This window comes from Flagellimonas onchidii (assembly GCF_004804315.1).
In the GTDB taxonomy this organism is placed as follows: Bacteria; Bacteroidota; Bacteroidia; order Flavobacteriales; family Flavobacteriaceae; genus Flagellimonas; species Flagellimonas onchidii.
Map to the genome: position 1 here is coordinate 115,007 of NZ_SRXX01000007.1, position 57,671 is coordinate 172,677.

The following is a 57,671-nucleotide window of genomic DNA, read 5'->3' on the forward strand; positions in this document are numbered from 1 at the left end:
CGATACGAGGAAACTCGAAAGCAATTGGAAGAAGTCAGGGGTAGGGCAAGCACTATGGAACAAGCAGAGTCATTGTTACGTGAGACCAATAGGGAATTGGCAAAGGAACTTAGACGAAAAAGCTACCTGAAACTTCAGGAAGCAGAGGGAAGCGGATTTCGGTTAAGGGCAGGAAGACCTTTAAAAACCAATAAAGCATCTGTGGTTGAAAAACTAAGGGGCTGTGTGACCATTTTGGCGGACCCTGACGAAAGAGGTGATGTAAAAGTACTCTATCTTCAATTTTTAGACCCTAACATGACGGTCATCGAGGACAATGCCAACACCATTTCTGTCGGAGGCAACACCTACAGCAAAAAAATGGAAATCCGTTTTACAGGAAAGGAAATGGATATATGTGATGCCATAACGGTTCCCGAAGCCTCACTTTCCGAAGGAATTTATACCCTTAATGTGTTCGAGGACGAAAGATTGTTGGCTTCCAGCGAATTTCAGTTAAAATAAGCTACTTCATTTTTCGGTAATATTCTATTTTTGCCGCATGGCAAATCAAGAAGACATTTTTAAGAAGGTAATCTCACATGCAAAGGAGTACGGATATGTATTTCAATCCAGTGAGATTTATGACGGACTCAGTGCTGTTTACGATTATGCGCAAAACGGGGTTGAGCTAAAAAAGAACATACGTGAATATTGGTGGCAAGCTATGGTGCAGCTCAATGACAATATTGTTGGGATTGATGCCGCTATTTTTATGCACCCAACCACTTGGAAAGCCTCTGGTCACGTAGATGCCTTCAATGATCCATTGATTGATAATAGGGATTCCAAAAAAAGATACCGTGCCGATGTTTTGGTCGAGGACCATGTTGCCAAAATTGAGGCCAAAATAGAGAAGGAAGTCAAGAAAGCCGCCAAACGCTTTGGCGATAGTTTTGACAAAGAGCAGTTCTTGGCCACCAACCAACGTGTGTTGGATTATCAGGCCAAGGCCGATGGTATCCTAAAACGTTTAGGGAAATCTTTGGAGAATGAAGATTTGGCCGATGTAAAAGCTCTAATTGAAGAATTGGAAATCGCTTGTCCACTTTCTGGATCTAAAAACTGGACAGACGTGAAGCAGTTTAACCTAATGTTCGGAACAAAGTTAGGGGCTTCGGCAGATTCTGCCATGGACTTGTACTTGCGCCCCGAGACTGCACAGGGAATCTTTGTGAACTTTTTAAATGTTCAGAAAACAGGACGCATGAAAATTCCGTTTGGAATTGCCCAGACCGGAAAAGCGTTTCGAAACGAGATTGTGGCCCGTCAGTTCATCTTTCGTATGCGCGAGTTTGAGCAGATGGAAATGCAATATTTCATCAAGCCGGGTACGCAGCAGGAATGGTATGAGAAATGGAAGGAAAAACGATTGAAGTGGCACCTTTCCCTTGGAATGGGTGAGGATAATTATCGTTTCCACGACCATGAGAAATTGGCTCACTATGCCGATGCTGCAGCCGATATCGAATTCAAGTTTCCATTCGGATTTAAGGAATTGGAAGGAATCCATTCCCGTACCGATTTTGATTTGAGCCAGCACGAAGAATATTCTGGAAAAAAACTACAATATTTTGACCCGGAGGAAAACAAGAGCTACGTGCCCTACGTACTTGAAACTTCCATTGGTCTCGATCGTATGTTCTTGGCGGTCTTCTCCAATTCTTTGAAGGAAGAAGAACTAGAGAATGGTACTACAAGAACAGTACTTAAGATTCCAGCGGTATTGGCTCCGACCAAAGCGGCCATTTTACCCTTGTTGAAACGTGATGGATTGCCCGAAGTGGCCCAAAAACTTATTGATGAGCTCAAGTGGGACTTTAATGTGGCGTATGACGAAAAAGATGCTGTAGGTCGTCGTTATCGTCGTCAAGATGCGGCGGGAACTCCTTTCTGTGTAACAGTCGACCATCAAACTTTGGAAGACGAAACGGTTACCATCCGTCATCGAGATACCATGGAACAGCAACGTGTTAAACTAAATGAGGTAAAAGATATTATCTCTAAAGAGGTGGATATGCGCTACTGGTTACAGAAGATCTAGGCTTCCTTTATTCAATTCATGTAACAAAGGCTTTGTAAGCTTATTTTGTTTGCACTTAAGCCTTGCAGCAAGTACAGTTGTTCTTTTTATAAAGACCTCTATAGTGTAACGAACTTTTTATTCGTTCGAAAGGTCTTAAAAAAAGCATGTCCGTCATGGTATAGGCAAAAGTATTTGTACTTATTGAAGCTTCGAGCGACTTTACATAATGCCACCAATCTCTCGGATTGTACAAAACATCACCAGGTTCCAATTCTACTTTAAGAAATTCAATGTTTCTAAATTCTGGAAACTTTTCCTCATCATAATTATTGATGTCTACCTGACTAAGTACCGCTCCAAGATCAAACTTTTTACTTGGGTATACGTTTCGCTTGTATTTTGGTGAAGCTACAATCATCAATTTTTTTCCGACTATTTGGGCCAACATATTGTTATGATCGTCGGCGTGCAATCCTGTAATGGTTCCTTTTGGGCCTATCCAAACAGCAGGAACATCATTAACGGTTACCCTGTTGAGATAAGAAAAGTCAACATGGTTTAAAAGCTTGGGAAATTCCTCAAAAATTTGATAGGCGGTCAGGTAGGTCTTGTCATCAGCGTCCTCCATGCCTTTGTCCCTTACCTGTTCAAGGTATTTTTTAACATCTTTTTGCTCTAGTTGGGTATCCTTGTTCAGTACATTTCCAATTTCCATTTCAATTTGGTCTTGTATTTCAAGGTTGGCGAAGAAGTCAAAACTCCACTTTTCGTAGGCAGGCCATTTTTTGGCAAAACCTTTGATTAAGACCGGCTTTTTGTTGAAATATTCTTTTTTGAATGTTTTAAAGTCAATGTCCGAAACGGTGGTAATGGGCTTGCTTTTTTCTAGGATTTCCGGTAAGAGGTCCATAGTCAGATGTTTAAGTATCTAAAATTAAAAGAGCAAAAGGGTTTCAGAAAAAAAACTCCGGTTTTTACGATAAATGGTCAAAAAAAATGTTGTCTAGCGTATTTTTTAAAATGAGGCTCAGTTGAAACAGATTGGGTTATGGCTTTGAGTGTGAATTCCTCGGGAATTTTATTAAAAATGATGGTGAAAACTACGGTTTGATACATGGACATAGGCTGCTAGTTTGGGCATTCTGGTTTGTAGGCATAATGCCCAATGATCTTAAATTCGAAAAGGATGTCTTCCATCACCTGCCCGCGACCAATATTGTGTACGATTAGATGTCGTTTTCCGTCCCGTGATTTTTTATCGACCACAATACCGATATGGGTGATGGCTCCGCCCAAGTTCCAGCAGACCACATCTCCGGGAAGGTAATCTTTGGCCTTATCGGTAATGGGTTTTTCTGCACCTTGACGTTTAAAATAGGTCATCAGGTTGGGCACGCGACGATGATCAATATTGGTGTCGGTTCGTGTGAGGCCCCAGATGTTCGGATAGGCGCTAAAGTTAGCCTTCATATCTTCATGCACTTCTTTTTGCAGGTCGATGCCCAGTTTTCGATAAGCACGAATGACCACATCGGTACAGACACCCTTACCCTCTGGCACATCACCATTGGGGTAGGGAATGGAAAAATAGCTGCCATCATAGATTACTTGTTGCTGGGTGAGCTCCATGGCAGCATCGACCAGGTCTGAAGAAGACACGGCGGTTTGTGACCAAGTGAATTGACATGTCAACAGAACAAGAGCAACTAAATGATGGATTTGTTTCATAGTTTGATTTAAAAATAGGGCAATTGTCACTTCAATCGCAGTCGAGAAGGGTTAAAATTCTGATAATTCATTGAGACACCAACTCCTCCCCATGTAAGGGGGAGGTGTCCGCCAGAGGTGGGCGGAGGGGGTAAATATCCCTTCCGTATCGTGACCTTGGTCACAATCCACCTTCCCTTAAAAAGGGAAGGAGCTTTTAATTGTTTTATCAGTTCGAGTGTCCCGAACTTGTTTCGGGATTATTGTAAAACATCTCGATATAAATTTTCTCTCCTTAGGTCGAAAAAATCCACTCGATGTGACGGAGACTTTAGCTGTAGCATAGTCACACTGAGCCTGTCGAAGTGTGGTAGGACGTATTGAGATGTCAATCCTTCGACGGGCTCAGGATGACATGTTTCGGTGTGACAAATCTACAACCCCAAACTGGGCAAGTGCTTTACCTTATGGTATTGCAACGTGGTTCGGATGCAGTTTTTGAGTTCCTCCATCGGGAGTTCGTCCTCCAACTGAAATACGATGGCCCGGTTGCCCTCATAACTGAAGGTATTGCCGTAGACCATTTTAAAGGTGTTCACCAACATGCTGGAACATTGAAAATAGAGCGCATATTGGCGGGGTGCTTTGGCCTTCCAATCCATACGGAGGGTGCTGCCCTTTGGGGCCAAGTAACTGGGTTCGCTCCATTTTAGGGTTTCCTCCAATTTGGTGATTTCGGGGGTTTCTTGGGCCACCTGTAGCACCAACTGCCGAAGGGCCTCCATTTTTGACCGAACCGCATCGGGGTAGTTGTCAAAGACCGAGGCCACTGCGGGGTTGGATTGTATTTGTAATGTTCCCATGACTTAGCTTTGGTTGAAACGTAAACGGTACAGGCCACTTTCCGATTTTACAAACCCCAGTTTGGTATATAAACGGATGGCGCTTTGCCTATGGTTGCCCGAAAAGAGCAATACCTCTGTCAGCCCTTTTTGTTCGGCTATGCGGAGCAGTTGCTCCATAAGTTTACGGCCAAGGCCCTGCCCACGATAGGCAGAATCGACCACCACATCTTCTACCATGCCCTTACTGCCCGATAGTACATGATAGCTGCACATAGCGGCCATACCTATAATTTGGTCGCCCTCTTGGCAGTACACCAGGCTCAACTGGTCTGGTTTTGCCATGATCTTGGCCAAGGGGTTCAGCTGTAAATCAGGGTTAAGTTGCTTGAACAACTCTACCATTTGATTTTCTAGGTCAACGGTCAAGTCTTCTGGGATAAGGTGTTTGATGGTCACTTTTACTTTTTGTTTTAAAAATACCACTAATTAGTAGTAACACAGGAATAATTTTGATGATACCTTGCTCCAATGTTGACACCTGACCAAATCGAAAACCTAAACAAATGGATCAAAGATGCTTATGGTTCTCCTGAAGAATTGACCAAACAATTGGAGAACCTTGTTTTTATGCTTCACTTTTTGGAAGAAGAGGTTTTTACCAAAAGAGAAATACAGAGCGCAGCGGAATTGCTAAAGGGGTTTGGGGAGGTTTTGGGTAACGCTAAATCACAATGAATTTTAGCCATTGTTTTAGTAATTTTTTTCCTGACAAGAATAGCCTAAAAGTATAATCAAAAAGAAATAGATGATTTTTTTCATATCGCCAGCAATATTTTTTGATGTAAAATATATTCATAGACACCTCCAAATATAACGTATAGGCCCATAACCTATAAGGGACATCTCTAATAATATCTATAAGTAAATTTGTATGGGTAAGTGGTGGTTTTTGTCATTCCTGCGAAAGCAGGAATCCATAAAATTAGCTGTATTTGGATTCCGTATCAAGTGTGGAATGACAAGAATATTGCATTATTGCTAAAAAAGATACCCCAGCTTTACACCTCCATAAAAATTCTGGTCGTTGCCCGGATAAAAATAGCGAGGGAATGCACCACCAAAGCCTACGGCGTTGATCAATACACTTTGTGCATAATTGGTGTTGAATACATTATTTACACCAACGTTCAACCCCAAAGAAAAGTTGCTGGAGAGTTGGGTGTTGTAGCCCAATTTCGCATTGAACACATTAAATGATTCACTGTTTAAGGTGTTCGCATCGGTCAGTGGAATCTCATCCACAAATTGATGGGTGAGGTTCAGTTGCAGTCCATTCGTGTGCCTTACATCTACTCCTGAACTGATACGATGCTTAGGAACCCCGGTCAAGGGATTGCCTGAAAAATCATCATCTTCGTCCACAAAATCTACAAAACTATGGTCACTAAAGGTATAGTTGAAATAGGGATGCACATTTACACTCTTGCAAAGTGGAAGAACCGACCTTGCACTGAGTTCCAAACCTTGATGGCGGGTCTCTCCGGCATTACGACCAATAAATTGATCCTCACCCACACGCTGGGCCACCAACAAATTATTGATATCCATATGGTAAAGTGACCAATCCAAAACCAAATGTTGTTTGAATAGATTTAGGATTCCGCCAAGCTCATAATTGGTCCCAGTCTCTTGGGCAATATCTGGATTGATAACTCCATCGGGCGTTAGCGTTTCTTCCAAACTGGGGTTGGAAAATCCTCGGCTAACATTGGCAAACAATTTCCCATTGGTAAAGAGATATTGTAGTCCAAAACTTGGCAATAAAATGGCATCGAAATTTCTATCGGCAGAGGTATTGGCATTGCCTTGGTTGAACAAATCCTGAAAATTAAAGTTGATCTTGTTCAGATTGAGCCCCAATTGAGCAGAAAATCTTGAGGTAAACGTGTGTGTAAACGTGCCAAATAGATTGAATTGTCTACGGAACTCGCTGTTATCACTTAAACGTTCACCTCTTAGGCTACCATTGCCATTGTTTTCCCGAAATAGGTTTCGGAACGTGCCCCAATGGTATTCGTCTTTGTACAGCTCGCCACCAAAAGTATACTCAAAAGTGCCAGAATTGCCCTTGAACTGACTTCGAAGACCAAATCCGTTGGTAAACTCATCTAAAATATTGAATGGTCGGGGCTCGTAGTGGTCCAAATAGGTGTAGAAAATACTTGTCGTATTTTCCAAATTTTGGTTGAATTGGTATGTATGGTACAATCCAGCGAGCACATACTTATTGGCTTCAAAGCCCTGTGCTGCCAACCAATTGCCTGCGGCTCGGGTTGGGTCTTCATCAAAATCAGTTTGATTAATGGAACTTGGAATCTGGGCGGTGTAGTCAATATAATTGACCAAAATCCCTAATTGGTTTTTATCACTAAGATTGAAGTTGGTATTCAGTAAAAAGCCATCGCGGTCAAAGCGATTGTTCTGACGATAGCCATCTGTTTCAAAATGATTGTAAGCAAAGGTCAGATTAAAATTATCCTCGGAATGTTGGAAGGACAGATTTTCCTTTAACATTTGATATGAACCTAATGTGAAAGAGCTTGATAATTTGGTTTCGTTTGTTTCTGGGTTTTTAGTATCAAGTAGCATAGCTCCACCTAAATTGGTGCCAAAAGCAGTGCCTTTAGGGCCTTTAATGACCTCAATTGTACCCAAGTTCTCCATATCGAATGCTTCGATGGTGGAGGAACCCGTTCCATTGGTCACAGGAATACCATTAAAATACATGCGGAGTTTATCGGTACCGAAAGGTGTACGCGCGCCAACTCCACGGATGGTGATACGGTTGGTATTCAAAGCTCCTGATAAAATATAAACCCCAGGAATCTGATTAATGGCGGAAACAACATCTACCGGATTGAATTTTTCAAAAGTCTGTGCACCAATGCTAGTATAGGGAGTAATTCCCGTAGTATTCCTTTCGGTAATATCCTCAATCAGAATAATTTCGTCTAATTGGTTCACGGAATCTTTTTTGACTTCTTGTGCAAAAAAAACAAGTGTAAAAAACCATAAAATTAAAGTACAGGGGACTTTTGAGTGTTTCATAGATTGTTGAAGGTTGAGATTGAAGAAGTTAGTTGTTCAATGAGATTGTTTTTCCCTGTTCGGCACTTTCACGGGCGGCATCCAAAATTTCCATAACCACCATATTGTTTTCCAGAGAGGAAAGACTATAGGGTCTTAGCCGAATTTTATTTTTAATGACCGCAGCCAACATGGAAAAAGGATCGTTATAGGGAGATGGACGCTCTTCCAAAGTGAATTTTTCTTCATGGTAGCCGCTGTAACCCTCTGCAATGCGAAGCCTAAGGTCTTTATCGTTATCGGCATAAAGGACCCCGGTCAACCCATACAATTCCATATCCTTTCGGCCAATGGGCCAGTTCCATGAGGCTTGGATAATCGCTTGGGCATTATCATAAGTGAGAAGAATTGTGGCTTCGTCATCCACTTTTGGGTTATTTTCTGGTTGAAGTTGTTGGGTAATCGCGGTTACCGTATTGGGCCGCTTTCCGTCCATAAGCCAAGTGGTCAGGTTGGCGCCATAACAACCAAAATCGGTAATGGCACCACCCCCATTTTGTACGGGATCCTGTAGCCAATCCAAGAATTCTTTATTGACCCCTATTTTAACGGGCCCTTTGTGCCCATTTCGGACAATGATTTTTCTGAGTCTACCTATTTTGCCATGGTTCAGGAACCGTTTGGCCATATGGTTTGTGGGGTACCAGGTGGTCTCATAATTTGTCAAAAGATGAATATCGTGCTTTTCAGCAAGAGCAGCCATTTGTTTTGCATGATCCAAACTTACGGCCAATGGCTTTTCTACCATGACGTGAACACCTAAAGGAGCACAGATTTGCACCACTTTCAAATGATCATAAATGGAACCGAAGGCGGTAACAGCCTCAGGTTTTGTTGCGTAGATCATTTCTTCCAATGTATTATAGATCAAATCCATGGAAAAACCATGTTGGTCGGAATAACGCTGGGCAAGATCTCTATTGGGTTCAACTATGCCAACAATTTTTACGTCCCCAATATCCTCACGTCCCAAGATCCAATGAACATGGGTATGGGTGAGCCCCGCCACTCCAATTCTGAGTGGTTTTTGTTGAGCTTGACCAAAAGAGGAAATCGTCAAGCAAAGGAGGCAGAAAATGAGATATGGATGTATAAGGCTCTTTTTAATATGTAGTATTTGGTTCATGAGTCAGTTTGCTAGTTCGTTTAGTATGGTTTCAGTATTTTTTATTGTGGCAAATTCATCTTTTAGATTGGCCAAAGCGGCATTATGAATCAAATCAGCATTAAGTTTTTGTCCATTTATTCCAATTTTGTCAAATGCTGCCGTGGCATCGGAAATCAAATCGACTTTAAATCCCAAATTGGCCGCCATTCGGACCGAGGTTGAAACGCAGTGTTCAATGGTCAATCCTACAATTACCAATTCTTCAATGTTTTTTAATTTGAGTTGGTCTTCCAAGGGTGTGCCGATGAAAGCGCTGTTCACACTTTTTTGAAATATGGGCTCATTATTCATTGGTTGCACCAAAGGGTGGAATGCATTTCCTGATTTTGAAGGGTGCAAAGGGGATTCAAGATTGGAAGAGTTATGCCGAACGTGGAAAACAGGAAGGTTCCGTTTTCGAAAAACTTCAAGGATTTTACCTGCATTGATTTCGGCATTTGGATTATTTCGCTCACTGCCATAAAAATGGGCTTCTTGCAGACCGAGCTGAACATCTATCAATACTAAGGCAATCATTCAGAAAAACTTAAGGTTAAATTTAATGCTTAAACCCTTAATTCCTATTGGATTAATTCACATTAACAATCTTTTAAGTTGATACGGTTATCACAAAAATCAATTTTATGAAGCCAAATACTATGGCTACATTTAGTGAAAATTTTGAAATGAAGATTGTTTCTTATAACGTAAACGGAATTAGAGCGGCCTTGAACAAAGGATTTATAGATTGGTTGCAGACGGTGGACCCCGATGTAGTTTGTGTACAGGAAACCAAGGCGATGAAAGAGCAGGTGGATGTATCCTTGTTTGAAGCAGCGGGTTATAATCACCACTATTGGTTCAGTGCCCAAAAAAAAGGGTATAGTGGAGTGGCTTTGTTCTGTAAGGAAAAACCGGATCATATCGAATATGGTACCGGGATTGATTATATGGATTTTGAAGGGCGGAATATACGTGCAGATTTTGGAGATTTGTCCGTTATGAGCATGTACCTACCTTCGGGGACCAATTTAGACCGATTGGAGCATAAGCTCACCTATATGGCAGACTTTCAGAAATACGCAGACCAACTCCGAAAAGAACGCCCCAATCTTATTGTTTGTGGAGACTATAATATTTGTCACGAAGCTATTGACATTCATGATCCAGTAAGAAACAAAAATGTATCTGGGTTTTTGCCGGTAGAACGGGAATGGATAGGCAATTTCATCAAAAGTGGGTTTGTAGACAGCTTTAGGCACTTCAACAAAGAGCCTCATAACTATACATGGTGGAGCTATCGCGCCAATGCCAGAGCCAATAACAAGGGATGGCGATTGGATTATGGAATGGTCAATGATTCGTTAAAGGATAGATTAAAACGTTCTGTAATTCTTTCCGACGCAAAACATAGTGACCATTGCCCTATTCTTCTAGAGATAGAAAATAACAAATCCTTTAAAGGGTAAAAATATGGATTAAGTATTTTTGCCAGTCTAAAAGTATTGCCAGATGAAATATACCAGACTACCACATACCGATATCAAAGTCAGCAAAATCTGTTTGGGAACCATGACCTGGGGTCGACAGAATACCGAAGAGGAAGGACATGGACAAATGGATTATGCGCTTGATCAAGGAGTCAATTTTTTTGATACAGCCGAGTTGTATCCCATTCCACCAAAGAAGGAAATCTATGCTGTAACTGAAGAGATTATTGGTAACTGGTTCAAGAAAACTGGTAATCGTGACAAGGTAGTACTTGCCACAAAAATTGCTGGTCGGGCAGATTTCTCTAAATATATTCGGACAACAGGATTTAGCAAAGATTCCATTATTACTGCGGTGGAAGGAAGCTTAAAAAGGTTGCAAACTGATTATATAGATCTGTACCAGCTGCACTGGCCTGAACGCAATACCAATTTTTTTGGTCAGCGTGGATTCAATGCACATTCCATTGATCCTTGGGAGGATAACATTCACCAAGTTTTGGAAACGCTTCGGGATTTGGTTGCAGAAGGAAAAATAAGACATGTAGGGCTATCCAATGAAACGCCTTGGGGAGCCATGCGCTATCTGGAAGAAAGCAAAGTACACCAGGATCTTCCAAGAATGTTGACGATACAAAACGCTTATAGTTTGTTGAACAGATTATATGAAGTAGGGCTTTCTGAAATTTCCATGCGTGAAGACATTGGTCTTATGGCCTATTCACCATTGGCTTTTGGGGTGCTGAGCGGAAAGTATTTGGATGCTGTTCCTCCGAGAAAATCTCGACTGACCTTATTTCCTCATTATGACCGCTACAGTGGCGAAACGGCAACGGAAGCAACCAAAAGGTACAACGAGTTAGCGGCAGCTCATGGGCTGAGCTTGGCTCAAATGGCATTGGCCTTTATTAATACAAGACCATTTTTGACTGGTAACATTATTGGTGCAACGACCATGGAGCAGCTAAAGGAGAATATCGGAAGCATTGATTTGGATTTATCAGATGAGGTGTTGCAAGGCATTGAGGATATCCATAATGCAATTCCTAATCCAGCACCCTAACGCACCTTTCACTCATTAATGTTACCCAATGGCTCAAGTTGGGTGGAATAGTTATTGTGGTTTGAATAATATTACCATTCTAAATCCAATAATTATGAAAACTGCTTATTTTTCTCTCTTTTGCATTTGGGGAACACTCTCTTTTTCCCAAGAATTTAAGATTTACGAGAACGGACTTATCTATTCTCCTTATGCCATGGAAAGACTTAAAGGCATGGTCGGGAAAAAAAATGAGGAGTTTAGAACGTGCAAACTAACCAAGAAATATACGTCTGTTGAGCAGACTAGAGGAAGGATGTTTGAGTTAAACAATCCAAATATTGATATTCTTAGAGATGAATTAATGAGTGAGATTACCCTTGAGCAGTTTGCCAAAAAATATAGAAAAGAAACAGAGGGGAAGTTACACTTGCTCACAAAAAATCATTATAAAAACTATAAGGAAGAAAAGATAATTGGAATCATGGAGCAACCAGATGGGATGCGATTGGAATTATTGGAGTCTGATTGGGAAAGTTCAAACTCTAAATGTTGGGTATGGAATTTTTCAAATGAAAATTATGTTAGAGTAGCCTATTTGGAACGTGAATTTTCTTCACAAAATATTCCTAATTATTATGCCAAAATGATACAGTATACGGAGTGTTTAATTGACACGACAAGTCAAATTTTTAATGCAACCGCATCTAAAGACAGATGGTCTTTTGGTGATGACAATTCCAAAGTGCTTCAGAATAGGATTTCCAAGCTTATTGACAAAAGGTTCAAAAAGAAAAAACCAAGTATAGCTATAGATGAAAACACCCCTAAAGAAATTATTAGGGCAACCTATGACAGCCTTCGATTGTGGGAAAAAGATAAAAAGCGATTTGTTGTTAAGACCCTTTCTAAAGATCAAGAGTTTATGGGGTTGTTTGATAAGGCTTATGCTGAAGCCTTGAAAAACAAAAATTCAAATGATGATTTTGAGTATTATGCTGCACACCTGCTATCGCCTGGAAAGGCATTGAGTCTTAAAAGAAATAGAATAGTTGTTGGACAATGTAGTATGGACGATAGTCCGAGAATCCATGCTATGAACATTGCGCAATTGGCTGGCGAGTCCTTGGATTGGGACATTTTTCTACGGGCTCATTTAAATGTTTTGAATGACCGTATGGACAGGGTTTCCGATGGTAGTTGGGCATGGGAGGATAGAAAGACCTATATAAAGGAATTGGAAAAATTGAACATTGATGTTCCAAGCTTGATATTTGGGATTGCATTTCGTGCCAAAAATGTTCCAGATGGACATTATTTTGGAAGCATTGGTCGTTTGGGGAGGGCTATTTCAGAAAGTAAAGATATATCACTTTTTCAGGATGATTTACCGGCACTTATATCCGATGAAAATTTAGATGACTACAATAGATTGCTTATGTTCTATCTGTATGATAACATGTCTTATTATGACGATACTTCCGAAGAGAAAAGTGGACATGAAAGAAATCGGGAAATAGCTGTCAATTTATTGCCAACATACATGCAGAGTGCTTTGAGCAAATAGGTTTTATCCAAAGAGATTACTCACCATATCTTCAATCTTGGAGACCAGATGTATTTGGATTTTGGTGTTTTTCAGTCCAATTTTATTGTTTTTGGATACATAAATGGATGTAAAGCCTAGTTTTTCAGCTTCTAAGATTCGTTGGTCTACTCGCTGAACGGGGCGTATTTCCCCTGCAAGACCAATTTCAGCAGCAAAACAAATACCTTTTTCAATGGGGACATCGGCATTGCTTGATAGAATGGCAGCTACTACGGCCAAATCAATTGCAGGGTCATCAACGGAAATTCCACCTGTAATATTTAAAAAAACATCCTTGGCGCCCAATTTAAATCCGGCTCGTTTTTCCAAGACGGCCAAGAGCATGTTCAAACGTTTTGCATTAAATCCAGTTGCGGAACGTTGAGGAGTGCCATAAACTGCGGTGCTCACTAAGGCTTGAATTTCAATCAATAAAGGACGCATGCCTTCAACGGTAGCCGCAATAGCAGTTCCACTTAAATCTTCCTCATTTTTGGAAATCAACACTTCCGATGGATTGTTTACTTCGCGAAGGCCACTACCCTGCATTTCATAAATACCCAATTCTGCCGTAGAGCCAAAACGGTTTTTTAAAGAACGAAGAATGCGATACACATAATTCCTGTCGCCTTCAAATTGTAAAACTGTGTCTACCATATGTTCCAAAATCTTGGGCCCTGCAATAGTACCATCCTTGGTAATATGACCAACTAAAATAACGGGCGTGTGACTCTCCTTGGCAAACTTGATAAGTTCTGCAGTACATTCCCGAATTTGAGAAATACTGCCTGCTGCCGATTCAATGTAATCGGTGTGCAGGGTTTGGATGGAGTCGATAACAAGAATGTCTGGCTCCAGAGCGGTAATTTGCTGGAATATGTTTTGGGTTTTGGTTTCGGTAAGGATGTAGCAATTTTCGCTGTTGGGATGAATGCGGTCTGCCCTCATCTTAATTTGTTTCTGGCTTTCCTCACCAGAAACATATAATGTTTTGTAGGAAAGCTTTAAGGCTATTTGTAACAGTAATGTGCTTTTTCCAATGCCGGGTTCACCTCCCAATAATGTTAAAGAGCCTGGAACTAATCCACCACCCAAGACCCTATTGAACTCTTGATCTCTTGTATCTAACCGAAGCTCCTTCTCATTGGTTATCTCCGAAATTTTTAAAGGAGCGGATACCTTTTTTGAGGTATTGGAGCTGTTTTTCCAACTTCTTTTTTCTTCTTTTTGTACAACTTCCTCCACAATGGTGTTCCATTGCTTGCAAGAAGAACACTGCCCGACCCATTTCGGATATTGGGTGCCACAGTTTTGACAGAAAAAGGCTGTTTTGGTCTTGGCCATTCGTTTTAAAAGAAGAGCCTAAAGATATGGAATTTGATGGTGGGATGAATGGATTTTTGGATGGTTGGATCGCTAGAGGTATGTAGTGAGATTTTAGCCCCTAAAACAATCTTACTGTGTACTGCTTTTTGTCTTTTGGCACCATGCTTAATTTCTCCAGTGTCTTATTGTGTCCTCTACTCCATGATGGGCATCATATTGCTCAATTAGAATCTCTTTTTTAATGCCACTTTCAAACCTTGTGGTAGTTCTTTTACCCTCTCGTTCTCCCCAGTATTCAAAAGATATTTCCTCTAAAATATCACCATCTAAACTATACTTTCTTGATGTTCCTACTGGAACGCCCCAGACACCATAATGCCCATAGTATTCTAATTCTAGAAGATTTCCGCTATCACTATATTTTTTTCGAATTTCATTACATTTTATTTTGGTATTGATATTTTGTAATAAAGTATCAGCACTATATATAAATCGTATAGTGTTATTAGAATTATAGAAGCTAACATCTTTTAAACCAAGTTCGTCTTCTTTTTGGACAAACTCTATAAACATTTTAGTGGAATCTTTGATAGTCACATTTTTGATTACGATACAGCTATCTAAATATTTTATATTGTTAGTAAACACTATTTTATAGAAAAGAGAATCATAGACCTCAGTAGTATCAATGGCGTTGGGAATACAAACTCTTATATTAAATAAAGACAATTTTTGATTTATCTTTTTTTCCAATTTTTTTTGGTCTTCTTGCTCTACATTTTTAGGGTGCTTACAAGAAATGATTGTTGCTAGTATCGCAAAAATCAATACAGTTTTTACACACATCATTATAATTCTTTTGGCCAGAGGTTGATGGCACTGTCATAAACGCTTGGTTTGCATTTTTTTATCTTATAATGAGGTTGATTTTTAGATGGTTGGATTGCTAGAAATGTATATCAAGAATCCCAAAATCTAACAATCCAGTAATCTAATACCCAAAGTCCGTTTTGAGGGCATCAATTTTTTCAAGGGCCATGTCCTTGGTCAAAAAGTCGATTTCCTCCATTTGGAATGCCTTTTCGAAAGTTTTGAAAGCTTTCTTGGGTTCACCAAGTTGTTCGTAGTATTCTCCTTCAAAATAAAAGCCCATCATAGTATCAGGAAATTGCTTTTTGCAGACTTCCGAAAGGGGTTTTAACGATTCAAAATCTTCTTTTTTGAGAGATGCGGCATATATGGCCATGATATCGTTCAGCTCCACGGGCTTTCTAAATCCGAGTAACTTTTCAATCATATCATATCTATCCTTTAAATAATCGAATACGGGTTCATCAGAAGTAAGTATTTCAGTTTTGTACTCTTTCGGTGAAATGGGTCGGAAGATTTTGAAAACGTTGTCAAAAGCCTTGCTTACACCATAAGCAGCAATGGAGACGTGGTCTGCGTTTTCGTATTCGTCGAAAAAGTAGTGCAACGATTCTTTATCAATTGATTTTACGGCATTGTTCATTTGTAAGATTCGTTGTCTGTCTTCGGTCGGTTCTTTTTCCAATACAACGTTGTAAAAAATTTCTTGATCTAAATCGGATAACCTGGAGGGAACCCTACTTTCCATTTCAGTGGCCAAAACAGGGGATATGGACAAATATGAATTGAACAATGATTTGTCTTTGAACAAAAAGTAGTTGCCAAAATTGGCGGTGATATCATAACCTATGAACATCTTAAAGGGAGCCACATTATACTGGGTTTCTAAATAAGGGATGAGTTCTGTGCCCAAAAACTCGTAAAACTTAGCTCCTTTTTCCGTTGGAAGTCCAGAAGTCTGTTCAAAGTCACAATCTTCCCAGCGAAGGTCGTTTTGGCTTTGATCCACCCCAACCACTATAACCTCGGGCATTCGATGGTGTCTGCTGTAAAATTTGGCATTGGCCACAACAATGTCAAACAGATATTCGGCATCTAACACTACCAAAAGAGGGTATTTTTTCTCCTCGGAATAATCTTCGGGGAAGTAGTAGGATACATCCCTTCTTTCTTGAAGCTTGAAAGATTCAAAAATTTCTTTTTTCACCTGCGCCCCAAGGTTAACGCACAGAAGGCCTATCAAAAAAAATAGACATTTTTTCATTTGGTAAAATTTTACTTGGTAGGGGTTTACCGATTTCTATTCAATAACGGTAGGATGATAAAGGATATTGTACCAAAAACAACAACCATTAAGGTCTGTGCGGTCCACATGATCCAACCATAAGCGTCACCCGAAGTTTTGCTTATTCCGTAGACGGATAAAGCTGCGGTAACCACAATAGGGAAAAGCCCTAATCCACCATTGGTAGTGGCCATTGCAAAGGCTCCGGCAACAAAAGCAACCAAAAATGCGCCCACGGGAAGCTCGGTGGTCTCTGGAACTGTGAATTTAATGACCCAAAACATGGCGATGTAGCATATCCATATAAATAAGGTGTGGAATATAAAAGCACCTCTTCGCTTCATTTTAAAGATGCTCATTACCCCGTCAAGTAAACCATTTAGAAAGTCCTTTATCTTAAGTGTAAACTTTGAGGTCGATTTTTTAATGACACGAATACTGATAAAAAGTCCTAAAACACCAGCTAAAAGTAACCCAAGCGAACCAATAAGGCCAATGCCGTTTTCTTCTAGAATTCCAAGAATCACGTCGGTTTGGACCAAGAGTGCTATGGTGATGATCAGCAAAAGCATGATTACATCTATGATTCTTTCGGTGACAATGGTGCCAAAACCTTTTTCAAAGGGGACATTTTCATAAGTGTTCAACGCTGTGGCGCGTAAAAACTCTCCGGACCTTAACACTAAAGTGTTTGCGAAGTAAGCTGTAAGAATAATGAGGACATTGTTTATTAATTTGGGACGATACCCCATTGGATTTAAAAGGTAGTTCCAACGTATTGCCCTTGAAATATGACTTAGAATCCCTATCAATACAGATAAAAAGACCCAAATGAGATTTGCATTTTTAATGGCCTCAAAAATTCTGGACCGGTCTTCTGGTGTTGATGATGAATAAGAATAAAAAACAAGTCCTAAACCAATTAAGATAGGAACTGCTATTTTGAGAGCTTTTTTGAGAGAATCGCTCAAAACTAGTTTAAAAGATTGTTTTCCTCGTTCGGGAACACCAATGAAGGATTGAAAGATTTTGCTTCTTCAATATCCATCCATGCATAGGTTATAAGTATGAGCACATCACCTGCGGCGACTTTTCGGGCAGCGGCTCCGTTGAGCGTAATCTCACCTGAATTTCTAGGTCCAGGTATGGCATAGGTCTCCAAACGCTCTCCGTTGTTGTTGTTCACTATCTGAACCTTTTCACCTCTAATGATATTTGCAGCATCCATCAAGTCTTCATCGATGGTTATGCTGCCAATATAGTTAAGGTCAGCTCCTGTGACCTTGACTCTGTGAATTTTAGATTTTACAACTTCTACTTGCATGGTGCAAAATTAGTTAATTCAGTCTTAGATTGTCTATTAGCCTTACGCCTTCGGCATAAACGGCAATAAATGCTCTATATTTTTTGTTTTGCTGCCTTTTTGATATTGGAGTCAATGTTTCTTCTTCCATTATTTCAAAATATTCCAGCTCCAATTGCTCATTTTTTTCGAATTGGGATTTTACCCATTCCGATATATAGATAGTACTTTCTATGCCAAATTTTGACTTGGCAGTCAATAAGGTTTTATAGATAAAGCTGGCCTCATTTCTTACCTTTTCTGACAGGCGTTCGTTGCGAGAACTCATTGCCAGTCCGTGAGATTCACGTTCTATGGAGCAAGGGATAATTTCGTAGGGCAAATTCTTCATTTGCGCCATTTTCTTGATGATTTGTAGCTGCTGAAAATCCTTTTCACCGAAATAAGCCCTGTCCGGTGACACAGTTCTTAGCAAAAGCTCTACTATAGTACCGACACCGTCAAAGTGTCCTTCCCTAAATTTGCCTTCCATTACTTTATCCAATCCCCCGAACTCATATGACTCGGAAACAATCTTTCCGTCATATATTTCACTTTCAGTTGGAGTAAATACTACAATGTTTTCAGAAACCTCATTTAACAAAGAGATATCTGCATCCATATTGCGGGGATACTTCTCAAGATCATCTTTTTTGTCAAACTGCGTGGGGTTTACAAAAATACTTACAACCACTACATCATTTTGACCTAAGGCAGTTTTAACCAAGGATAGATGCCCTTGATGCAATGCACCCATGGTAGGAACCAGCCCTATGGTTTGGTTTTCGGCCCGACAAACCGATAAGAATGAAATCAATCCCTTTTTTTGGTCAAAAACTCGCATGGTAAAGTTCAAAAGCGTGCAAAAATACTATAAATACTGCTTATCGGCATAATTTTTGTACTTTTGCAGCTACGTTTTTCGGATAAGCAAAAGAAAGTGTTTATGAATGGTAAAAAGATATTGTTTGTATCTTCTGAATTAGTACCCTATCTCCCAGAGAACCCAGTTTCCTTAATGTCATATGAAGCACCCCGAATGGTCAACAGCAATGGGGGCCAGATAAGGATTTTTATGCCAAGGTATGGAAATATTAACGAAAGAAGGCATCAATTACATGAGGTGATTCGTTTATCTGGGATGAACCTGGTTATCAATGATATGGACATGCCATTAATTATTAAGGTTGCTTCCATTCCAAGGGAGAGGATTCAGGTCTATTTTATAGATAACGAAGAATATTTTAAAAGAAAGGCAACTTTTGAGGATGCAGAGGGCAATTTGTTCCCAGATAATGATGAACGGGCTATTTTCTTTGCCAAAGGTGTTGTTGAAACCGTTAAGAAACTTAATTGGTCACCAGATATTATACATGTCCATGGTTGGATGGCATCTTTACTTCCATTGTATTTGCGAAAATATTATGCGGATGAGCCCTTGTTTGCGGATAGTAAAATAGTCACTTCAGTCTATGATAGAGGGTACGAAGGAGAGTTGGATGGAGCCATGATAGATAAAATCGCATTTGACGGTATCGAAAAGGACAGTATTTCTTCACTTTCCCAACCTGACTATAATAATTTGTTAAAAGTTGCTGCCGATTATTCCGATGCCATTATTTTAGCCTCGGAAGAGGTGTCGGAAGACTTGAAAAATCATATTGCAAATCTTTCCAAGCCGGTATTGCCCTATGTGTCTCTTCAAGAGGCCGAGGAAGCATACACAAATTTCTATAAAACAGAGGTTTTAAAATAAATTGCATGAAATTTTCTAGGATTTTAAAAGTTTCAACATTGGTTGGGGCTTTATTTCTGATCGTTACTTCTTGTGAGGAGGAATTAGGGACAATTGGAGAAGGAGTTATCGGAGGAGAGCCTTTTACTACGGGCAAACAAAGCTTTAATGTTTTTGCATATAATAAAGGTATAGAGGCGGTTCAAACCAACAGGTTGCCAATATATCAATTAGGAACTTTCAATGACCCGATTTTTGGACGAAGAAACGCAAGTATTGTTACCCAAGTTGCGTTGTCGACGGCAAATCCACTGTTTGGAGATTTATCACAAGAAACAGAAGATAATGCCGATAATGATGACTTGGCCTCAACTATCAAGGAAAATGAAACGGTAACCAAAGTATACCTTAATATACCATTTCAGTTGCCACCTACTTCACAAAGAGATACCGATGGAGATGGTGTAGAGGACGCATTTGAGCTTAATGAAGAAGCAATAAGTGACCCTAATTCGGATACAGATGGTGATGGCGTTGGAGATAATGATGAACGAATTATCGGCTCCGACCCATTTAATCCAGATGAAGATGGTACTGGTGAAGATTTTGTGGCCAATACTTTTGAAAAGGTATTCGATTTGGACAGTATTTATGGCTTGAATGCGTCTGACTTTACAGGTGAATTATTACAACGGACGGTAAACCTAAAAGTTTTTCGTTCCACTTTCTTTTTAAGGGATTTAGATCCAAACACCAATTTTGAGGAAGCACAGGAATATTTTTCAAATCAGGACTTTTCCAGCTTTGTTTCTAATGAGTTGTTCAATGGGGAAATAACCTTTACCAACAAGGAAGAGATAATCAGGGAATCTACCGTAGATGATCCCGATACTGATGTTGATGAAACACAACAAGTGAAAGAAAGGATACCGCCAGGACTTAGAATTCCCTTGAATATTCCTTTTTTTCAAGAAATTCTGGATAAAGAAGGTCAATCTGAATTATTGAGCGCGGCTAATTTCAACGATTTCTTCAGGGGAATCCAGATATCTGGTGAGGATATGGGAGACCTAATGTTTCTGTTAGATCTTACACAAGCCAACATTACCATAACATATAATTACCAAGATTACAATGCTACGGACTCAGTTGTGGAAACGGTAGAGAGAGATTTTAGACTTAACCTTTTGGTCAATACAAATGGTTTGTTATCAGGGAATGCTGTAAACACTTTTGTTGATGAAGCTTCGGCTGTTCCAAATGTTTTGGATGATGGTGAAAATGCATCCAGGATATACGTAAAAGGAGCCCAAACGTTTACCGAGATTAGACTTTTTGATGAAGCCGAAAATGGAGGTTCAGGTATAATAAACGAAATACGCTCAAACAATTGGATTATCAATGAAGCTAATTTGGTTTTCTATGTCGATCAATCTGCCGGAATTGAAGAAGAGCCGCCACGATTATATCTTTACAATGCAGAAACAAATCGACCAATATTTAACCCTCAAAATGAAAGGTTTGATGTGGATGAGCCACTTGGTCGTTTCTTGGATTTTGATGGCATTCTGGAAAAAGATAATGGAAAAGGGTTAAAATATACTTTCAGAATTACGGATCATATCAACAATATTATTATTCGAGACTCTGTCAATGCTAGACTTGCCCTTACATCAACCTCGAATATTTTGGATCCTAGGGTTTCAGAATCCATTAGCGATGAGGCTCCTAATATTGATGTTCCCATAATGTCTATCGTTAACCCGTTGGGAACTGTGCTCTACGGAAGTACAGAGGATGTCGGCACTGATAGAAAGCTAAAGTTGGAGATTTATTACACTCAGGCCGATTGATAAATTTCATTATTTCTGTCTTTTATAGAGTTTTTCTGCTTTAGAACTTGCGTGATACTATTTATCCCGACTGTAATGCTAAATTTGCATATAACTCAAACAAAAAATTGTTCTTATGTGTGGAATTGTCGGATATATAGGTCATCGTGATGCCTATCCAGTTATAATAAAGGGTCTGCAAAGACTAGAATACAGAGGATATGATAGTGCGGGGATTGTGCTGTTTGATGGAGAGGAAACCCATCTTTCTAAGACAAAAGGTAAAGTAGAAGATTTAAAAAAGAAGTCAAAAGCAACCATTGAAACTCGCGGTAAATTGGGTCTTGGACACACCAGATGGGCTACCCATGGAGTTCCCAACGATTTAAACTCCCACCCACATTATTCGAATTCTGGTGATTTGGTCATCATCCATAATGGAATCATTGAGAATTACGAAGCTATCAAAACAGCCCTTATTGAGCGTGGGTATACCTTTGAATCCGATACAGATACAGAGGTTTTAGTTAACCTAATAGAGGAAGTCAAGAAAAAAGAGGGGGTGAAATTGGGTCAAGCTGTTCAGATTGCATTGAATCAAGTTGTAGGAGCATATGCCATTGCCGTTTTTGACAAAAACAAGCCAGACGAAATAGTAGTGGCCAAATTAGGTAGCCCTTTGGCAATTGGAATTGGTGAAAATGAATATTTCATCGCGTCTGATGCTTCTCCATTTATTGAGTTTACAAACAATGCGGTGTATTTGGAAGATGAAGAAATGGCGATTGTGCGAATTGGAAAGGAAATCAAATTGCGCAAAATAAAAGATGATGCTATAGCTTATCCCAATATTCTTGAACTTCAACTAAACCTTGAAGAAATTGAAAAAGGAGGCTATGATCATTTTATGCTCAAGGAAATCTACGAGCAACCTCGGGCTATAATGGATACTTATAGGGGTCGATTATTAGCGGATCAAGGAATAATTAAAATGGCGGGGATTGATCAAAATCTCGAAAAATTCCTTAATGCGGATAGAATAATCATTGTGGCATGCGGGACATCTTGGCATGCCGGACTGGTGGCGGAATATATCTTTGAAGATTTGGCAAGGATTCCGGTAGAGGTAGAATATGCTTCCGAGTTTAGATACAGAAACCCGGTTATTACAGAAAACGATGTATTGATTGCCATTTCGCAATCAGGAGAAACGGCAGATACTTTGGCGGCCATTAAATTGGCCAAGGAAAAAGGAGCTTTTGTTTTTGGCGTATGTAATGTAGTAGGTTCATCTATTGCAAGAGAAACCCATGCCGGAGCTTATACGCATGCAGGTCCCGAAATTGGAGTTGCCTCTACGAAAGCCTTTACCACCCAAATTACGGTCCTTACCCTTATTGCATTGAAACTGGCGCATGAAAAAGGGGTATTTCCAGAATCCAAGTACCATGAGTATCTGACAGAACTGGAAAGTGTTCCAAACAAAGTGGAGAAGATGCTGGAGTCTAACCAAATTGTAGAGGGTATTTCGGAAATATTTAAAGATTCTTCCAACTGTCTTTATCTTGGACGGGGGTATAACTTTCCAGTGGCCCTTGAGGGTGCTCTTAAACTAAAGGAAATAAGCTACATCCATGCAGAAGGGTATCCCGCTGCAGAAATGAAGCATGGACCAATTGCATTGATTGATGAACAAATGCCCGTGGTTGTAATAGCTACCAAAAAAGGACATTATGAAAAAGTGGTGAGCAATATTCAGGAAATCAAATCCAGAAGTGGTAAGATCATCGCTATAGTTACTGAAGGAGATGTTACCGTAAAAGAGTTGGCCGATCATGTTATTGAAGTTCCGAGCACCTCTGAAAGTCTTTCACCGTTGCTTACAACAATTCCTTTACAATTGTTGTCGTACCACATAGCAGTGATGAGAGGATGTAATGTTGACCAACCTCGAAACCTTGCAAAATCGGTTACTGTGGAGTGACTTACTTAAAATCAAATAATTAAGAAAAAGGCATCGATTTCGATGTCTTTTTTGTTAAAACCATAGTTAAACTGGGGTTTTTTTATCAAAAAATTACTATGCATGCATAATTTTTTTTCAATTTTGTAGAAATCAAATGAAAAAAAATGTATCTTCCGACTCCATAACTTAGCAGGTACTTAAAATCTAACTAACTCAAATTTAAAGCCGATGAGACTATTAATGATTATTTCCTTAATGTTGTTTGGGGTTATCTCTTATGCGCAAACAACGGTACAAGGGAAAGTAGTTGATGAAAACAATGAACCTATACCGGGAGCGAATGTGGTTCTGGTTGGAAAGGCAGAGGGAACCACTACTGATTTTGATGGAAATTTCACTTTTAACACTTCTGAGTTGCCGCCTTTTCAATTACGTGTTACGAGCATCGGATTTTCAGATTTCCTTGCCAATGTAACTTCAAATAATCAAACACTTTCCATTACACTTGCCGAAGCGTCCACTATTTTGGATGAGATTGTGATTTCGGCTTCACGCACACCTGAACGTATTTTTGAATCCCCGGTCTCTGTAGAAAGATTTGGATTGAAAGAAATCAAGAATACTACTGCTGAATCCTTTTACGGAGGATTGCAAAACTTAAAAGGAGTCGATATTAACACGAATAGTTTAACATTTCAATCTATCAATACAAGAGGTTTTGCCACTTTTGCGAACAATAGGTTTTTGCAATTAGTTGATGGAATGGATAACTCAGCACCAGGGCTGAACTTTGTTCTAGGAAATCTAGTGGGTATGTCAGAATTGGAAGTGCAAAGCATAGAGATTCTTCCTGGGGCATCTTCTGCACTTTATGGGGCAGGTGCATTTAACGGAATTTTGTTTATGCAAAGTAAAAGTCCATTTGACTTTCAGGGTATAAGTGCTTATGCCAAAACAGGGATTACATCTCAGGAAGCGGCTGGCGATGACAATTACTATGATTTAGGTATAAGGGTGGCCCATGCATTTAGTGACAAACTTGCGGTGAAAGCGAACCTTTCCTATTTAAAGGGAGAAGACTGGCATGCAGTGAGTACTTTAGATCTTTCCAATTTAGGAGCTGATAGAACTGACCCTAATTACAATGGTCTTAACATTTATGGTGACGAAGTTACTACCCTGTTGAACTTTGATGCTGCGGCGGGATTTCCAACAGGAACAGTAGGTTCGGCCAATGTTTCGCGTACTGGATATGCCGAAAGTGACTTGGTTGATTATGATGCCGAAAGTGTAAAAACTGATTTTTCAGTTTTCTATAGACCCTTTGCTGATGATTTCGAAATTATCTATAATGGACGTGTAGGTCGTGGTAACACAATTTATCAAGGAGCCAACAGATATTCCGTAAAAAACTTTATTCTTCAACAGCACAAAATTGAATTTAGAAACAAGAACTTTTTCTTAAGGGGATATATTACCACGGAAAATTCTGGAGATTCCTATGATACCCGGTTTACGGCCATCAATGTGAACAGAAGATGGAAATCGGATACACAATGGTTTACGGAGTATGCGGGAACCTATATACCAACCTACCTTGGTGGTATTCAACAAGGTGGACTTACTCCCGAACAAGCCTCGGTTGCGGCCCATGCAGCTGCGAGACAAGCGGCGGACACGGGTAGATTGATTCCAGGCACCGCCGCATTCCAAAGTGCATTTAACTCTGTTATCAGTGATGGAGATTTAACAACAGGAGCTAAATTTATAGACAATACCAAGTTTCGCCATGTTAATGGAAACTATAACTTGGCCCATTTGATTGATGATTGGGCCGATTTGCAAATTGGAGGTTCATACAGACAATATGAACTAAATTCTGGCGGAACTATTTTCACAGATTCGGATGGGCCGATTAAATACAATGAATATGGAGCCTATGTCCAACTGCAAAAGAAGTTTATGGATGATCGCTTCAAATTCACAGGCTCTGCACGATATGATAAAAATGAGTTCTTTGATGGGTTTGTTTCTCCGCGTGTGGCTCTTGCCTATACAGCAGGTGAGAATAGGAACCATAACTTTAGAATCTCAGCGCAGCAAGGTTTTAGAAATCCGACTACTCAGGATCTTTTTATTGGCTTAAACGCTGGGTCGGCAATTTTAGTAGGATCTGCCCCAAATAATTTGGATAGGGATGTTAGAACTTTTAATGTAAGTCAAAGTGGTCAAGATTTAATTGGCCAGTCATCTGTAAATGTTGTTGGTCGGGCTGCTTACGAAAATGCGTACTCATTGAGTTCGGTGCTTAGCGGAACACCTGAAGTTGCCAATTCCTCACTAATCAAACCTGAAGAAATAACCACTTTTGAAGCTGGGTATAGAGGTCAAATCGGGAAATTCACAATTGATTTAAGTGGATATTACAATCGATACAAAGACTTTATATCAACGGTTACAGTACTAGTTCCATTTTATGGAACAGCTGGTGATGGTGGACTTTCCCTTTTAGCACTTCAAAATGGTGATAGGCAACCTTACCAAACATACACTAATTCTTCTGCAGACATTGATTCTTGGGGAGGAACCATCGGGGTAGATACTAAGGTTTTTGGAAATTTTGATTTAGGAGTTAATTATACTTATGCAGAGTTGGATTTTGACAAAAATAGGTTTCCAGATTTTGAAACCAATTTCAATACACCAAAGCATAGGGTAAAAGCTTCCTTTGGGAATACAGAGTTGTTTAAAAACTTTGGATTTAATGTAAACTATAGATGGAGCGACAGCTTTTTCTGGGAAGCAACTTTTGCTGATGGTGATGTGCCTTCATTTACGGTTTTGGATGCTCAGATCAATTATGCTGTTCCAAGTATAAAATCAGTTTTTAAAGCTGGAGGGTCAAACCTATTGGGAGATGAATATTTCCAGGCAATAGGAACAGGTAACGTAGGTTCTATCTATTACGTTTCATGGACAATCAACCCTTAGGAATAGGGAAAAGAATATTTGGAAAAAGCATCGAAATTTTCGATGCTTTTTTTGTTGCTAAAAAAACAAATTTTAAGTTTCTTATTACAAACGGAATAGTATATCTTTGCAGCCGGAAAAAAAGCAGTTTTTTCCTCACGTATACAATTAAAAATAAACACAGTAATGTCTAAAGTTACAGGTAAGGTTGCACAGATTATTGGCCCGGTCATCGATGTTGAGTTTGAATCGGGAACTGAAATCCCAAAAATTTACGATTCCCTTGAAATCAACAAAGCTGATGGTTCCAAGTTGGTATTGGAAGTTCAATCACACATTGGTGAGAATACAGTTCGTACCATTTCCATGGATTCTACTGATGGATTAAGTAGAGGAGCTGAAGCCCATGCTACCGGAAATGCAATTCAAATGCCAATTGGGGAGGACGTTTACGGACGACTTTTCAACGTAATTGGAGATGCTATCGATGGTCTTGAAGAATTACCTAAAACTGGAGACAACGGATTGCCAATCCACAGAGAGGCTCCAAAATTTGAGGACCTTTCAACTTCTACTGAGGTTTTGTTTACTGGTATCAAAGTAATCGACTTGATCGAGCCTTACGCTAAAGGTGGTAAAATTGGATTGTTCGGTGGAGCTGGTGTTGGTAAAACTGTATTGATTCAGGAATTGATCAACAACATTGCAAAAGGTCACGGTGGACTTTCAGTATTTGCTGGTGTTGGTGAAAGAACACGTGAAGGAAATGACTTGCTTCGTGAAATGTTGGAGTCCGGTATTATCAAATACGGAGACGATTTCTTGCATTCCATGGAAGAAGGTGGATGGGATTTATCCAAAGTGGATAAGAAAGCTATGAAAGAGTCCAAAGCAACTTTCGTTTTCGGACAGATGAACGAGCCTCCTGGAGCACGTGCACGTGTTGCCCTTTCTGGATTGACAATCGCTGAATATTTCCGTGATGGTGCTGGAGATGGTCAAGGAAAAGATGTACTTTTCTTCGTGGATAACATCTTCCGATTTACGCAAGCTGGTTCCGAGGTATCTGCACTTCTTGGGCGTATGCCTTCAGCAGTAGGTTACCAACCGACTTTGGCCACAGAGATGGGTGCGATGCAGGAAAGAATTACATCTACAAAAAGAGGTTCCATTACATCGGTACAGGCGGTTTACGTTCCTGCGGATGACTTGACGGATCCTGCTCCTGCTACAACATTTGCCCACTTGGATGCAACGACCGTACTTTCACGTAAGATTGCTGAGTTGGGTATTTATCCTGCCGTGGATCCTTTGGATTCAACTTCAAGGATTTTGACTCCAGAAATCTTAGGAAAAGATCATTATGCATGTGCACAACGCGTAAAAGAGTTGTTACAACGTTATAAAGAACTTCAAGATATTATTGCCATCCTTGGTATGGAAGAACTTTCAGAAGAGGATAAATTGGCTGTGGGTAGAGCAAGAAGGGTTCAGCGTTTCTTGTCCCAACCTTTCCATGTTGCAGAACAGTTTACCGGTATCCCTGGGGTATTAGTAGATATTAAGGACACCATCAAAGGATTCAACATGATCATGGACGGTGAATTGGATCACTTGCCAGAATCTGCCTTCAACCTTAAAGGTAGCATCCAAGATGCGATTGAAGCTGGAGAGAAAATGTTGGCTGAAGCTTAATTAGTTTTTGGTTGCTAGTTGATGGTTGTTTGTATGCGCTATCAACGAACAACGAACAACGAACAACATATTTATGTATTTAGAAATTGTATCACCAGAAGCCACTTTGTTCGCAGGAGAAGTAACCTCGGTAACTGTTCCTGGTATTAATGGCGAATTTCAAATGTTGCAAAACCACGCACCTATAGTTTCCTTATTACAAGAAGGAGATGTGAAAGTGCAAGGAGATATCACTATTGAGGAAGATTTTCAGAATAAATTTTCCAAGGGACCAAATGGAGAAACTGTTTTGTCGATTTCTAGTGGCACAATTGAGATGAAGGACAACAAGGTTATCGTATTGGCAGATTAGGCCAATTACAAAATATAACTAAAAAGCCGCGGTCACTGAGCGAAGTCGAAGTGTAAGCGGCTTTTTTAATTGATAATATTGATTTCCCTTGAAATGTCATCCTGAGCTTGTCGAAGGATTATACTCCAAAATATCTGCCGGCTGACAATCCAGTTCTTTGCAGATAGCCTCTAAAGTTGAAAAACGAATTGCCTTGGCCTTTCCCGTTTTAAGAATGGACAGATTAGCCGTGGTAATCCCGATTTTTTCGGCCAGCTCATTGCTCTTCATCTTCCGCTTGGCAAGCATTACATCTAAATTTATAATAATGGGCATAACTAAATTGTTAGATCGTTTTCTTGTTTAGTGATTTTGGCTACTTTAAACACTTCGCTTAAGATGATAAAAAAGAAACCTAACAATAAAGGATAGATAAATGGACTAAGTGTATAATCACTATTTCGGATATTAGTTTGCTGTTCTACGAGATGTTCAAGGATATTTTTGATTATAGAATTTAAAAAGGTGTATGCAATCAATACGTAGCCTATTCTTTTTAAAGTTTGAATGGCAAAATCGGTAAAAAACAGTCTCTTTTTAAATTGATGAATCAATTTTTTGAACAAGAAGAAGCCATAAATGACAAAGGACCAGGTTATAAATGCCATAGGAATAAAGTATGGAATCAAGGAATTTTCAGGTTCCAATTGAATTTCAAATAAGGAGATACGACTTATTTCATTGGTTCCTTTAAAATAGAAGGACATTCCCAAAAAGAAAAAAACAGCAGTTATAATTAGTAAGATGTACCAGATTATATTAGTTATGCGACTAAATAGGTTCAGTTTGTTGTTCATTGGATATCGTTTTATTGTTTAACGATAACAAACATATATAAAATTATTGAAAAACAATAATAAATAATCATAAAACAATTAAAACCCATTCTTTTTCATCAGAATAGTACCGCTTTAACTCCTTAAAACCGATAGCCCTATGTGCCCTAAGTGACCGTTTGTTATGGGCATCAACCTCGGTTATTATGGTGTCAAAACCATTGGGTAATTTTTCCTTCATAGTTTTATAAAGACTTCGGAACAAACCTTTGCCCCGGTGTGATTTGGCAACACAAATCTGTCCCATGACCATATAGTTGCCTTTATCTCTTACCACATTATTGATTTCATGGAACATGGGTTTTAAGACTTTAATACTTTCCGCAAATTTTGGATGCATGCAAAGGGCATAGGCCACTACTTTTTCATCATCCAATGCGATGATATGCCCGCATTCATCATTCATTTCTTTTAGAATGGAAAAGGAATGTTCTACGGTTAAAAAACCTTCCAGTTCCTTTTCTTTGACTGTTAGGTTTTTAGGAAGGTTTTGCTGCTGCAAATCAAGAATTTGCTCAAGATGGTCAATGGTCGATGCTTGGGTATAGCGTATCATCTATTCACTTTTGAGCCATTCCTTTCGAGCCTTTAGCATAGCTGTAGAAGGTTGTTGAGATGTATCCTCCATCAGGTTTATGGTATAATTGGGACTGGGTTCCAAAACCAAACTTGCTGTCTTTTCGTTTCCAAATCGGGAGAAGTTGACCTCAAGGGATTCGCCTTGGTTAGATTGTTTTAAATAATCGGTGAAGTTTTGTCCATCAACAAACGGAACATTGTTGATGTTCAAAATTACGTCACCTTTGGCTAACCCAGCCTTGTAAGCCGGACTGTCTATTTTTGGATTACTACTTATGATTCCTTCTGTACCATCTTCATTGATGGATACGTTGGAACCGAAATATGGGTTAATTCCTCTTTGTACTAAACGAACTCCAACAGATTGGAAAAGAGAGGCATAATCGGGCATTCCACTTTGATAGATAAATGAATTAAAAAAGTTATCTCCAAAGGATTTTCCTGCATATTCATTTAATAGAGTGTGCAAGTTTTCAATAGTATAGGGAATTTCTTTTTTTCCATGTCGTTGCCAAACCAATTTCATATAATCGTCCAGATTCAACCCTTGCTGTCTTAAGGACAGATCCATCGCCAGTCCTAAAACACTACCATAGGAATAATAGGAGATGAAGGTATTCTCCCTATTCACAGGATCTACAGAGGTGGCAGCATCCACAAAAGGAGCTTGATAGCTCATTTCAATTGGATTGAAGAACCTACGAGCAGGAGAAGTCCAAACATAATTGAAAGTGCCCGTTAGGCCTTCTATATATTCTTTTGGAGAAATAAGTCCGGCCCTACATAGAATCAAGTTGGTATAGTAGCTGGTAAAGCCTTCCGCAAACCAAAGGGCCCCACTCATATCGGCAGCTTCAAAATCAAAAGGTTCCAAACTTTTTGGACGAATACGTTCAACATTCCAAGCATGGAAAAACTCATGTGAAACCGTTCCAATATTACCTCTCATGCCCCCATTGGCCAGACTTCGAGTTGTGGTTAAAATTGTAGAATTTCTATGCTCCATGCCATCTCCAGATGCATTAGGGATATAACAGGCCAGAAAAGTATAAGTGCCGTAATCGAAGTCAGGTAGTTCTCCATAGACCTCTTTTTGCTCCAAAACTGTCTTTTTGACCCTTTCAAAATACTCGTTAGCTTCTTCTTCGGTTCCATTATGGTGTAGTGCTAGTTGTATGGTCTGACCATCCACTTCAAAAGATTTTAAGGTGAAATCACTGATTTCGGTTGGACTATCCATAAAATAATACAGGTTCGGAGCCATATGGGTGGTGCCAGTAACCAATGGCAATTGTGTGGCTACCTTCCAATTCAAATCTTCCCGAACATCAAAGTCCACTTCAATTTTCCGATTTCCTAGCTCGGGGACATACATAAAAGTGGCGGGAATATTCAAGTGGGCGTGGGTCTCATCAATTTGAGAGTACGTTCCATCACCTCGATTGGCAAAAAGAATGTAACTTATTTTCACAGTCCCGTCATGACCTGAGACTCCCCATTCATAAGGATTTGGCCTAAACACTTTCAAAGTATTTCCCTGACCATCGGTAGCTTTAAACCCATATACATTTTTGGCAAATTCATGTAGCGCGTACCTGCCCGGGGATGTTCTGCTCATTCGAAATGATATAGTGTCCATGTCCAAATCAGGAAAAGTAGCTTCGATGACAGCTTCATGGTGAACGGCATTTTCAAATGAGATTTTATAGGTGTTTGTTTGACCAAATAAGACCCAAGTGAACATCAGTGTTAAAAAAGTAAATGGGGTTTTCATCTTTCAATGGTTTATTAAGAACGAATATAATGTTTAAGGATAGTAAATACTAAATTTGCTACATGGCGAAACTTCCGAAGAAGCTCGAGCAAAAATTGGAAAAAAGAAGGTCAAACGATGCTTTGAGGGTGTTGACCGATTTCCGTGACCTCATAGATTTTTCTTCCAATGATTATTTGGGGTTAGCTAAAAATCATGATTTGGCTAATGCTACCGCAGAGCTTTTGAGGCAGAAAAAAGTAAATTCCAATGGGTCATCGGGTTCTAGGTTGCTCACTGGTAACCATATTTTGTATAAGGAATTGGAAGTTTTTTTAAAGGACTACCACAATTCGGAAGCTGCTCTTGTCTTCAACTCAGGCTATGATGCCAACGTTGGCTTTTTTTCCAGCGTGCCCCAGCGTGGCGATATTGTTTTTTATGATGAATTGATTCATGCCAGCATTCGTGACGGAATTCAAATGAGTAATGCCAAAAGCTATAAGTTCGTTCACAACGATTTAAATGATTTGTCCGAGGTCATTAATCGGAGCCGAAAAGACCTTGTTGATGGCTCAGAAATCTATGTCATCACAGAATCCGTTTTTTCTATGGATGGGGATACTCCCAATTTGGAAGCATTGGCCAACCTTTGTGCCGAAAACGACTGTCATCTGATTGTTGATGAAGCGCACGCTACCGGAATTTTTGGTGATAAGAGAGATTTAATTTGCGAATTGGAAATTGAAAACAAAGTGTTTGCCCGAATCATCACTTTTGGCAAGGCCCTTGGTAATCATGGAGCAGCTGTTTTATGTAGCAATGCATTGAAAACGTATCTTGTCAATTTTGCACGAAGCTTGATTTACACCACAGCACTTTCTCCTCATTCGGTTGCCTCCATTTTAACCGCATACGGCTATTTGAAAAAGCATGGAGAAAAAGAACGAGCTAAGCTTTTGGCAAATAAGGATTTTTTTGAAAAGCAAATTCGGCTGTTGCAACTTGAAGGAAGTTTTGTGAAAAGTGAGGCTGCAATACATTGCCTCATTGTCCCAGGGAATAAAAAGGTAAAACAACTATCGGAACTTTTGAAAATGGAAGGCTTTAATGTAAAGCCCATACTTTCCCCAACAGTAAAAGAGGGTGAGGAACGACTTCGATTTTGTTTACATTCGTACAATACTAAAGAGGAAATAGCGCGAGCTCTTCAAATTGTTAAATCGCACATATGAGTAAGGATCTTATAACATTGGGAAGCTTTGAATTCTTGGCCGACGTTCAAATCATTAAAGGGAGGTTGGAGGCCGAGGGGATTGAAGTGGTTTTAAAAGATGCTAATACGGTAGGTGTTGAGCCTTTTGCGAGCAACGCATTGGGTGGGATCAAGTTACAGGTGTTCAAATCAGATAAAGAAAGAGCCCAAACTATTTTTAACGAAGTCCGTAATTATGCTGTGGATGAAAATGGAGTTCTAATCAAATGTCCTAATTGTGGTCAAAGCAAATCTGAAGTACACTTTTTGAGAAACACCATTTTTTATAAACTCTTTCCCTTTTTTGAACCTAGAAAGTACCGATGTACAAATTGTAATTTTATTACAAAACCCCAATAATGAGAGTTTTTATTACCGGAATTTCCACAGAAGTGGGTAAAACAATAGCTTCAGCAATAGTTGTCGAAGCACTTGAGACGGATTACTGGAAACCTGTACAAGCAGGGGATTTGGAGCATTCGGATAGTCATAAGGTGGCAGAACTTATTTCTAATACGAAAACAATAATCCATCCAAATAGCTATGCGCTCAATACGCCCATAAGCCCACATGCTGCTGCGGAAATTGACGGAATTACGATCGATTTGGATAAAATTACACCTCCACAAACCGAAAATCACCTCGTTGTCGAGGGGGCTGGTGGATTATTGGTTCCGCTAAACGATACGGACACCATTTTGGATTTGATTAAGCCCGGCGATAAGGTAATCGTGGTTTCGCGGCATTATCTGGGCAGCATCAACCATTCTTTGTTGACCATAGAAAAACTTAAAAAAAGAAACCTTCATGTAGGGATTATTTTTAGCGGTGATGAACATCCAACAACCGAAAGCATCATTTTAAAAAAAACCGGAGCAATCCTTCTGGGTAGAATAAATGAAGAAAGAAATTTTGACAAAACGGTTGTTAAAAAATATGCTGCACAGTTCAAATCTGCACTGGAATCATTCTAACCGTTGATAAATCAAACCTCTATCAATGGTCTTGATTAGAATATAATGATTAGCCAAATAGGAATCAATGTAGGAGTTGAGATTCGTAAGCTTCCTGTCGAAAATCTTTTTTCCTTTGCGGGCCACCACAGTTTGCGGCTGAATCACTTCTAAAATATATTGCAACTCTTCCAATGCTGTTTTTCTAGGGTTTTTCATATAAGGGAAAAGCTCTTCTCTTGTAATGTTACTGGGGTGGGTTGCCGCTATTGTAGGGGGATGTTCACCCAATACCCAATATCCAATATGGTATTCGGTAAAAAAGATGTTTTGAGTATCAATGTCATTTTTAATAATATAATTGGGGACATCAATACCTTCACCATTAAAAAAGGAACCTTTTTCTACTTTATTGGAAATGATGTTGGCGTATTCCAAATAGGCTTCCATGGGAAGTAGAACCAAAATCACTACAAGAATGGTTCTGTATTTTTTTTGAATAGGAGGGAGTTTGCTTACTGCAATTCCAACCAAAATAAGAATAAAAGGATATAACTGAATTAAATAATGTCCGTTCACTTTACCGGCTTGAACAAAGGATAACATTACACCCGCAAATACCATTATCAAAACTTGGACGGGAACTGAACTGTAATTGATCAACTGCTTTTTAAAGGTGATATAAAAGAAGGCAAGTGATACCAGTAAAAAGGGTAAAGTCTTTAAAGGAGAATGGTATTTTGACGTTGAATACGCCAATGGAGCTTCAAAAATGGATTGCCACCAAACCGAGATTTCTCCTTGCAAGTAATACGGTAAAGCTGTCAACAGAATTTGAAAGATAAATGCGATACCCATAACCGCAAGGCGCGGGAAATTGTGCCAGAACTGTCTTTTTATGATGGCTCCCCAAAGCAAATAGATGGCCAAGGCCAAAAGAGGGTAGGCCATATTTAGTTTGGACATTACTGAGAGCCCGAAAAGCATTCCAATAACAAAATACCATCGCTTACTTTCTTTAGAAAGTAAAAAATAAACCGCAGCAGCAAAGAAAAGTGTGCAGATATGTTCGGACATTACTCCTTGCAGACTTCCGAATAAGCTTAAAAAGAAGACGCATAAAACCGCACTCCAAAAAGCAATCTTTTTAGTGGCGGCCCACCTGCCGATTCCATAGGTAAACAAAGCGGTCAATGCCACCAATACAGTTCCAAAAAATCTAATGGCGATAAAACTCTTGCCAAAAACTTTGATAATCACAGCGAAAAACAAAAAAGTAATAGGGGGCTTTAAATCCCAAAGTTGAGTATAGGGCAGATACCCATCTACCCAGGACTGGGCCATGATAATAAAAGTGCTTTCATCCCTATCCACATAATCCCTGAAAAAAAATGGAAATCGCACAAAAAAAGCAATCAGGAACAGGATTAGGAAAACGGTTTTCCAGTTTAAGGCTTGGTAATTTATGTTGAAAAAAGAAGCTGCTTTTTTAGACACGGCAGGGAATAGGTTTTATTCGTTTTATTACCATCTTTGCAAGATAGATAAATTGAAGCGTTTCACTAATCCTGTTATAGTGGAAAAATTATCAGAACGAGATAAAAAACATCTTTGGCATCCTCTAACGCAGCACAAAACGGCGGCGTTGCCTAAAGGAATTGTGAAAGCCAAAGGCGCATTACTTTGGGATGAGGATGGTAATACCTATATCGATGGAATCTCATCTTGGTATACTGCCATGTACGGGCATTGCAATGAACATATAGTTTCTGCTATGTCGGAGCAGATGAAGCAATTGGATTTTGTAATGTTCAGTGGATTCACCCATGAGCCTGCTGTTCGGGTTTCAGAGGAATTGATGAAAATTTTACCCAGCAACCAGGCTAAGATTTTTTTCAACGATAACGGTTCAACGGCAGTTGAAGCGGCTATAAAAATGACACTTCAATATCACTATAACAATGGTGATAAGAGAGATACCATCATAGCCTTTGAAGAAGGATTTCATGGTGATACATTCGGTGCAATGAGCGCTTCAGGGCTTTCGGTCTATAATGGGCCTTTTGAAGATTTTTTGATGAAAGTGGAGCGCATCCCGACGCCAAACAAACAGAATACTGAACAGGTACTTGACCAGTTGGGTGCAATCTTGGCAAATAACAAATGCGCTGCGTTTATTTTTGAACCTTTGGTTCAGGGAGCAGCGGGAATGAAGTTTCATTCGGCCTCTGGATTGGATACCTTAATTCAAAAGTGCCAAGGAGCTGGCACACTCTGTATTGCAGACGAAATCATGACTGGGTTTGGTAAAACGGGCAGAAACTTTGCTTCTGACTATCTAGAGAATAAGCCTGACATCATCTGTTTGAGCAAAGCACTAACGGCAGGAATGTTTCCTCTGAGCATTACCAGTTGCTCACAGAAAGTTTTTGATGCATTTTACAGCGAAGAAATGGCCAAAGGTTTTTTTCATGCACACACATTTAGTGCTCACCCTTTAGGGTGTACGGCAGTACTGGCTGGCCTTGAGCTGTTGTCTTCGGATAAAATCGTGAAACGCAGAGCTTATATTGCTAGAAAGCATGAAGAATTTGTTCTGAAAATTAAGGACAATCCTAAAGTAAAGGATGCACGATGTATGGGGGTTGTGCTTGCTATTGATGTAGAAACCGAAATGGACCGCTATGGCAAATTACGGGATCGCCTCTATAAACATTTTATGGACAAAGGAGTCAACCTTCGTCCTCTGGGCAATACAATTTACACTATTCCTCCCTATGTGATTGAAGATTCACAGTTGCAGCAAATTTATGATTCCATTGAAGGAGCAATTGAAATTGCTTAGATGAAAATGATTAAAGAACCCATTTCCATAACGGCCTTATCCACTATTTCAGCTTTGGGAAGTACTCCTGATGAAGTTTGGAACTCCTATTTGAATGACGACCATTGCTTTTCGGAAGTTGATTTAGGCCATCAAAAAGTATGGGGCGCCCAATTAGCAAGAGAGATGAAGTTAGCTTTGACAAAACTTCGAAAATCCGATTCCAAGTACAAAGATTTAGATGAATCCGTACTCTATGCCATTTACACGGCAAGAAAAGCTGCTGAAAGCGCTGGTTGGGATGGTTCTGATAATTTTGGGATAAATATTGGTTCATCAAGAGGCGCAACATCGCTTTTTGAAAAGTATCACAAAGAATATTTAGCCAGTGGGAAGTCATCGACTTTATCTTCTCCAACAACCACTTTGGGTAATATTTCCTCATGGGTAGCACATGATCTTAAAACTAAGGGACCCGAAATTTCACATTCTATTACTTGCTCCACAGCCTTACATGCTTTATTAAATGGTGTAGCTTGGATTCAAAGTGGAATGGCTGATAAATTTATGGTCGGAGGTAGTGAGGCTCCATTGACCCCGTTTACCATTGCACAAATGCAAGCTTTAAAGATTTATTCCAGAATGTCGGTTAAAGAAGCAGCCAGAGGCAATGACAAGGGAAATCTTCCCTGTAGAGCTTTGGATTTTGATAAGAAACAAAACACCATGATTCTTGGCGAAGGAGCAGCAATGGCCTGTTTGGAAAAAGGATTGAAGCCGAATGCTTTGGCATTGATTGAAGGGATTGGATATGCCACTGAACCTTTGGAACATAATATTTCCATTTCTGCCGATGCGCATTGTTTTCAAGACTCCATGAAGATGGCGTTAGGCAATATGGATACGAAACAAGTGGATATTGTGGTCATGCACTCTCCTGGAACAATCAAAGGGGATATGTCAGAAATCAAAGCCATTGAAAAAGTTTTTTGTAACAAAACACCATTTTTAACAACCAATAAATGGAAAGTAGGTCACACCTTTGGTGCTTCGGGACTTTTGAGCGTTGAAATGGCTATACTTATGTTACAGCACCAAACCTATATTGAGACTCCTTTTTACAATCAGGAAAAGCGGAACAGGCCTATTAAAAAAGTGCTTGTAAATGCTGTAGGTTTTGGAGGTAATGCAGTCTCAATTTTACTTTCCAAATAAGGTGATTTTATTTCATAAAGCCTTATCTTTTTCATCAATAACAATAATCTAAAACTGTTGACTATGGAAGAATGGTTTACTGCCCTGCCTCTGTTTGAAAAAATCTATTGGATTACTGCTGGTATTGGTTCCATTATACTGTTGATTTTGGTGGTTTTGACATTTGTTGGAGGAGACGTTGAGGATTTAAGCGGTGACATTGATGCAGATATTGATGGAGACAGTGGAATAGGATTTCAGTTCCTTTCTTTCAAAAACCTTATGGGCTTTTTTACCATTTTCGGATGGTCAGGAATTTCCTGTATCGAAAATGGATATTCTACTGGTGCAACTATCATTATTTCAGTGATTTGTGGGTTGTTGATGATGTCGGCCATGGCCACTTTATTTTATTATTTGAGCAAAATGCAGAGTAGTGGAACCTTAAAACTAAAAAATGCCCTAAATCAAATCGGGGAAGTGTATCTCACCATAGGTGCTAACAGGTCAGGTATTGGAAAAGTAAGTATCAATGTGCAAGGTACCCTAAGGGAACTTGAGGCACTTACAGATGAAGATATTGACCTTAAGCAAGGAAATGTAGTGAAGGTCCATGAAGTTACCGATAATGGAATATTGATTGTTAAACTCCTAAATAAATAACCATATGCTATTAATTCCCTTACAATTGGGCGGAGGAGCTTCGCTCTTGACCATTGGCTTTGCCATACTGTTCTTTTTCATCATTGTCATTTCTTTTATACGCAGGTATAAAAGATGTCCATCTGACCGAATCTTGGTGGTCTACGGAAAAGTAGGCTCCGGTAATTCCGCCAAATGTATTCATGGTGGTGCCGCTTTTATCTGGCCTGTGATTCAGGATTATGAATTTTTGGATTTGACCCCCATTTCCATAGAAGTGGATTTAACCAATGCATTGAGTAGACAGAATATCCGGGTCAATGTGCCTTCAAGATTCACCATTGGTATTTCAACAGAACCTGGGGTTATGCAAAATGCCGCCGAACGTCTTTTGGGGTTGGGAATGCAAGAAGTTCAAGACTTGGCAAAGGAGATTATTTTCGGACAGCTTCGTTTGGTAGTGGCCTCCATGGATATTGAGGAAATTAACTCTGATAGAGATAAGTTTTTGTCTAACATTTCACAAAGTGTGGAATCAGAGTTGAAGAAAGTCGGATTGAAACTGATTAACGTAAACATTACGGATATTGTTGATGAATCTGGTTATATCGAAGCTTTAGGTAAAGAGGCTGCCGCGCATGCCATAAATGCTGCTCGTAAATCTGTTGCAGAAAAAAATAGGGACGGTTCTATTGGTGAGGCCAATGCCTTGCAAGATGAACGTACTCAGGTAGCAGCTGCCAACGCAAAAGCGGTTGAGGGTGAAAACGTGGCGAAAATTGATATAGCAAATTCAGATTCTTTAAGAAGGCAAAGAGAAGCAGAGGCGGAACGTACGGCGATTGCTGCAGAAAAAGTACAGGCGGCTAAAGCACTTGAAGAATCCTATGCGGCAGAAAAGGATGCTGAGATGGCAAGGGCAGAAAGGGAGAGAAGCTCCCAAGTTGCAGATATTGTAGTGCCAGCTGAGATTGATAAACAAAAGGTTGAAATTGACGCAGAAGCTGAAGCGGAAATGATCCGTAGAAAAGCAAAAGGTGAGGCAGATGCTATCTTATTTAAAGCCGAAGCCGAAGCGAAAGGTATTTTTGAAGTATTGACCAAACAAGCAGAAGGTCTTGACCAGATTGTTAAAGCGGCAGGTAACAACCCTAAAGATGCAGTTTTGTTATTGATTGCGGATAAACTCCCAGAATTGGTAGAAAAGCAGGCCGAAGCTATCAAGAATATTAAAATCGATAAAGTCACCGTTTGGGATTCTGGTGCAAAAACCGAAGATGGTAAAAACTCCACTGCCAATTTTATCTCAGGAATGTATAAATCCGTACCGCCTTTGCAAGAGATGTTCAATATGGCAGGAATGCAGTTGCCAGAATATCTCAAAGGAAAGGATGTGAATGCTCTAGTCAACGAAAATGATATTGCAATGGATTCAAAAGAAGCCTCAAAAGAGGAATAATCATTTGATTTTTTGAAGAATGAGGGCATGATATTTGTCATGGCCCTATTCTTTTTAACCCTATATAATTGTAGTGTTTTAGGAATAAGGCCTATTTTTGACCTTGATTTATATTCAACCCATGATTGCAGCAAGACACAATTGGACGAAGGAAGAGATTTTGGAAATCTACAACAAACCATTGATGGAACTGTTGTATGAAGCGGCAACAGTACATAGACAACACCATGACCCTAACACTGTTCAAGTTTCTACTTTACTTTCTATCAAAACAGGTGGTTGCCCTGAGGATTGTGGGTACTGTCCACAAGCAGCAAGATATCATACCGATATTGAGGGTAACGATTTAATGAGCGTTCAACAAGTAAAGGCACAAGCGCTCCGTGCCAAAGCTTCAGGTAGTTCTAGGGTATGCATGGGAGCTGCGTGGAGAAATGTAAAGGATGGACCTGAGTTTGACCAAGTTTTGGAAATGGTGCGTACCATCAACAAATTGGATATGGAAGTGTGCTGTACTTTGGGTATGTTGACCGAAAACCAAGCAAAAAGATTGGCGGAAGCAGGTCTGTATGCCTATAACCACAATTTGGATACCTCTGAGGATTATTATAAAGATGTAATTTCCACCCGAGCTTTTCAAGATCGTTTGGATACCATAGACAATGTAAGAAAGAGCAATGTAACCGTGTGCAGCGGTGGAATCATTGGAATGGGTGAAGCCCTTGAAGATCGCGCAGGAATGCTTGTGGCCTTGGCTTCCCTAAATCCGCAACCCGAATCTGTGCCAATCAATGCTTTGGTAGCTGTAGAAGGTACTCCTATGGAAGATATAGAGCCAATTTCCATTTGGGAAATGGTGAGAATGGTGGCTACTACCCGAATTGTAATGCCGGAAACCCAAGTGAGACTTTCTGCGGGCCGTACTGATATGAGTCGAGAAGGTCAGGCCATGTGCTTTTTTGCCGGTGCAAACTCTATCTTTGCCGGTGACAAACTACTGACCACCCCCAATCCAGATGTGAATGAGGATATGGAAATGTTCAAGCTCTTGGGATTAAATCCACAAAAACCATTTACCAAAATATCCCAGCCCAAAACGGTGGAGGCCAAGGACTCTAAGGTTGGAGCCTTGGGTGAGAAACCGAGATGGACACGTCCTGAGCATAAGATTGAGCGTAACGAGGCGGCGAAGGAAAAGTCAAAATTGGTATCCAAAGAATAGGACTACAAATTCTGTTTAAAAACCTTTTATTATTTTAGTTGATTCAAATCACTGAAATTTTGCAGCTGAATCTTGACCAAATTCCTCGGGAGAAAACGCTTTCAAAGAAAGAATTTCTCCGCAAATATTTTAAACCTCAAAAACCTGTGGTCATTGAACACTTCATTGAGGATTGGCCTGCCTATACAAAGTGGAATCTTGATTACATAAAGGAAATTGCTGGTGATAAAATGGTTCCTTTATATGATGATAGGCCTGTAAAGCATGACGAGGGATTCAATGAGCCGCACGCTAAGATGAAAATGAGGGATTATGTTGACCTTTTAAAAAGGGAACCTACGAAATATCGGATTTTTCTTTGGAACGTACTGAAGGAAGTGCCCAAGCTTCAGAAGGATTTTAAGTACCCTGATTTCGGACTACGCTTGATGAAAGGGCTGCCTATGTTGTTCTTTGGCGGAAGCAATTCCCATACCTTTATGCATTATGATATTGACTTAGCTAATATCTTCCATTTTCATTTCGAAGGAAAAAAACAGTGCATTCTGTTCTCGCAGTCTGAAACCAAATTCTTGTATAAAATTCCCCATTCTTTAATTACAAGGGAAGATATAGACTTTGCAGACCCCGATTTGGAAAAGTGGCCTGCCCTAAAGCAAGCCAAGGGGCATGTTGCCCATCTAGAACATGGAAATGTGCTTTATATTCCAGAAGGCTATTGGCATCATATGAAGTATATGACCCCCGGGTTTTCTATGAGTTTAAGAGCGATTCCCCGAAAACCCAAAAATTTTGGGAAAGCAGTTTACAATATCTTTTTTATGCGCCATTTTGATAACCTTATGCGCAAATTGAAAGGTCAAAAATGGATTGACTGGAAGAACGAAAAAGCTGTGGTTCGTACACATCGCCTGCTGACTCAAAAATGGAGGTGATTTAGATCAACTCCTTCAGTTTTTCGTAAACAAGATTGCTCTCCCATCCACGATAAAGCAAATAGTCAGCTAATTTTTTCCTTTTCTTTTGAGTATTGGACTCATTGATTTGGGCTAATCTTTTTTGAGCAAGTTCGTTCAAGGTGTTGAGGTAGTCTTCCTCATCAATCTCTTTTAGGGCATTCTTTATGTTGAACACAGAAATCTGACGTTGCTTCAGCTCACTCACAATTCGGTTTTTTCCCCATTTTTTGATGTTGAATTTTCCCCGGGCAAAACTTTTGGCAAAGCGTTCTTCGTTTAAGTAATTTTCCTGGATGAGATGTGCCATGATTTGATCAATGGCCTCTGGTATCATCCGCATTTCCTTTAATTTTTGGGATACTTCCATATGGCAACGTTCCTGATAGGCGCAATAGCGTTCCATTTTTTTTGTAGCCTCGGTAAGCATGTATGATTTGGAAGAATACATTTTTTCAAATATATAAAACAAAAAAAGCGACCCCATTGCTGAAGTCGCTTTATATTATCTAATTGTTTTACCGTCTTTATTCTTAAAACGATATTCAAGGTATGTGTAGGCATCCCTTGGTTGGATTTTTATCCATTTTTTATGCTCCAAGAACCACTTAAAGCGTGGAGATGGAAATCCTTGGGTCAGGTATGCCGCAATAAAAGGATGTATGTTAAGAACAACGTCTTTATCCTTTTTATTGCTCTTCATGATTCGCTCTAAATCCACATTGATTTTATCAATCAAAACTATAGGAGCTTCAACCTCGGCACCATTGCCGTTAGGGTTTTCTTCACTGGTTTTGATGTTCATTTCGGGACGCACTCTTTGCCTTGTAATTTGTACCAATCCGAATTTGCTCGGGGGTAAAATTTTATGTTTGGCACGGTCGTCCTTCATCTCTTCCCTAAGATGATCATAAAGCTTTCTACGGTGATCACCTTTGGTCATGTCGATAAAATCCACAACGATTATTCCGCCCATGTCTCGCAATCGCAATTGTCTTGCAATCTCTGTTGCAGCCAAAAGATTTACCTCCAAAGCGGTATCTTCTTGATTCTTGGCTTTATTTGAGCGGTTACCACTGTTCACATCAATTACATGAAGTGCTTCGGTATGCTCAATTACCAGATAAGCACCCTTACTCATGGAAGCGGTTCTTCCAAAAGAAGTTTTTATCTGTCGTTCAATTCCAAATTTCTCGAAAATAGGAGCTGAACCTGCATAATGCTTTACGATGGATTCTTTTTGGGGTGCGATTTCATGCAAATAATCCTTGATTTGATTGTAAAGCGTCTCATCGTCTACGTGTATTCCAGTGAAGGAATCGTTGAAAACATCTCTTAGGATGGACGAGGCTCTGTTAAGCTCGATCAACACCTTCGATGGATGGGGCGCTTTTTGCAATTTCTTGCACATTGCTATCCACTTTGATAGCAAATTCTGAAGATCTTTGTCAAGTTCTGCAACTTTTTTGCCTTCTGCAACGGTACGTATGATTACGCCAAATCCTTTGGGCTTTATACTTTTTACAAGCCGTATAAGTCTGTCCTTTTCTTCTTTGCTCCCAATCTTTTGCGATACGGAAACACGATCCGAAAATGGAACCATGACCAAATAACGCCCGGCTATGGAAAGCTCGGAACTAATTCGAGGTCCTTTTGTGGATATGGGTTCTTTTACAATTTGTACCAATAATGACTGATTGGCCTTAATAACTTCGTTAATACTGCCATTCTTGTCGATATCTTTTTCAAATGGAAAATCTTTGAGGGAAAAGTCCTTGAGTTTTCCCGTTCTTACTTTTTTAATGAATTTCAGCATGGAGGACAGCTGCGGACCAAGGTCATGATAGTGCAGGAATGCATCTTTTTCATAACCTACATTAACGAATGCCGCATTGAGGCCGGTGACGGGTTTTCTTATCTTGGCTAGGAAGATATCCCCAACGGAAAAGTTGTTGTCATCCTCGTCTTTGTGTAATTCAATTAGTTTTCCATCCTTTAGTAAGGCAAAATCGACTGCATCAGTGCTAGATCTAACGATTAATTCTCTATTCACTTGAATCGATTTTTATTTATCCCTAGCTATAAATGAGGGATAAATGATTAAACAATATATAGAATCGGTTTCTCTTAAACCGATTGAAATTCTTTACCTGAATCTCTATGTCAAAGAACGTATGTGTGTAAAATGAAAAAGTAGTTGCAACAACTACTTTTTCTTGTGTCGGTTAGCTCTTCTGCGTTTTTTACGCTTATGGGTAGCTACCTTGTGTCTTTTTCTTTTTTTACCACTCGGCATATGGCTCTTCCTTTAGTGTTAGTTATATTTATTTTACTTGAACGTTGCTCTTTACACCTTCTACAAAAACCTTGGCAGGTTTGAAGGCAGGTATATTGTGCGCTGGGATTTTAATGGTAGTGTTTTTGGAAATGTTTCTACCTGTTTTTTCCGCTCTTGTCTTGATGATAAAGCTTCCAAAACCTCTTAAATAAACATTATCTCCATTCTCCAAGGACGATTTTACCTCCTCCATAAAAGATTCTACAGTCGCTTGTACGTCTCCTTTTTCAATACCTAGTTTTTCTGAGATTCTAGTTACAATATCCGCTTTCGTCATTTTATATTATTGTTTTCTTATTTTTTCGGCTTGCAAATATAAAAATTAAAATTAATCTTTTGCTTAAAGCCTTTAATTTTAAGTATATAAACTGATACATTTGACTCTTAGTATTTTGGTACATGACTTTTTCTGAGCATATCCTAAAGTGGTATAACCTTCACAAGCGCGAGCTTCCGTGGAGAGCCACAAAAGACCCCTATAAAATTTGGTTGTCCGAGATTATATTACAGCAAACAAGAGTTGCCCAAGGAACACCATATTATTATAAATTTTTGGAAGCTTTTCCTACCGTGCATGAACTTGCAAGTGCAGATGAAGAGAAAGTGTTAAAGTTATGGCAGGGATTAGGATATTATTCCAGAGCTAGAAATCTTCATGCGACTGCAAAAATTGTGGTGCAAGAATTCGATGGAAAATTCCCGGATACCTATAAACAACTCAAAAGCCTTAAAGGAGTAGGGGATTACACGGCAAGTGCAATTGCCTCCATTTGCTTTGGTTTACCCGAACCGGTTGTGGACGGCAATGTTTATCGGGTTTTAGCTCGTTATTTTGGTGTGGAGACTCCTATCAACAGTCCAGAAGGGGTCAAATACTTTAAGGAACTCGCAAGAGAGGTTATGAATGCCCAAAATATAAGGGATTATAACCAAGGAGTTATGGAGTTTGGAGCTATTCAATGTGCGCCAAAAAAGCCTTATTGCCTGCATTGCTCCCTAAACGAAAGCTGTGTGGCACTAAAAGAGAGCAAAGTAGCTAGTCTGCCTGTAAAAATCAACAAAACCAAAGTAAGAAAAAGGCACTTTAATTACTTGGTCTATTTGGATGCAGAAGGGAATACTATATTGGAACAACGAAAAGGAAAGGGCATTTGGCAAAACTTATATCAATTTCCTTTGACAGAATCAGACAGAACCCTTGATGAAGATGAGTTGAAGAACAAGTTGAAGGAAAAAGATGGATTCCCCACCGTTAAAACCATTAAGCTGCACAATCATGAACCTATTGTCCATAAATTATCGCACCAACATCTGTATACTAGATTTTGGATTTTGGAAGTAGAACAAACTATCAACAAAGGTGTTTCATGGGAAAATATTGAGTCATTCCCTGTTCCAGTTTTGATTGCAGATTTTATCAAGACATTTAAAATTTAGTACTTTTGATTAATTAAAGAATTATGAGCGGAACATTAAATAAGGTAATGCTTATCGGGCATTTGGGAGACGAGGTCAAAGTACACTATTTTGAAGGAGGGGGATGCGTAGGGCGCTTTCCCTTAGCTACGAATGAAACATATACGAGTAGGCAAACGGGAGAGAAAGTTACCAATACAGATTGGCATAACATTGTAGTGAGAAATAAGGCTGCGGAAATTTGTGAAAAGTATTTGAGCAAAGGTGATAAAGTATATGTTGAGGGTCGATTAAAGAATAGACAATGGCAAGGTGAAGATGGAAATACCAGATACACCACAGAGGTGCACGTTCAAGATTTTACCTTTTTGTCCACTAAGTCTGAAAGTATGGCCAATGCCCAACAGGTTACTACTCCGACACCTCAAAATGAACCAACTAAACCTTCCGGTCCCGAATCGGTTGAAGAAGTAGAACAGGATGATGATCTTCCGTTCTAAAAAGTAAGTTTAAACCATACGAATTTGGATCCCGAGCCCCCTAGTTTGGTATTATTCCTGATTACTTTCAGCGGTATATTCACAATAAAAGTGATTGTACTTTTACTACTTTTGGTTTGTTCCGCATTGATTTCGGGAGCTGAGGTGGCTTTATTTGGGCTTTCCCAAACCGATTTGAACGAACTTGAGGAAAAAGATTCCCCCAGAGGAAGACTTATTGTTCAGTTACTGGGTCAACCAAAAAAACTTTTGGCTACTATACTTATTGCCAACAATGCCATAAATATTGGAATAGTTTTGTTGTTCAGTTCTATTGGCAACACCATTTTTTCGGAGGTTGACCAAACCCTGTTTGGAGTTGTTTCGGTAAGATTTCTTTTGGAAGTGATTGTCGCAACTTTTTTGATTCTGATGTTCGGTGAGATACTTCCTAAGATTTATGCCAACCGAAACAAGATTCAGTTTTCACATTTTATGTCAATTCCGTTGAGGTTTTTAAATGTTCTGTTCACGCCTTTGAGTTCGCCGATGAGTTCGGCTTCCGGATTTCTTCAAGAGAAGTTGGGGAGGCAAAAATCCAATTTAAGCGTAGATCATTTGTCCCAAGCTTTGGAACTGGCTTCCGAAGGAGATACCACCAAAGAAGAGCAAAAGATTTTAGAAGGAATTGTCTCTTTCGGCAATACCGATACCAAACAGGTAATGCGTCCTCGAATCGACATTTTTGCCTTGAATGAAGAGATGAAGTTTCCTGAAGTATTGGAAGAAATCAAAAAGAATGGTTACTCACGAATCCCTGTTTTCTCTGAGAACATGGATAATGTATTGGGGGTACTTTATGTAAAAGACTTGCTTCCTTATATTGATCGAAAGAGCTTCAATTGGATGTCGTTGATCAGGGAGCCCTATTTTGTCCCCGAAAACAAAAAGCTTGATGATTTATTGCTTGAATTCCAAGAGAAAAAGAACCATTTGGCAGTGGTAGTTGATGAATATGGAGGTACATCAGGAATAGTGACCCTAGAAGATATTATTGAAGAAATTGTTGGTGATATTAGCGATGAGTTTGATGATGAAGATTTGATTTTTTCCAAATTGGATGATTATAACTACGTGTTCGACGGCAAGACTACGTTAAAGGATTTTTATAGGGTAGTGAAGATAGAAGATGAGGATGATTTTGAAGACCAAAAAGGTGAATCTGAGACCATAGCCGGTTTTGTTCTTGAGATTTCGGGCAGTTTTCCCAAACGCGGCGAAAAAGTACTGTTCAAAAATTATCAATTTGTTGTGGAAAGTCTTGATAAGAAAAGACTTAAGCGTATAAAAGTTACTTTACCCCATGAAGCATAGATTCATATTTTGTTCGATTTTATCGTTACTCTTTTTAGGATGTAAGGAAGATGTGTTGCCCAAACCCAAGGCCATGTTAAGACTTGATTACCCCGAAGCAAAGTACAGGGAAATCAATGAAGATTGTGCTTATTTCTTTGAAATCAACACACTATCCTCCGTAAAAGAAAACAAAGACTGCTCCTTGGTATTGGACTATCCCATGATGAAAGGCTCCGTGTTTCTAACTTATAAAAAGGTAGATGGTAACATTAGAGAGCTACTCGTTGATGCCCAGAAACTCACCTACGAACATGTAGTTAAGGCAGATGGAATCTCACCAAAGGAATATATAAATACTGATGCAAACGTTTACGGCATGTTTTACGAAGTGAGCGGGGATGCGGCTTCCCAGTCCCAATTTTATGTGACGGATAGCACAAACCACTTTGTAACGGGCTCACTGTACTTTTATGCCAAACCGAACTTTGATTCCATTTTGCCTGCAGCAGCCTATCTACAAAATGACATCCGAAGAATTATGGAAACCTTGCGGTGGAAAAAGTAATGCTATTCGTTGCCCAATAGTGTTTCTGCATTTGCAATGCTAGAATTGATTTGCTCTTTTAAAGCTTTAACCTTAACCTCTTCTTCATCTAGCCATTTTTGTTTTTCTTCGGTAAGCTCCTTTCCGTTCAGAATTTCATCTGGGTCAAAACGGATTCCGAAATCTCTCATCCAATCCATCATGGCTCTGCTGGCCTCCTGAAGATCTTTCATCGCATCTGCGTATTCCTTGCTTGTGTCGGTGGTATCAATTTTACCCTTTAATTCTCCTACGAGTTTTCCCAGTTTCCCCATTTTGGGCATTACTTCATCGTGTATGGCCATAACCTGCTCGATTTGGGAAGGACCTTCTTCTGTCTTCTTTTTGTCCTTGCAAGAATAGGATAGGAACAAAACAAGAACTATAAGGGATAAGATTTTTTTCATTTTGATGGTTTTTTGCTAAAAATTCTAGATGTAAAAATATATAAACTAAAGCCGGAAAGTATGGTAAACAGTCCAAAAAGTGCAAATGCCCGTAACAACAGATTGTTAAAGTTGTCCCTGCCTTCATAATCCATGGTATGTAACATCCATAGAAAATCGAAAGCACGCCATTTATTGCTTCTAAAAGTTTGGATGTTTCCATAATTCTCCGAAACATATATGGTTGTATTCGCAGGTTGGGAAAATGTTATGGCGTACGCGGGTAAAGGACGCCCCCTATATTCATGATGCTTGCCTGTACTTTGAATGCGCTCTATTTTGGTAATCTCGGCGCTTACGTTTAACCCCTCCGTAGCAACAAGAACAGCTTCTTTTTCGGTTAATGGAGGTCTTTGAAAGCCAGTTATAGCATCAAACAACAGGGTGTTTTTACCATTTTCTGATGTTTGTATCAGACGATAAAAAGGTTGACCTAAAATATTGATGAGCTCAATTGAGCGAATACTATCTTTAGAAACTGCTCTAGGTTTTATGAACGACGTTGGAGACACCAAATCTTGAGATGGAATAGGAATCGATTGTGCCTTTTTCAAGTGGTCTCCCCTAATTTCATCAATATTGGTCCAACTAAAATAGAGTCCTCCTGCGGTCCATAACAAAAGCTGGATACCTAGAATAACTCCTAAGTACCGATGCCATTTTCGGTTACGTTGAATCCATTGTCTTTTGGTCATAACAGAATGGTTTTACCCGGGAAGCTTTGCTTCCCGGGACAAGGTTTATAAAGAATACTGTAAACCTAAAGTTAGGGTTTCCTTGTTTTTTAGCTGGATTCCCTCCAAATCCTGAAGTAGGGGCGAAGCAAATTCAAACCCAAAACGAAGGTTTTTTAAAGCCCCAGTTGGAACATAAATATTGAAGCCCAAACCTCCATTGATTAAAGTGCCTCCAGAGTTATCAGTGTCCGCAGTAATGACCATCATAGGGTTTAGGTCGGGATCTGCCCCATCAAGTTCTCCGACCAATAATCCTTCAAGTCTGGCAGAAAAACTAATCCAATCAGCAGCTTTTACGGCAAGCCAGTTGTTAAGGCTGTATCGATTTCCATAGCGAAACTCTCTGTCATTCTTCCCAAAGCGAAAAACCCCTCTGATTTGGCTTCCCCAGGAAACAGACTCATTTTGACCTAGGTAAGTAAGTGCCATAACAGGGTCAAAGGTTCCGCTTCCGAGTTGCATGGGATAAGGAAGTTCCATGGCATTTGGGGCAGAAGCTGGTGTTACATCGCTTTCCGTTATGCTTCCTGTTGGAATGGAAAACCCAATTTGTCCATGTAGGCTTTGTTGATTTTGGTTGAAGAATCTATACAGCAAGGACAATTTGATATCCCCTAACCCACTGGATTCAGTAGTAAAGTTGCCACCAATTCGGGTAAGGTGATCCATTTCCATCGAAATATAATTGAACATGGCCATAAGGGTTACTCTGTCGCTTGGTGCGAACATAGCTCCTAGCATGTGCATATTCATGGGCATAGCAGTTGGTGTTACCATATAATTAGTCAGGGCTTCATCAAAAGAGGCATCATCATTTCCTTGCTTTAGGTCTTCCATATTCATATGCATGTATCGGTAAGAGAACATCCATTCGCCTTTACCGTGCATATGATCACCCATTACTGAGATTGGGGCGTGGCCATCTGGTCTTCCGGCGGACCATTTTGTAGTTTCGTCATTGGTTTCTTGCGCACATAGTGCTAGTGTGGCCATAAAAAGAATGGCCGATAAATATTTTTTCATTCGGTTTAAATCATTGAAGGTTAGGGTGACCAATTGAATTCTTGAATCACCTTAAAAAATTATAATTCTCGGAATCAGATAGTGTAGTTCGGAGGATGGAAACTCGAAGAAAAGAATAAAAAAGAGTAGGAATTGGCGTAGTCAAAATCACTTAAAGATTCAAGTTGAAGTACTTCTTTGGAATTATAATGCATCAACTCAACAAAACCAATAGGATATTCTTCCAAGGTGATTTTGGGTAAATTCTGCTTTTTCTCCTCATTTTGCTCCGAAAGCCGCTGCATGAGGTAGCATTTACCATTACATTGTAATTCTATCTTATCCTTGTTGATACAAAGGAATTCCGCAATGTAATCCTCATAAATAATATACTCGGCCAAAGGCAATATAGGTCGTGCCATGGCCAAAACATATAAAAAAACAAAGATGTATGTGGCTATTGATTTCAACTAGCATCCTAATTTGAAGTTGCAAAATTAGCCATAAATGAGATGTATAAACAAAAAAGCACCATTTAACGTGGTGCTTTTTTGTGGTTTAAGTGAATAATCTATTCAAAGTCAGACGGGTCTACACCTTCGTTGACCTTAATTTCTTTGACCATAAATTCAAAACTTTGTGGGCCCATGGTCTGGGTCAGCTTGAACGGGAATTTAATTCCTGACAACTCTTGGTAGTCATCCAAGGTTACCGTATTGCTCATTTGCTGGCCTTGCACTTCCTCAACACTTACCTCTTGAAGTTTTAGTCCGGTTTCCATATCGTAAAACGCAGACTTCTTATCGGTAATCTTAAGCTTATAGGCTTTTTTATCACCAATGGTTTCAACACCTTCTAGGGTAATGTCACCGGCTGCCAAATAGTTTAACTCAGGAAAAGCAACGGATTCTTCCTTGATTCGTTCAATTTCCTCAGGTGTTAAATCTTTACGTTGACCTTGGGCAAGCATATAACCTTCATCGCCATCCAAGACTTGCTTTTGCATGGAATTGCCCATCACTTTTAAATCTTGCATAAATTGATCCTTGGAAGTCTTTTTTAATTCGAGTTCCAATTTCATTCCTTGCATTTCGGCTTCCGCAATCATGGCATACGATTCTACTCCCTCCAATTTTTCTTGACCACCGATTGCAGCAATATATTTTTTTAGGATGGATTCTGCTGTCACACCTTCGGGAACAGCCACATCATAATCGGGTTTTGTAGTTTTGCCAGCGTATTTATCGTAAAATAAAACAGGTACTTTTTTTCCGTTGAACTCAACTTTTTCAAGGTTTTTCAATACATCACTTCCTTTTCCGGTTACTACAACTCTGGCATTTTTGGTAGAGAAGTATTTTTTGGCTGCTTTTTGGACATCTTCTGCTGTAACGGCTTCCAATCGTTCTAAATATGTTTTGTAAAAGTCTTTGGGAAGGCCTTCGGTTTCAATGTTCAATGCATAGCTGGCAATGGTTGAGGGGTTTTCCAAGGCCATGACAAAATTACCAGCATATTTGGCTTTTGCGTTGGTCAATTCCTCTTCGGTCACTGGAGAGGAAACTATTTTGTCAATTTCTTTTAAGATTTCGACCACAGAACTATCGGTAACAGCATTTCTAACCTGAGCAGATGCACTAAACCGCATTGGGCTATATTTATTTGCTCGTATCCCTGAATATGATCCGTATGTATACCCTTTGTCTTCCCTCAGGTTCTTGAACAATCTGGCTTGTGAGCCTCCACCAAGAATCCGATTTGCCAAAAGCGCATCCAAATAATCCTCATCTTTCATCTTAAGGTTGGTGATGTTTTGTACCACGACTTCAGATTGAACAGCATTGGGGACATCTACAAAATTTATCTGGTTATATTGGGCATCTGTCGGATGGGAATAACTGAATGATGGTGGAACCGCTTTGGACCATGGTGTGAAATAAGTTGTGACCAATTCCTTTACATTTTCAAAATCCACATCCCCGATAATAACCAAATAAGCATTGGCCGGAACAAAATAGTCTCTGTAATGTTTTTCGACATCCATTAGGGTTACATTGTTCACTGTTTCTTTAGTGGTAATTTCACCGAAGGGATGTCCTTTTCCATAAGCCAAGGCCAATTGAACACGGGTTGCTATGGCAGAAACATCTTTCTCTTCAGATTTTAAGCCAGTGATAATCCTGTCTTTTTCCTTATCAAACTCTTCTTGGGTAAAATTGGGGTGTATCGCGGCATCGGCCATTAGCTCAAGAACTCGGGGGAAGTACTTTGAAAGACAGTTTGCCGAAGCACTTTGGTCAGAAAAACTGATACTAGCACCCAAAAAATCCACTTCTTCGTTAAAATCATCCTTGGAAATGGATTTTGACCCTTTTCCCAACAAAGCGGATGTTAAAGAAGATACCCCAGCTTTATTTCCTTCCAGAATGGGAGGGTTGTCTATGGTCAATGTTATGGAGACTCTGGGCAACTTGTGATTTTCCACAACCATTACTTTAAGTCCATTGTTCAACTCAAAACGGGCGGGTTCTTGAAGATTGATTTCGGGAGCCGGACCGGGTTTGGGTTGTTTGCTTCTATCTATTTGTGCGTAAGAAACTGTCATAAAAAGTGACAGCGCAGAGAAAACGATAAACTTTTTCATCTTAATTGGCTTCTTTTTGTTCTGGTAAATATTCTAATTCCACCCTTTGGTTCGCCTTGAGATATTTTTTGGCGACGTCCCTAATTTCTTCTCTTGTAATGGAGCGATAGATGTCAATTTGTGTATTGATGAGGTTGGTGTCTCCTCTTAACATGTAATTTTCGGCAAGGGAATTGGCAATTCCTGAAATGCTACTGTTTGCATTTACAAAGTTGTTTTCAAATTTGTTCTGTAGCTTTTGATAGTCTTTTTCTGAAATCAAATCGGTCTGTATTTTCAGAATTTCAGCATCAATTTCATTTTTGATGTCTTGAATTGAATTTTCACCGACAGGAAGTCCTCCAACCACATAAGAACTGTAATCCTCTGCATTGATTGGCACGGAAAATATCTGGAGTGCTATTTTCTTTTCATCTACCAATTTTTTATACAATTTGGAACTCTCACCGTCGCTGAGATATGCAGAAATCATATCGATTACGTATGCATCCCTTTCGGCTTGGCCAGGGGTTCTGTACGCTAGTAAAATGGCAGGAATTTGAATATTTGGATCATAATATGTAGCCTGAACGGTATTGACTATGGGGTCTTCGACCACTTTGTTTCTTGGTATTTCGGCACCTTTGGGGATTGGTCCAAAATAGTCAGATATCATTTTCTTGGTCTTGGGAACGTCAATATCTCCAGCTACTACCAAAACTGCATTGTTTGGAACATAAAATGTTTTGTTGAAGTGCTTGAAATCGTCTAGGGTGGCACTTGCCAAATGATCCAACGATCCTATTACGCCCCATCGATATGGATGTTTTTTATATAGATTTTTAAGCAAGACCTCAAAAAAGGCACCGTATGGCGAATTATCTACACGAAGCCTTCTTTCTTCTTGAACCACCTCTTTTTGGGTGTCGACACCCACTTGGCCGATAATAGGATGGAGCAATCGCTCTGATTCCAACCAAAGCCCTACTTCTAGGCTATTGGACGGGAATGTTTCGTAATAATATGTTCTGTCTAAAAACGTATTTGCATTATGGCTGCCACCGTTTGATGCGACAATCTTGTCCCATTCACCTCTTTCAATATTTTTGGTGCCCTCGAACAAAAGGTGCTCGAAAAAATGGGCGAAACCTGTTTTTTCTGCGTCTTCATCTTTTGAACCCACATGGTACATAACCGCAGTAGTGACGACCGGAGCTGTGTTATCTTGATGCAATATTACGTGCAGTCCGTTGTCAAGATTGTACTCTTCAAAAACAACTTCTTGGGCATTGATGAGCCAACCCGTTGCACAAATGAACAGTAGGGATAGTAAATATCTTTTCATGATCAAGTGTTTAGTAATGACGTTTTAAATACGATAGGTAACTGTTTTTTGACTGATGTTACATTAAATCAGGCAAAAATTAAAAAATCTATAGTTTACAAGGTAAGTCTTTAACAAGAATTTGTAGCATAATTCATCAACATTCAGTAAATTAAACATCCATCCAAAATTTTAGCAAGATGAAAAACTTGTCCCTTCCTATTCGTTTTGGTATTGTTACCAGTGCCATTCTCATGGCTTATTTTTTGATTTTGGCACTCATGGGGAAGCATACCAATGTTTTTTACAGTTTGTTCAATGGTGTAATTACGGGTTTCGGAATTTATGAGACCATAAAATATACCAAGCTACGGATGGGTGATGAATTTAGTTATGGTAAAGGCTTCATAGCAGGTGTAACCACTGGATTCGTCGCAACGTTGTTGTTTACCATATTCTTCGCGTTTTATTCAACAGAGCTTGATTCAGGTTTTTTAGATGAGCTTTCTGAGGTTTGGGCCAAGGATTATAGCAATTTTCAAGGAATTGTTTTTTTTACCGTAGCCATTATGGGTTTCGCGACGGCTCTAGTTTTGACGCTTTCTTTCATGCAACTTTTTAAAACTTCGAACAACCTTAAAAAATAATACGCGAAAAGCCCTGATTGTCCTTGTGCATTAAGGAATTAGCAGTATATTTGCACCCGCTAATTTTGATAAAGCGGAAAACATTTAATTTAATTAACGCATTATGTACGCAATAGTAGAGATGGCAGGGCAGCAATTTAAAGTTGCAAAAGACCAAAAAGTGTACGTTCATCGTTTGCAGACAGAAGAAGGTAAAAAAGTCACTTTTGACAAAGTACTTCTTTTGGATGACGGAAGTAACGTAACTGTAGGCGCCCCAGTCATAGAAGGTGCGGCTGTTGAAGCCAAAGTTGTAAAACACCTTAAAGGTGATAAGGTAATTGTCTTTAAAAAGAAAAGACGTAAGGGTTACCGAGTAAAAAATGGTCACAGACAATATTTGACCGAAATTATTGTAGAAGGTATTGTAGCAAAGGGAGCTAAAAAAGCAGCTCCAGCTAAAGCCAAAGCCGAAAAACCTGCGGTAGAAGCTAAAAAAGAAGCGACTCCAGCAAAAAAGGCAGCTCCAAAGAAAGCAGCTCCAAAGAAAGCTGCGGCTGAAGACTTGAGCAGCAAAACGGTTGCTGAATTGAAGGAAATGGCAAAGGCCAAAGGAATTGAAGGAATTTCTTCAATGAAAAAGGCTGACCTGATTGAAGCTTTAAAAAAATAAGAGAACTAAAATTTAAATATCATGGCACATAAGAAAGGTGTAGGTAGTTCAAAAAACGGTAGAGAATCAGAATCGAAACGACTTGGCGTTAAGATTTTTGGTGGACAGGCTGCTATAGCTGGAAACATCATTGTTAGGCAGCGAGGCACTAAGCATAATCCTGGAGAAAACGTTTATGCAGGAAAAGACCATACATTGCATGCCAAAGTTGATGGTATTGTAAAATTTGAAAAGAAAGCAGGCGGAAAATCGTTTGTTTCCATTGAGCCTTTTCAAGCTTAAAAAGAACACACTTCTTTAATATATGAACCCTCGCTGAAAAGTGGGGGTTTTTTGTTAGCTCAGTGTTAAGCTATTCTAAACAGCTCTAAAAATGGCGCTAAATATCACTTAATCTTAAAAATGAGCTAACCCTTTTTGGTGGGCATAATAATTTCTTTGTGGTTTAATAACAACCACTTAAGAAATGAAAAAATATTTACAGTTTTTAATCTTATTTATTGTACCACTATCCTTTTTTGCTCAAACAGGGAACATTCAAGGAACTATATCTGATGAAAATGGAATCTATGTTCCAGGAGCAAATGTTATGATTTCGGCATTGTCCAAAGGGGCAATTACAAATTTCGATGGAAGATTTACATTGCTCAACATTCCGGAAGGAAATCATACGCTTAAAATATCATATTTGGGTTATGCCACAATTGAACAAAGTGTAGAGGTCATTGCCAATGAGACATCAGTGATTAATTTGACCATGAACCCGACCAACCTGGAACTACAAGAAGTTCAGGTTACGGCGTATGGATTAAGTGGACAAGCAAAAGCACTTAATACCCAAAAAACCAATCAGAATATTACCAATGTAGTTTCAACTGATCAAATCGGAAAATTTCCCGATGCGAATATTGGGGATGCGGTAAAACGAATTCCGGGGATTACTATGCAAGTAGACCAAGGAGAAGCAAGAAACGTAATTGTACGCGGCCTTGCACCACAATTAAATTCTGTAACCTTAAATGGCAGTCGGATTCCATCAGCAGAAGGAGACAATAGAAATATTCAGATGGATTTGATTCCTTCGGACATGATTCAGACCATAGAAGTGAACAAAGCCATTACCCCTGATATGGATGGAGATGCGCTTGGTGGCTCTGTAAATCTAATTACTCGTTCTTCACCGCAAAGCTTTCGCCTTTCGACCACCTTGGGGTCAGGTGTAAGTTTTATCAACGATGAGCCTATTTACAACTTTGGATTTTTATTGGGAGACCGCACCAAGGATGGCAAATTTGGTTGGATGCTGGCAGCATCATATAATAATGTAGACTTCGGTTCTGATAATGTGGAGGCCGAATGGGTAAACGAAGCTGAAAGCCCGTTGACGGAAGAAGATATTCAGGTAAATCCTTTTGTTGAGGAATCTGATATCCGAACCTACCTCGTGCAAAGAATTCGTAGAAGCTTTTCTGCCAACGTTGATTACGCTTTTGATGCGAACAATACCGTTTTCATTAAAACCATGTACAACTGGAGAGATGACCGTGAGAATCGGTTCCGTCTAAGATTTAGAAGTATTGAGCCTGTATTTGCCGATGGTACAGAGAATATAATCGGTTATGAAGGTGAAATCCGAAGACAGACAAAAGGAGGTATTCCTGGGGGACGTATTAAGAACACTCGACTGGAGGATCAACGTATGCAAAACTATAGTGTTGGAGGAGATCATTTGTTTGGCAGCTTGAAAATGGATTGGATGGCGTCATATGCAAAAGCATCCGAAGAGCGTCCTAATGAGCGCTATGCCGAATACGAAATTGGAGATGCCATTGGAATCAATGCCAATTTGGGAAATCCGAGATATCCCTCGTTCAGTCCAACCAATGCCTCAGATGCGACATTGTCCAACTTTGAATTGAAGGAATTCACCGAGGAAAATCAATTTACAGAAG

56 protein-coding genes (2 of these 56 running past the window's edge) are annotated in these 57,671 nt (G+C 39.5%); 29 read left to right on the plus strand and 27 right to left on the minus strand.

Translation table 11 applies throughout. The features are described from left to right. Positions 1-504: the 3' portion of a hypothetical protein gene (locus tag E4661_RS09335; RefSeq protein WP_136466596.1), read on the plus strand. It extends 393 nt beyond the left edge of the window; 504 of the gene's 897 nt are visible here — the last part of the coding sequence; the start codon falls outside the window, past its left edge; its stop codon occupies positions 502-504. Between the two features lie 37 nt (positions 505-541). Further along, on the plus strand, positions 542-2,083 hold the full coding sequence (locus E4661_RS09340) for a glycine--tRNA ligase (RefSeq protein WP_136466598.1): 1,542 nt from the start codon (positions 542-544) through the stop codon (positions 2,081-2,083). A 55-nt stretch (positions 2,084-2,138) separates the two neighbouring features. On the opposite strand, the gene E4661_RS09345 is transcribed toward E4661_RS09340, so the two are convergent. From E4661_RS09345 to E4661_RS09360, 4 genes are all read right to left on the minus strand, one after another. Beyond that, positions 2,139-2,975 (minus strand): cupin-like domain-containing protein, encoded by an 837-nt coding sequence (locus E4661_RS09345; protein WP_136466600.1) that lies wholly within the window; start codon positions 2,973-2,975, stop codon positions 2,139-2,141. 218 nt (positions 2,976-3,193) lie between these two features. Continuing rightward, positions 3,194-3,793 (minus strand): DUF1287 domain-containing protein, encoded by a 600-nt coding sequence (locus E4661_RS09350; RefSeq protein ID WP_136466795.1) that lies wholly within the window; start codon positions 3,791-3,793, stop codon positions 3,194-3,196. 413 nt (positions 3,794-4,206) lie between these two features. After that, on the minus strand, positions 4,207-4,635 hold the full coding sequence (locus E4661_RS09355) for a DUF1801 domain-containing protein (protein ID WP_136466602.1): 429 nt from the start codon (positions 4,633-4,635) through the stop codon (positions 4,207-4,209). Between the two features lie 3 nt (positions 4,636-4,638). Continuing rightward, positions 4,639-5,073: a GNAT family N-acetyltransferase gene (locus E4661_RS09360; protein ID WP_136466604.1), complete on the minus strand. Its 435-nt coding sequence runs from the start codon at positions 5,071-5,073 to the stop codon at positions 4,639-4,641. 72 nt (positions 5,074-5,145) lie between these two features. Between E4661_RS09360 and E4661_RS09365 the strand changes: the two genes are divergently transcribed. Continuing rightward, complete coding sequence (locus E4661_RS09365) at positions 5,146-5,352, plus strand: hypothetical protein (protein WP_136466606.1); 207 nt, start codon at positions 5,146-5,148, stop codon at positions 5,350-5,352. Positions 5,353-5,655: 303 nt separating this feature from the next. On the opposite strand, the gene E4661_RS09370 is transcribed toward E4661_RS09365, so the two are convergent. The 3 genes from E4661_RS09370 to E4661_RS09380 all read right to left on the minus strand — a co-directional run bounded on the left by E4661_RS09370 (position 5,656) and on the right by E4661_RS09380 (position 9,448). Then, positions 5,656-7,641 (minus strand): TonB-dependent receptor family protein, encoded by a 1,986-nt coding sequence (locus E4661_RS09370; RefSeq protein WP_240751446.1) that lies wholly within the window; start codon positions 7,639-7,641, stop codon positions 5,656-5,658. 112 nt (positions 7,642-7,753) lie between these two features. Next, on the minus strand, positions 7,754-8,890 hold the full coding sequence (locus tag E4661_RS09375) for a Gfo/Idh/MocA family protein (protein WP_136466610.1): 1,137 nt from the start codon (positions 8,888-8,890) through the stop codon (positions 7,754-7,756). A gap of 3 nt (positions 8,891-8,893) precedes the next feature. Further along, positions 8,894-9,448, minus strand: coding sequence for a cysteine hydrolase family protein (locus E4661_RS09380; protein WP_136466612.1), 555 nt, complete (start codon positions 9,446-9,448; stop codon positions 8,894-8,896). A gap of 149 nt (positions 9,449-9,597) precedes the next feature. Between E4661_RS09380 and E4661_RS09385 the strand changes: the two genes are divergently transcribed. The 3 genes from E4661_RS09385 (at position 9,598) to E4661_RS09395 (ending at position 13,010) form a co-directional block, all read left to right on the plus strand. Next, positions 9,598-10,380: an exodeoxyribonuclease III gene (locus E4661_RS09385; RefSeq protein ID WP_136466797.1), complete on the plus strand. Its 783-nt coding sequence runs from the start codon at positions 9,598-9,600 to the stop codon at positions 10,378-10,380. A gap of 43 nt (positions 10,381-10,423) precedes the next feature. After that, entirely contained in the window at positions 10,424-11,464 is a 1,041-nt protein-coding gene (locus tag E4661_RS09390) for an aldo/keto reductase (protein WP_136466614.1), read from the plus strand. Between the two features lie 94 nt (positions 11,465-11,558). Next, positions 11,559-13,010 (plus strand): hypothetical protein, encoded by a 1,452-nt coding sequence (locus E4661_RS09395; RefSeq protein ID WP_136466616.1) that lies wholly within the window; start codon positions 11,559-11,561, stop codon positions 13,008-13,010. Between the two features lie 3 nt (positions 13,011-13,013). On the opposite strand, the gene radA is transcribed toward E4661_RS09395, so the two are convergent. The 6 genes from radA to panC all read right to left on the minus strand — a co-directional run bounded on the left by radA (position 13,014) and on the right by panC (position 18,698). Further along, positions 13,014-14,375, minus strand: a complete 1,362-nt coding sequence (gene radA / locus E4661_RS09400) for a DNA repair protein RadA (RefSeq protein ID WP_136466618.1) — start codon at positions 14,373-14,375, stop codon at positions 13,014-13,016. A 147-nt stretch (positions 14,376-14,522) separates the two neighbouring features. Continuing rightward, complete coding sequence (locus E4661_RS09405; RefSeq protein ID WP_136466620.1) at positions 14,523-15,206, minus strand: hypothetical protein; 684 nt, start codon at positions 15,204-15,206, stop codon at positions 14,523-14,525. Positions 15,207-15,348: 142 nt separating this feature from the next. Then, on the minus strand, positions 15,349-16,491 hold the full coding sequence (locus tag E4661_RS09410) for an alpha/beta hydrolase (protein ID WP_136466622.1): 1,143 nt from the start codon (positions 16,489-16,491) through the stop codon (positions 15,349-15,351). A gap of 26 nt (positions 16,492-16,517) precedes the next feature. Continuing rightward, positions 16,518-17,483: a lysylphosphatidylglycerol synthase transmembrane domain-containing protein gene (locus E4661_RS09415; protein ID WP_136466624.1), complete on the minus strand. Its 966-nt coding sequence runs from the start codon at positions 17,481-17,483 to the stop codon at positions 16,518-16,520. Between the two features lie 2 nt (positions 17,484-17,485). Continuing rightward, the gene (panD, locus tag E4661_RS09420; RefSeq protein WP_136466626.1) at positions 17,486-17,836 is read right to left on the minus strand and encodes an aspartate 1-decarboxylase; all 351 of its coding nucleotides are present in this window, start codon (positions 17,834-17,836) and stop codon (positions 17,486-17,488) included. A 13-nt stretch (positions 17,837-17,849) separates the two neighbouring features. Continuing rightward, the gene (gene panC, locus E4661_RS09425) at positions 17,850-18,698 is read right to left on the minus strand and encodes a pantoate--beta-alanine ligase (RefSeq protein ID WP_136466628.1); all 849 of its coding nucleotides are present in this window, start codon (positions 18,696-18,698) and stop codon (positions 17,850-17,852) included. A gap of 102 nt (positions 18,699-18,800) precedes the next feature. On the opposite strand from panC, the gene E4661_RS09430 reads away from it, so the two are divergent. The 6 genes from E4661_RS09430 (at position 18,801) to E4661_RS09455 (ending at position 28,404) form a co-directional block, all read left to right on the plus strand. Continuing rightward, positions 18,801-19,610, plus strand: a complete 810-nt coding sequence (locus E4661_RS09430) for a glycogen/starch synthase (protein WP_136466630.1) — start codon at positions 18,801-18,803, stop codon at positions 19,608-19,610. Positions 19,611-19,615: 5 nt separating this feature from the next. Beyond that, positions 19,616-21,442, plus strand: coding sequence for a DUF4270 domain-containing protein (locus E4661_RS09435; protein ID WP_136466632.1), 1,827 nt, complete (start codon positions 19,616-19,618; stop codon positions 21,440-21,442). A gap of 115 nt (positions 21,443-21,557) precedes the next feature. Beyond that, complete coding sequence (glmS, locus tag E4661_RS09440; protein WP_136466634.1) at positions 21,558-23,405, plus strand: glutamine--fructose-6-phosphate transaminase (isomerizing); 1,848 nt, start codon at positions 21,558-21,560, stop codon at positions 23,403-23,405. Between the two features lie 210 nt (positions 23,406-23,615). Next, positions 23,616-26,378: a TonB-dependent receptor gene (locus E4661_RS09445; RefSeq protein WP_136466636.1), complete on the plus strand. Its 2,763-nt coding sequence runs from the start codon at positions 23,616-23,618 to the stop codon at positions 26,376-26,378. A gap of 165 nt (positions 26,379-26,543) precedes the next feature. After that, complete coding sequence (gene atpD / locus E4661_RS09450) at positions 26,544-28,052, plus strand: F0F1 ATP synthase subunit beta (RefSeq protein WP_136466638.1); 1,509 nt, start codon at positions 26,544-26,546, stop codon at positions 28,050-28,052. A 73-nt stretch (positions 28,053-28,125) separates the two neighbouring features. Further along, positions 28,126-28,404 (plus strand): F0F1 ATP synthase subunit delta/epsilon, encoded by a 279-nt coding sequence (locus E4661_RS09455; RefSeq protein ID WP_136466640.1) that lies wholly within the window; start codon positions 28,126-28,128, stop codon positions 28,402-28,404. 96 nt (positions 28,405-28,500) lie between these two features. Here the strand turns inward: E4661_RS09455 and E4661_RS09460 are convergent, their stop codons facing one another. The 4 genes from E4661_RS09460 to E4661_RS09475 all read right to left on the minus strand — a co-directional run bounded on the left by E4661_RS09460 (position 28,501) and on the right by E4661_RS09475 (position 31,632). Beyond that, positions 28,501-28,719: a helix-turn-helix domain-containing protein gene (locus tag E4661_RS09460; RefSeq protein ID WP_136466642.1), complete on the minus strand. Its 219-nt coding sequence runs from the start codon at positions 28,717-28,719 to the stop codon at positions 28,501-28,503. Between the two features lie 2 nt (positions 28,720-28,721). After that, on the minus strand, positions 28,722-29,240 hold the full coding sequence (locus E4661_RS09465) for a DUF2975 domain-containing protein (protein WP_136466644.1): 519 nt from the start codon (positions 29,238-29,240) through the stop codon (positions 28,722-28,724). A 67-nt stretch (positions 29,241-29,307) separates the two neighbouring features. Continuing rightward, positions 29,308-29,835, minus strand: coding sequence for a GNAT family N-acetyltransferase (locus E4661_RS09470; protein WP_136466646.1), 528 nt, complete (start codon positions 29,833-29,835; stop codon positions 29,308-29,310). Then, complete coding sequence (locus E4661_RS09475) at positions 29,836-31,632, minus strand: M61 family metallopeptidase (protein WP_136466648.1); 1,797 nt, start codon at positions 31,630-31,632, stop codon at positions 29,836-29,838. It lies immediately after the preceding gene. A 62-nt stretch (positions 31,633-31,694) separates the two neighbouring features. Here E4661_RS09475 and E4661_RS09480 point away from each other — a divergent pair, with 62 nt between their 5' ends. The 3 genes from E4661_RS09480 to bioD are packed head-to-tail and all read left to right on the plus strand — an operon-like array spanning position 31,695 to position 33,840. Then, positions 31,695-32,846 carry an aminotransferase class I/II-fold pyridoxal phosphate-dependent enzyme gene (locus tag E4661_RS09480; protein ID WP_136466650.1) on the plus strand — a complete coding sequence of 384 codons (1,152 nt, stop codon included), beginning with the start codon at positions 31,695-31,697 and terminating at the stop codon, positions 32,844-32,846. Then, on the plus strand, positions 32,843-33,226 hold the full coding sequence (locus tag E4661_RS09485) for a putative signal transducing protein (protein ID WP_136466652.1): 384 nt from the start codon (positions 32,843-32,845) through the stop codon (positions 33,224-33,226). The genes E4661_RS09480 and E4661_RS09485 overlap by 4 nt, the downstream gene beginning before the upstream one ends. Further along, positions 33,226-33,840, plus strand: coding sequence for a dethiobiotin synthase (gene bioD / locus E4661_RS09490; RefSeq protein ID WP_136466654.1), 615 nt, complete (start codon positions 33,226-33,228; stop codon positions 33,838-33,840). Before E4661_RS09485 ends, bioD begins: the two co-directional genes overlap by 1 nt. On the opposite strand, the gene E4661_RS09495 is transcribed toward bioD, so the two are convergent. After that, positions 33,832-35,316 (minus strand): ArnT family glycosyltransferase, encoded by a 1,485-nt coding sequence (locus E4661_RS09495; protein ID WP_136466656.1) that lies wholly within the window; start codon positions 35,314-35,316, stop codon positions 33,832-33,834. The two genes, bioD and E4661_RS09495, sit on opposite strands and share 9 nt — an antisense overlap. A gap of 79 nt (positions 35,317-35,395) precedes the next feature. On the opposite strand from E4661_RS09495, the gene bioA reads away from it, so the two are divergent. The 6 genes from bioA (at position 35,396) to E4661_RS09525 (ending at position 42,095) form a co-directional block, all read left to right on the plus strand. After that, positions 35,396-36,664: an adenosylmethionine--8-amino-7-oxononanoate transaminase gene (gene bioA / locus E4661_RS09500; protein WP_240751447.1), complete on the plus strand. Its 1,269-nt coding sequence runs from the start codon at positions 35,396-35,398 to the stop codon at positions 36,662-36,664. Between the two features lie 6 nt (positions 36,665-36,670). Further along, a complete protein-coding gene (locus E4661_RS09505; RefSeq protein ID WP_136466799.1) occupies positions 36,671-37,858 on the plus strand; it encodes a beta-ketoacyl synthase N-terminal-like domain-containing protein in 1,188 nt (395 codons plus the stop codon). A 63-nt stretch (positions 37,859-37,921) separates the two neighbouring features. Then, positions 37,922-38,500 (plus strand): hypothetical protein, encoded by a 579-nt coding sequence (locus E4661_RS09510; protein ID WP_136466660.1) that lies wholly within the window; start codon positions 37,922-37,924, stop codon positions 38,498-38,500. 4 nt (positions 38,501-38,504) lie between these two features. After that, positions 38,505-39,938 (plus strand): flotillin family protein, encoded by a 1,434-nt coding sequence (locus tag E4661_RS09515; RefSeq protein ID WP_136466662.1) that lies wholly within the window; start codon positions 38,505-38,507, stop codon positions 39,936-39,938. A 121-nt stretch (positions 39,939-40,059) separates the two neighbouring features. Continuing rightward, entirely contained in the window at positions 40,060-41,160 is a 1,101-nt protein-coding gene (gene bioB, locus E4661_RS09520; protein WP_136466664.1) for a biotin synthase BioB, read from the plus strand. A gap of 59 nt (positions 41,161-41,219) precedes the next feature. Beyond that, a complete protein-coding gene (locus E4661_RS09525; protein ID WP_136466666.1) occupies positions 41,220-42,095 on the plus strand; it encodes a cupin-like domain-containing protein in 876 nt (291 codons plus the stop codon). A 1-nt stretch (position 42,096) separates the two neighbouring features. On the opposite strand, the gene E4661_RS09530 is transcribed toward E4661_RS09525, so the two are convergent. The 3 genes from E4661_RS09530 to E4661_RS09540 form a co-directional block, all read right to left on the minus strand. Continuing rightward, a complete protein-coding gene (locus E4661_RS09530; RefSeq protein WP_136466668.1) occupies positions 42,097-42,567 on the minus strand; it encodes a regulatory protein RecX in 471 nt (156 codons plus the stop codon). Between the two features lie 54 nt (positions 42,568-42,621). Then, positions 42,622-44,169, minus strand: a complete 1,548-nt coding sequence (locus tag E4661_RS09535) for an Rne/Rng family ribonuclease (RefSeq protein WP_136466670.1) — start codon at positions 44,167-44,169, stop codon at positions 42,622-42,624. A 271-nt stretch (positions 44,170-44,440) separates the two neighbouring features. Next, positions 44,441-44,731, minus strand: coding sequence for an HU family DNA-binding protein (locus E4661_RS09540; protein ID WP_036380395.1), 291 nt, complete (start codon positions 44,729-44,731; stop codon positions 44,441-44,443). Positions 44,732-44,853: 122 nt separating this feature from the next. On the opposite strand from E4661_RS09540, the gene mutY reads away from it, so the two are divergent. From mutY to gldD, 4 genes are read left to right on the plus strand one after another with little or no spacing between them, the layout of a single operon-like run. After that, positions 44,854-45,891 (plus strand): A/G-specific adenine glycosylase, encoded by a 1,038-nt coding sequence (mutY, locus tag E4661_RS09545; protein WP_136466672.1) that lies wholly within the window; start codon positions 44,854-44,856, stop codon positions 45,889-45,891. A gap of 23 nt (positions 45,892-45,914) precedes the next feature. Then, the gene (locus E4661_RS09550) at positions 45,915-46,370 is read left to right on the plus strand and encodes a single-stranded DNA-binding protein (protein WP_136466674.1); all 456 of its coding nucleotides are present in this window, start codon (positions 45,915-45,917) and stop codon (positions 46,368-46,370) included. Between the two features lie 24 nt (positions 46,371-46,394). Continuing rightward, positions 46,395-47,723 (plus strand): gliding motility-associated protein GldE, encoded by a 1,329-nt coding sequence (locus tag E4661_RS09555; protein ID WP_136466676.1) that lies wholly within the window; start codon positions 46,395-46,397, stop codon positions 47,721-47,723. Then, entirely contained in the window at positions 47,713-48,270 is a 558-nt protein-coding gene (gldD, locus tag E4661_RS09560; RefSeq protein ID WP_136466678.1) for a gliding motility lipoprotein GldD, read from the plus strand. The genes E4661_RS09555 and gldD overlap by 11 nt, the downstream gene beginning before the upstream one ends. A gap of 2 nt (positions 48,271-48,272) precedes the next feature. Here the strand turns inward: gldD and E4661_RS09565 are convergent, their stop codons facing one another. From E4661_RS09565 to E4661_RS09590, 6 genes are all read right to left on the minus strand, one after another. After that, a complete protein-coding gene (locus E4661_RS09565; protein ID WP_136466680.1) occupies positions 48,273-48,695 on the minus strand; it encodes a hypothetical protein in 423 nt (140 codons plus the stop codon). Further along, positions 48,692-49,429 (minus strand): PepSY domain-containing protein, encoded by a 738-nt coding sequence (locus E4661_RS09570; RefSeq protein WP_136466682.1) that lies wholly within the window; start codon positions 49,427-49,429, stop codon positions 48,692-48,694. The genes E4661_RS09565 and E4661_RS09570 overlap by 4 nt, the downstream gene beginning before the upstream one ends. A 45-nt stretch (positions 49,430-49,474) precedes the next feature. Continuing rightward, a complete protein-coding gene (locus tag E4661_RS09575) occupies positions 49,475-50,494 on the minus strand; it encodes a transporter family protein (RefSeq protein ID WP_136466684.1) in 1,020 nt (339 codons plus the stop codon). 74 nt (positions 50,495-50,568) lie between these two features. Continuing rightward, positions 50,569-50,895, minus strand: a complete 327-nt coding sequence (locus E4661_RS09580; RefSeq protein ID WP_136466686.1) for a hypothetical protein — start codon at positions 50,893-50,895, stop codon at positions 50,569-50,571. Positions 50,896-51,044: 149 nt separating this feature from the next. Then, the gene (locus tag E4661_RS09585) at positions 51,045-53,117 is read right to left on the minus strand and encodes a M16 family metallopeptidase (protein ID WP_136466688.1); all 2,073 of its coding nucleotides are present in this window, start codon (positions 53,115-53,117) and stop codon (positions 51,045-51,047) included. Between the two features lies 1 nt (position 53,118). After that, positions 53,119-54,441 (minus strand): M16 family metallopeptidase, encoded by a 1,323-nt coding sequence (locus tag E4661_RS09590; protein WP_136466690.1) that lies wholly within the window; start codon positions 54,439-54,441, stop codon positions 53,119-53,121. 179 nt (positions 54,442-54,620) lie between these two features. Here E4661_RS09590 and E4661_RS09595 point away from each other — a divergent pair, with 179 nt between their 5' ends. The 4 genes from E4661_RS09595 to E4661_RS09610 all read left to right on the plus strand — a co-directional run. Beyond that, complete coding sequence (locus E4661_RS09595; RefSeq protein ID WP_136466692.1) at positions 54,621-55,067, plus strand: DUF4199 domain-containing protein; 447 nt, start codon at positions 54,621-54,623, stop codon at positions 55,065-55,067. Between the two features lie 103 nt (positions 55,068-55,170). Further along, on the plus strand, positions 55,171-55,719 hold the full coding sequence (rplU, locus tag E4661_RS09600; protein ID WP_136466694.1) for a 50S ribosomal protein L21: 549 nt from the start codon (positions 55,171-55,173) through the stop codon (positions 55,717-55,719). A gap of 21 nt (positions 55,720-55,740) precedes the next feature. After that, positions 55,741-56,001: a 50S ribosomal protein L27 gene (gene rpmA, locus E4661_RS09605; protein WP_136466696.1), complete on the plus strand. Its 261-nt coding sequence runs from the start codon at positions 55,741-55,743 to the stop codon at positions 55,999-56,001. Between the two features lie 184 nt (positions 56,002-56,185). Continuing rightward, positions 56,186-57,671, plus strand: the 5' portion of a protein-coding gene (locus E4661_RS09610; RefSeq protein WP_136466698.1) for a TonB-dependent receptor. 1,325 nt of this gene lie beyond the right edge of the window; only the first 1,486 of its 2,811 coding nucleotides appear in the window; it begins with the start codon at positions 56,186-56,188; its stop codon lies beyond the right edge, outside the window.

Coding starts and splice junctions, on each gene's coding strand:
- E4661_RS09340 (WP_136466598.1), top strand. CDS start 542: ATGGCAAATCAAGAAGACATTTTTAAGAAGGTAATCTCACATGCAAAG.
- E4661_RS09345 (WP_136466600.1), bottom strand. CDS start 2,975: ATGGACCTCTTACCGGAAATCCTAGAAAAAAGCAAGCCCATTACCACC.
- E4661_RS09350 (WP_136466795.1), bottom strand. CDS start 3,793: ATGAAACAAATCCATCATTTAGTTGCTCTTGTTCTGTTGACATGTCAA.
- E4661_RS09355 (WP_136466602.1), bottom strand. CDS start 4,635: ATGGGAACATTACAAATACAATCCAACCCCGCAGTGGCCTCGGTCTTT.
- E4661_RS09365 (WP_136466606.1), top strand. CDS start 5,146: ATGTTGACACCTGACCAAATCGAAAACCTAAACAAATGGATCAAAGAT.
- E4661_RS09375 (WP_136466610.1), bottom strand. CDS start 8,890: ATGAACCAAATACTACATATTAAAAAGAGCCTTATACATCCATATCTC.
- E4661_RS09380 (WP_136466612.1), bottom strand. CDS start 9,448: ATGATTGCCTTAGTATTGATAGATGTTCAGCTCGGTCTGCAAGAAGCC.
- E4661_RS09385 (WP_136466797.1), top strand. CDS start 9,598: ATGAAGATTGTTTCTTATAACGTAAACGGAATTAGAGCGGCCTTGAAC.
- E4661_RS09390 (WP_136466614.1), top strand. CDS start 10,424: ATGAAATATACCAGACTACCACATACCGATATCAAAGTCAGCAAAATC.
- E4661_RS09395 (WP_136466616.1), top strand. CDS start 11,559: ATGAAAACTGCTTATTTTTCTCTCTTTTGCATTTGGGGAACACTCTCT.
- radA (WP_136466618.1), bottom strand. CDS start 14,375: ATGGCCAAGACCAAAACAGCCTTTTTCTGTCAAAACTGTGGCACCCAA.
- E4661_RS09405 (WP_136466620.1), bottom strand. CDS start 15,206: ATGATGTGTGTAAAAACTGTATTGATTTTTGCGATACTAGCAACAATC.
- E4661_RS09410 (WP_136466622.1), bottom strand. CDS start 16,491: ATGAAAAAATGTCTATTTTTTTTGATAGGCCTTCTGTGCGTTAACCTT.
- panD (WP_136466626.1), bottom strand. CDS start 17,836: ATGCAAGTAGAAGTTGTAAAATCTAAAATTCACAGAGTCAAGGTCACA.
- panC (WP_136466628.1), bottom strand. CDS start 18,698: ATGCGAGTTTTTGACCAAAAAAAGGGATTGATTTCATTCTTATCGGTT.
- E4661_RS09430 (WP_136466630.1), top strand. CDS start 18,801: ATGAATGGTAAAAAGATATTGTTTGTATCTTCTGAATTAGTACCCTAT.
- E4661_RS09435 (WP_136466632.1), top strand. CDS start 19,616: ATGAAATTTTCTAGGATTTTAAAAGTTTCAACATTGGTTGGGGCTTTA.
- glmS (WP_136466634.1), top strand. CDS start 21,558: ATGTGTGGAATTGTCGGATATATAGGTCATCGTGATGCCTATCCAGTT.
- E4661_RS09445 (WP_136466636.1), top strand. CDS start 23,616: ATGAGACTATTAATGATTATTTCCTTAATGTTGTTTGGGGTTATCTCT.
- atpD (WP_136466638.1), top strand. CDS start 26,544: ATGTCTAAAGTTACAGGTAAGGTTGCACAGATTATTGGCCCGGTCATC.
- E4661_RS09455 (WP_136466640.1), top strand. CDS start 28,126: ATGTATTTAGAAATTGTATCACCAGAAGCCACTTTGTTCGCAGGAGAA.
- E4661_RS09460 (WP_136466642.1), bottom strand. CDS start 28,719: ATGCCCATTATTATAAATTTAGATGTAATGCTTGCCAAGCGGAAGATG.
- E4661_RS09465 (WP_136466644.1), bottom strand. CDS start 29,240: ATGAACAACAAACTGAACCTATTTAGTCGCATAACTAATATAATCTGG.
- E4661_RS09470 (WP_136466646.1), bottom strand. CDS start 29,835: ATGATACGCTATACCCAAGCATCGACCATTGACCATCTTGAGCAAATT.
- E4661_RS09475 (WP_136466648.1), bottom strand. CDS start 31,632: ATGAAAACCCCATTTACTTTTTTAACACTGATGTTCACTTGGGTCTTA.
- E4661_RS09480 (WP_136466650.1), top strand. CDS start 31,695: ATGGCGAAACTTCCGAAGAAGCTCGAGCAAAAATTGGAAAAAAGAAGG.
- E4661_RS09485 (WP_136466652.1), top strand. CDS start 32,843: ATGAGTAAGGATCTTATAACATTGGGAAGCTTTGAATTCTTGGCCGAC.
- bioD (WP_136466654.1), top strand. CDS start 33,226: ATGAGAGTTTTTATTACCGGAATTTCCACAGAAGTGGGTAAAACAATA.
- E4661_RS09505 (WP_136466799.1), top strand. CDS start 36,671: ATGATTAAAGAACCCATTTCCATAACGGCCTTATCCACTATTTCAGCT.
- E4661_RS09510 (WP_136466660.1), top strand. CDS start 37,922: ATGGAAGAATGGTTTACTGCCCTGCCTCTGTTTGAAAAAATCTATTGG.
- E4661_RS09515 (WP_136466662.1), top strand. CDS start 38,505: ATGCTATTAATTCCCTTACAATTGGGCGGAGGAGCTTCGCTCTTGACC.
- bioB (WP_136466664.1), top strand. CDS start 40,060: ATGATTGCAGCAAGACACAATTGGACGAAGGAAGAGATTTTGGAAATC.
- E4661_RS09530 (WP_136466668.1), bottom strand. CDS start 42,567: ATGTATTCTTCCAAATCATACATGCTTACCGAGGCTACAAAAAAAATG.
- E4661_RS09540 (WP_036380395.1), bottom strand. CDS start 44,731: ATGACGAAAGCGGATATTGTAACTAGAATCTCAGAAAAACTAGGTATT.
- mutY (WP_136466672.1), top strand. CDS start 44,854: ATGACTTTTTCTGAGCATATCCTAAAGTGGTATAACCTTCACAAGCGC.
- E4661_RS09550 (WP_136466674.1), top strand. CDS start 45,915: ATGAGCGGAACATTAAATAAGGTAATGCTTATCGGGCATTTGGGAGAC.
- gldD (WP_136466678.1), top strand. CDS start 47,713: ATGAAGCATAGATTCATATTTTGTTCGATTTTATCGTTACTCTTTTTA.
- E4661_RS09565 (WP_136466680.1), bottom strand. CDS start 48,695: ATGAAAAAAATCTTATCCCTTATAGTTCTTGTTTTGTTCCTATCCTAT.
- E4661_RS09570 (WP_136466682.1), bottom strand. CDS start 49,429: ATGACCAAAAGACAATGGATTCAACGTAACCGAAAATGGCATCGGTAC.
- E4661_RS09575 (WP_136466684.1), bottom strand. CDS start 50,494: ATGAAAAAATATTTATCGGCCATTCTTTTTATGGCCACACTAGCACTA.
- E4661_RS09580 (WP_136466686.1), bottom strand. CDS start 50,895: ATGGCACGACCTATATTGCCTTTGGCCGAGTATATTATTTATGAGGAT.
- E4661_RS09585 (WP_136466688.1), bottom strand. CDS start 53,117: ATGAAAAAGTTTATCGTTTTCTCTGCGCTGTCACTTTTTATGACAGTT.
- E4661_RS09590 (WP_136466690.1), bottom strand. CDS start 54,441: ATGAAAAGATATTTACTATCCCTACTGTTCATTTGTGCAACGGGTTGG.
- E4661_RS09595 (WP_136466692.1), top strand. CDS start 54,621: ATGAAAAACTTGTCCCTTCCTATTCGTTTTGGTATTGTTACCAGTGCC.
- rplU (WP_136466694.1), top strand. CDS start 55,171: ATGTACGCAATAGTAGAGATGGCAGGGCAGCAATTTAAAGTTGCAAAA.
- rpmA (WP_136466696.1), top strand. CDS start 55,741: ATGGCACATAAGAAAGGTGTAGGTAGTTCAAAAAACGGTAGAGAATCA.